This window comes from Pseudomonas sp. CCNWLW23 (assembly GCF_037095675.1).
GTDB classification, from domain to species: domain Bacteria; phylum Pseudomonadota; class Gammaproteobacteria; order Pseudomonadales; family Pseudomonadaceae; genus Aquipseudomonas; species Aquipseudomonas atacamensis.
In genome coordinates, this window is record NZ_JBAWKM010000013.1 from 109,777 (window position 1) to 165,756 (window position 55,980).

The following is a 55,980-nucleotide window of genomic DNA, read 5'->3' on the forward strand; positions in this document are numbered from 1 at the left end:
CGATGATCTGGCCGGCACCGGCATGCACATGCATGTCAGCCTGGCCGATGCCGAGGGGCGTAATTTGTTCGCCTCTGAAGACCCGGCCGGCACGCCGCTGTTGCGCACGGCGATCGGCGGCATGCTCGCCTCGCTGCTCGATTCGCTGTTGCTGTTCTGCCCCAACGCCAACTCCTACCGGCGTTTCCAGGCCAACAGCTACGCGCCACTGGCGCCGACCTGGGGTGTCGATAACCGCACGGTCAGCCTGCGCGTACCCGGCGGCCCGGCGCCGACACGACACATCGAACACCGCATCTGCGGCGCCGATGCCAACCCTTATCTGGCAGCGGCAGCGATCCTCGCCGGCATTCATCGCGGCATCCGTGAAGAGCTGGATCCGGGGGCACCGGTCGAGGGCAATGGTTATGCTCAGGCAAAAGAATTGTTGCCGACCGATTGGCTGACGTCGTTGCAGGCGCTGGAAAATTCCGCGTGGGCACGGGAGGCGTTGGGGCAGGAATTCCTTGGGGTGTATCTGGCGGTGAAGCGTGCCGAGTATCGGCAGTTCATGGCTGAAGTGGGTGAGCAGGATTGGCGGTGGTACCTGACCGAGGCTTAACGATCCGACACCGAACCTGTGGGAGCGAGCCTGCTCGTGAAGGCGTCGTCACATTCAACATTTTGGGTGACTGACACACCGCTTTCGCGAGCAGGCTCGCTCCCACAGGGAATGCACTTCGAACCTGGAATTTTTTGTGGACCCTGACATGACCATTCGCTGCAATTCCTACTACACCGCCACCCTCAACCAAGACACCGACTACCCGACCCTGCAAGGTCGGCACAAGGTCGATGTGGTGATCATCGGCGGCGGTTTCACTGGCGTCGCCACTGCCGTCGAACTGGCGGAAAAAGGCCTGAAAGTCGCCATCGTCGAAAGCCACAAGATCGGCTGGGGCGCCACCGGGCGCAATGGCGGGCAAGTCACCGGCAGCCTCTCCGGCGACGGTGCAATGCGCAAGCAAATGCGCGCGAAACTGGGCGATGACGTGGACGATTTCATCTGGCATCTGCGCTGGCGCGGGCATGAAATCATCCGCCAGCGCGTCGAGAAATATGCGATCCAGTGCGACCTCAAACACGGCCACTTGCACGCGGCGTACAAGCCGAGCCACATGGTCGATCTGCGCAAGGATTACGACGAAGCCGTGCGTCGCGGATTAGGCGATGAAGTGAGCCTGCTCGACCGCAGCCAGGTTCGCGACCTGCTGCAAAGCGAGCTCTACCACGGCGCAATCAAGAACACCCGCAACATGCACCTGCACCCGCTCAACCTGTGCATTGGCGAAGCACGCGCAGCCGAAAGCCTGGGCGCGCTGATCTTCGAAAACAGTGAAGTGCTGGAGATCATCCACGGCGACACACCTGGCGTGCGCACCGCTCACGGTCAGATCGACGCCAATCAGGTGATGCTCGCCGGTGACGTCTATCACAAGCTCGAACCGGGTCAGCTCAAGGGCAAGATTTTCCCGGCCATGGGCGGCATCGTCACCACCGCACCGCTCGGTGATCTGGCGCAACAGATCAACCCCGAAGACCTCGCCGTGTACGACTGCCGCTTCGTCCTCGATTACTACCGACTCACCGCCGACGGCCGTTTGCTGTTCGGCGGCGGCGCCAACTACAGCGGCAAGGATTCGCGCGACATCGCTGCGGAACTGCGCCCGTGTATCGAACGCACGTTCCCGGCGCTAAAAGGCGTGCCGATCGATTACCAGTGGAGCTGCGCGATGGGCATCGTCATCAACCGCATCCCGCAACTGGGCAAGCTCTCGGACAACGTCTGGTATTGCCAGGGCTACTCGGGACATGGCATCGCCACCACGCACATCATGGGCGAGATCATGAGCCGCGCGATCACCGGGCAAATGGAGCAATTCGACACTTTCGCCGCGTGCCAGCACATTCGCGTGCCAATGGGCGACCTGCTGGGCAACCCGTTGCTGGCGGCAGGGATGTGGTATTACCAGATGCTTGAGCGGTTGCGCTGAATTCACTGGCCCTATCGCGAGCAGGCTCGCTCCCACATTGGATTTGTGCACGACACAACACTCTGTGGGAGCGAGCCTGCTCGCGAAGAGGCCCTCAAACCCCAGACAAACTCAATCCGGCAACTGCTCCACCACAATCCCCAACCGCCGATAATCCTCGACATTCCCCGACCCGGGATGCCGCTCGGTAATCAACCTATGCAGGCGCGTACACGGCGCCACCACAAACGGCTCCACCGCGCCCAGCTTGTCCGCCGTGGTCACCGCAATCACCCGCGTTGCACTGTCGAGCATCGCCTGTTTGATCGGCACTTCATCGAAATGCAGCGAGGTGATGCCGACCTCGGGATGAATCGCACACACCCCGGTAATCGCCAGATCCGCCTTGATCCCCGCCAGCAGTCGCAGCGCTTCCTGACCACTGGCCGACATCGAATGCGGATTCAATTCACCGCCCGCCAGAATCACTTTCACGCCCTTGTATTCGGACAAGGCAATCGCCGTCAGTGGGGAAGCGGTCACGGCAGTGATGCGGATGTCGGACGGTAATGCGCGGGCCACCTGCAAGGTGGTCGAGCCGGAGTCGAACAGCACAATCTGCCCGTCCTCGATGTGCTGCGCCGCCAATTGCGCCAGGCGCACCTTGACCTCGTCGGTCTCATCCAGACGGGTGAAGTAATCCTTGCCCGAGTCCTTCGGTCGCGGCAGCGCCCCGCCATGCACCCGCTGCACCAGCCCGGCGCTGTCCAGCTCGGCGAGGTCGCGGCGGATGGTGTCTTCGGACACTGCGAAATGCTGGCTAAGCTCGGAGGCCATGACCTTGCCGTCACGTTCGAGAAGCAAAAGGATTTTCTGCCGGCGCAGGGACGGCAATTCGGCGATGGAGTGGTCGTGCATGGTTATGCCTGTTTGTGCTTGTAGTTGCAGGTTTCAGCGACACTAGCGAAAGTCTCAGGCAAATACAAACGCAACGGCTATCAATGCTTTCGATCATTGGAATCAACACGGCGAATTTTTTCTTTGCGCTGCGCCTGTTCACAATGGCACCACTCTCAAAAGCTCAGGATGCACAGCCCATGAATCTCAACTTCGCCTTCGCCTGCATGATCGTCGTGTCGTTCGCGATTGCCTTGGGCCACGCCTGACCTGCACCAACAACGCCGGGGCAAAATGCAGCAGCACCATCCGGCTCAGATGATGCGTCAGGATAAACACCACATTCAGCCCGCCGCCAAACGCGACAATCGCAATCGTCTCGATCGCGCCCGGCATGTATGCCAGCCACAGGGTCAGCGGATCAGTGCCCAGCCAGCGCGCAGCCACCTCGGCAAACGCCGCTGCGACGACGATCATCAAGCCGACCGAAACCAGAGCGGTGCGCCCATGCCGCGCCAGTTCTGCGATGCCGAGCCCCTGAAAACGTGAGCCGATACGCACGCCAAGAATCAGTGCGGCCAGGTTCAAACTCCACTCAGGCATGTGAAAGCCGTGCAGCCATCCCGTCTTCACAAACACAGCAGTGATGATGATCGCAGTGAGCATGAACGGCGCCGGGACGCCGATCAGCAACAACAGGCGGCCGAGCAATACGCTCAGCGCGACGACAGAGAACGCGGTCAGCGCCATGCCTGTGGTCAACGGATCGCTGACGACTTCAGCCACCGCTGTTTGCCCGGGGATAAGCAAACTCACCAGCACGGTGATCAACAGCAGCCGCATCAGATGCACGATGATGACTTTGCTCGAAGCCTTTTCCGATTCAAGCAAATCGAACACTGCGGCCAATGCGCCAGGATAGACCGCCAACAGTGCGTCGGTGCGGTTCCAACCGGCGCCGCGTGCCAGCCACCATCCGGCGAGCGCGATTTGTACGGTCAGGCAGATCAGCAATACGCCAAGGCTGGGCAACATCGTCGTCGCCGTTTCGCTGTCCCATGCTTCGAACATCAGCCCGGTGGCGATGCCCAGCGTGACCTGGATGTAGCCCAGTCCATAAGGAGTTGCCGGGGCGATGCCGGTTTTGCTGGCAAACAATGCGGTAACGACAATCGAGCCCAGCAGCAAGCCGTGGGGTACGCCTTCAAACTGCAATAACGCGCCGAAACCGGCCGCAAGCAACAAGCACACAATGGATTTCATAGTTCGCCTTCCTGGCTATTTATCTGACACACCACCATTCCCCTGTGGGAGCGAGCCTGCTCGCGAAAGCGTCCTGCCAGTCACAGATGAATAACTGATCTATCGCCTTCGCGAGCAGGCTCGCTCCCACAAGAATCCAATACGTCTTACATACGCAAGCGTGCAATCGCCCGCCGATATTTCTCGATCCGCTCCAGATCCTCCCAACTCGGCGAGGCAATCCGCGAGATATCGCTGTTCTCTTCCAGATCCGCCAGCTTCACCACCCGGCCAATCGGGTTTTGCGCGGCGCGGTCGACAAAATCCTCGTAGGACTCGCCCGGCACTTTGGTCACTGCCGCGATCGCCGCCAGCACCTCTTCGCTAAAGCCTTCCCCGCGCAAATCATCCAGACTCACCCCGCAATCCTCGACCACATCGTGCAGCACAGCGACGATGCGCTCCTCCAGCGTATTCATGCGCAACATGACTTTCAGCGGATGCAAAATGTACGGCGCCCCGCCCTTGTCCACCTGCCCGGTGTGGGCCGTGGCGGCAATGGCGATGGCGCGTTCGAGGGTTTGGGCCATGGGAATCGAATCCTGCGCCGAATGTTTCTGATTGTTGCGCAGTGTACGCGAAGATCGCTCAGCGCAAACCGATTGAACCTTGCCCGCCCTCGCCGCCTCGAAACCAGACAAGCGCCAAATCACCGATCAGACGCGGCGCCATTGGAGAGGAATTGCCGATGAAAACCCGACTGCTGCTCCTGATCGCCACGTTCGCCATCATCCCCACCTGCGTCATGGCCGAAGGCTGCGACGTGCAGACCCGCTCCTCCAGCGCCTCGGTGCCAGCGGTGGAAACCCACAGCTGCTACGAATACGAAGGCATGCCCGTGGACTCCATCAACTGGTCCTGCAGCAACGAAAGCAAGGACACCCTCAACGCCACCAAGAAAAAAGTCGATCGCTGCGACGACCACTACCAGGCCACCTGCACCGCCCGCCTCACCCAGGAATCCCTGGCCAACCCGCACTCGACCAGCAAAGACAAAAGCGCCAAACCGCTGAACATGCCCGACAACGCCAAAGTCACCACGTATTACTACGACGGCGAGCACCTGGCGCAGGCAAAGATTGATTGTGAGAACAGCGGCGGGAACTGGAAGGCTAAATAGCTTCAGTAACCAGTGATTGCCTGATAAAAAGCCCGGCTTGATGCCGGGCTTGGTGCATCTGCAAACAGCTTCAACCCTCACCAGCACCGCTGCTGGTGCCGCTGTCGTTCGATTGCTTCGAACCACTGGGCTTGGAGCCAGCAGGGGTCGAGCCGTCATTGTTGGTGGTATTGCCCTGCGTGCCTTTGGGCACGGTGGCACCGTTGGAATGAATGTCTTCCGGCGCACTCGGATTGGCTTGGCTGTTGCCGTCGTTAGCAGTGGGTGCCGGGGTGTCGCTGGCGGCGGTCGCGTAGAGCGAAGTGGCGGATAACAGCGTGGCCAGGGTCAGTACTGCGAGGTTGGATTTGCGCATGTGGGCGGTTCCTTTGCGGGGGTGAGTTATGCATTGGAAGCGCGTGCGCGGGGAAAATGCGGGAAGGCTGACGAATGGCAGGAAAAACAACCCGCCACCTCGTAAAAGATGCCGGGTCAACAAAAAAATAATGCGTTATCCGATCAGAAATTCGCCGGCGTATTCGCGCTGATTATCTCTGCCTCATCCGCGCCGATATTGCGAAACTTATGCGGCAACGTCGTCGGAAAGTAATACCCGTCCCCCGCACTCAGCACACTCACCTGCCCATCCACGGTCAATTCCACCGTGCCGCGCGTGACCAGCCCGCACTCTTCGCCTTCGGCATGCACGATCGGCTCTTCGCCGGAGCTGGCGCCGGGGGCGTATTGTTCGCGGAGCAGGCGCATCTGGCGGCTGGGCACCGAGGCGCCGATGAGCAGCAGGCGCAGGCCGTGGCGGCCGAGGTCGGGTTGTTCGTTGGCGCGGAACACGTATTGGTGTTCGCGCGGGGGCTGGTCGAAGGTGAAGAAGTCGGCCAGGGACATCGGTATGCCTTCGAGCAGCTTTTTCAGCGAGCTGACGGAGGGGCTGACGCGGTTCTGTTCGATCAGCGAGATGGTCGCGTTGGTCACGCCGCTACGCCGGGCGAGCTCGCGCTGGGAGAGTTTGTAGCTTTCGCGTACTAGTTTGAGTCGAGAACCCGTATCCATGACAGCCTTATGTAAGAGCGACTTAAGGGCGATGGGGGTGGGTGGCGGGTGACGCGCAGGTCGCGCGGATCACGTTGCTCCCGTGTCCCGGAACCGTGAAAGGCGGCTATTAAATCACGTTTGCCGGTGTTGCTCAGCAGGTTCGATGGATGGTGATCGAAATGAGCTGGCTGGCGATTATTGCGGACAAATAAAAAACTTGTGGGAGCTGGCTTGCCAGCGATTGGATGGCACATTCAACATCCCTTTTGCTGAAAGACCGCAATCGCTGGCAAGCCAGCTCCCACAGGTTTTGTGTGCTGTTTAGGGAAAAACCGGCGAGGTCTTTCGGACCGTCACCGGTGAGGTCAATCAAACGCCGAAGCGGTCGCGCAGGGAGTAGTAGACGGCGCCGAGTGCGGTGAGCGGTGCGGAGAAGGTGCGGCCGCCGAGCATTGGCATGTGCGGCAGCGAGGCGAAGGCGTTGAAGCGTTCGGCGTCGCCGCGGATCATTTCCGAGATCAGTTTGCCGGCCAGGTGCGAGCAGGTGACGCCGTGGCCGCTGTAGCCCTGCATGTAGTAGGCGTTCTTTTCGATACGGCCGAATTGCGGCATGCGCGACATGGTCAGCAGGAAATTGCCGGTCCAGCGGTAGTCGATTTTCACGTCCTTGAGCTGCGGAAAGGTCTTGAGGATCTTCGGCCGGATCAATTGTTCGATATCGTCCGGTTCCCGCGCACCGTAGACCACGCCACCACCGTAAAGCAGACGGTTGTCAGCGGTGAGGCGGTAGTAATCCAGCAGGTAGTTGCAATCTTCCACGCAATAGTTGTTGGTGATCAGACTGCGTGCCTGCTGCTCGGTCAGCGGTTCGGTGACGACGATCTGCGAGCCGCACGGCATGCTTTTCGCGGTGACGCGGTTGTCGAGACCTTGCGGCAGATAAGCATTGCCGGCGATCAGCAGGTATTTGGCGCGGACCAGGCCTTTGGCGGTGCGCACGGTGATCGGCTCGCCGTAGGTAATTTCCACCGCCGCCGATTGCTCGTAGATCTTGCCGCCCAAACGCACGATGGCAGCGGCCTCCCCTAGCGCCAGATTCAGCGGATGAACGTGGCCGCCCTGCATGTCCAGCAAGCCGCCAAGGTAAGCGTCGGAACCCACTTCGCGACGAATATCCGCTGCATCGAGCATCTTCAGATTGCGGTTGCCGTAGCGTTCCCAGTTGCGCTTCTGCTCGGCCAGGCCGTTGAGCTGTTTCTTGTTCATCGCTGCGAAAATACCGCCCGGGCGGTAGTCGCACTTGATGTCGTAATCCTTGATGCGCGAACGAATGATATCGGCGCCTTCGAAGATCATGCTGCCGAGGATTTCTGCAGTCTTGTCGCCGTAGCGCTCTTCGATGACATCGACGTCGCGGCTGTAGGAGTTGACCAGTTGCCCGCCATTGCGACCGCTGGCGCCGTAGCCGACTTTCGCCGCTTCCAGCACGGTGACTTTGTAGCCGGCTTCGCTGAGGAACAGTGCCGAGGACAGGCCCGTGTAGCCGGCGCCGATGATGCAGACATCGCAGTCCACTGCCTCTTCGAGAACCGGGAAGTCGATGACTTCGTTGCGGGTGGCGGCGTAGTAGCTGTTTACGTGTTGCTGTTTCATAGGTTTCTCCGAGGGCCGCCAACCAGGGGCGGCCGCCGCTGTAAAAGAGTCAGAGCTTGATCCAGGTCGCTTTCAGTTCGGTGTACTTGTCGAACGCATGCAGCGATTTGTCGCGGCCATTGCCCGATTGTTTGAAGCCACCGAATGGCGCGGTCATGTCGCCGCCGTCGTACTGGTTGACCCAGACGCTGCCGGCGCGCAGGCCGCGGGCGAAGGTGTGCGCCTTGCTCAGGTTGCTCGTCCACACCCCGGCGGCGAGGCCGAAGATGCTGTCGTTGGCGATTTGCAGGGCTTCCTCGGCAGTGTCGAAGGTGATCAGCGACAGCACCGGGCCGAAGATTTCTTCCTGAGCGATGGTCATCGCGTTGGTCACGCCGTCGAAAATCGCTGGCTGTACGTAGAGGCCGCCGGTTTCTTCGAGGGTGCGTTGGCCGCCGGCAATCAACTCGGCGCCCTGCTCGCGGCCGATGCTGATGTAGCGCAGCACGTTGTCCAGTTGACGCTGGTCGACCACGGCGCCGACGGTAGTGGCCGGATCAAGCGCATGTCCCGGTTTCCACGCTTGCAAGGCTTCCACCAGCAGCGGGATGAACTGCTCGCGAATCGAGCGCTCGACCAACAGACGCGAGCCGGCAGTGCAGACTTCGCCCTGGTTGAAGGCGATGGCACTGGCTGCTGCCTGGGCTGCCGCGCGCAGGTCCGGGGCGTCGGCGAACACCACGTTCGGGCTCTTGCCGCCGGCCTCGAGCCAGACGCGTTTCATGTTGCTCTGCCCGGCATAGATCATCAGCTGCTTGGCGATCGCCGTGGAGCCGGTGAAGGCCAGCACGTCGACGTCCATGTGCAACGCCAATGCCTTGCCGACGGTGTGGCCGTAGCCCGGCAGCACGTTGAACACGCCCTTCGGAATACCCGCCTCCAGCGCCAGTTGCGCGATGCGGATAGCGGTCAGCGGTGATTTTTCCGAAGGCTTGAGGATGAACGAGTTACCCGCCGCCAGCGCCGGGGCGAATTTCCAGCTGGCCATGATCAGCGGGAAATTCCACGGCACGATCGCCGCGACCACGCCGGATGGCTCGCGAGTCACGAGGCCGAGTTGATCGTGCGGCGTGGCGGCAACTTCGTCGTAGATCTTGTCGATGGCCTCGGCGCTCCAGCGGATCGCGTTGGCGGTCGCCGGGATGTCGATGTTCATCGAATCGCTGATCGGTTTGCCCATATCGAGGGTTTCCAGCAGCGCCAGTTCTTCCTGGTGCTGCAGGATCAGATCGGCGAAGCGGATCAGCACGCGCTTGCGCTCGGCCGGGGCTTTTTTCGCCCAGATGCCGGAGTTGAACGACTGGCGCGCGGCTTCGACGGCCAGGTTGGCGTCGGCTTCATCAGTGCTGGCGACGGCGGCAAGAAAGCGGCCATCGACCGGGCTCAGGCATTCGAAGGTGTCGCCGCTGATCGCCGGGCGATATTCACCGTCGATGAAGGCGCGGGATTCGATGGACAGGGACTGGAAGCGTTGTTCCCAGTCGTTGCGGGTTGTGGTCATTGTTTTTGAGCTCGACAAGGGGGAATTTGGGGGTTGGTCTGGTTGCTTTGCCTGGCCGGGAATCGCTGCCCTCACCCTAGCCCTCTCCCAGAGGGAGAGGGGACCGATCGGGGGATGTCTGGTAACTGCGCCGACCTGAAAAATCTTTGCCGAATCCATCATCGACTGGATCGTTCAGGTCGCCGGATATCTCCAGACGACGCGGTCAGTCCCCTCTCCCTCCGGGAGAGGGTTAGGGTGAGGGGCTTTTGATCTTCAGACCGTATGCAGATACCAGTTGTACTCAAGGTCTGAGATCGAGTTCTCGAACTCGGCCAGCTCGCTTTCCTTGCACGCGACGAATACGTCGATGTACATCGGGTCGATGTAGCGCGCCATGACTTCGCTGTCGTCGAGTTCGCGCAAGGCGTCGCGCAGGTTGTTCGGCAGGCTCTGCTCGTTCTGCTCGTAGCTGTTGCCTTCGACCGGGGCGCCGGGCTCGATCTGGTTGGTCAGGCCGTGGTGAATGCCGGCCAACACTGAAGCCATCAGCAGGTACGGGTTGGCATCGGCACCGGCGACGCGGTGTTCGATGCGCACGGCGTCCGCTGAACCGGTCGGCACGCGCACGGCCACGGTGCGGTTGTCGATGCCCCAGCTCGGCGAGTTCGGCACATAGAACTGTGCGCCGAAGCGGCGGTATGAATTGACGTTCGGGCAGAGGAACGCCATTTGCGCCGGCAGGGTCTCGAGCACACCGCCGATCGCGTGACGCAGTGCGGCGTTCTGCTCGGGATCCTCGCTGGCGAAGATGTTGTTGCCTTCTTTATCCAGAATCGAAATGTGCACGTGCAAACCATTGCCGGCCTGGCCCGGATAAGGCTTGGCCATGAAGGTCGTGTCCATCTCGTGGTCGTAGGCGATGTTCTTCACCAGACGCTTGAGCAGGACCGCGTAATCGCACGCCTTGATCGGGTCGGAGACGTGATGCAGGTTGACTTCGAACTGCGCCGGGGCGCTTTCCTTGACGATCGCATCAGCGGGAATGCCCTGCTCTTTCGCGCCTTCGAGGATGTCTTGCAGGCAGTCGACGTATTCGTCGAGGTCGTCGATCAGGTAAACCTGGGTCGACACCGGACGCTTGCCGGATACCGGTGAACGTGGCGATTGCGGACGGCCATTCACGTTGTCCTGGTCGATCAGGTAGAACTCGAGTTCGAACGCCGCGCAGATGGTCAGGCCAAGGTCGTCGAATTTGCGCACAACGTTGGCCAGCACTTCACGCGGGTCGGCGAAGAACGGCTGGCCTTCGATCTCGTGCATGGTCATCAGCAGTTGAGCGGTCGGGCGTTTTTGCCACGGCTCGATGCTCAGGGTGCCGGGGATCGGGTAGCAGATGCGATCGGCATCGCCAATATCCAGGCCCAGGCCGGTGCTTTCCACCGTCGAGCCGTTGATGTCCAGCGCGAACAACGACGCCGGCAGGTTGATGCCTTTTTCGTACACCTTATGAAGACTGGTGCGTTCGATGCGCTTGCCGCGCACCACACCGTTCATATCCGCAATCAGAAGGTCGACGTACAAAACCTCAGGATATTTCTTAAGGAATGCGTTGGCTTCGTTGAGTTGAACGGTACGCAGAGGGACCGACATGATGCACCTATTTAGCTGTTAATTATTATGTTCACCACTGTGTTGCGCAGCCAGTCAATCCGAAAGGCAAAGTGAAGTCAATAGCGAACATCCTGCCCTGCAGCCTTTATTTTTCGGGCCTTTCTTAACACTCTCGTGCCATATCCGCCGGCAAACCCCGGTAAACCTGAGCGATTTGATGAACGGCGTTTAGAATTTTTTACATGGCAGTTGTTAATTAAAATCAACGAGGCTAAGCTCCGGAAAAGCTCGTTCAAGTGACAGACTTCGAGGTGAATAAAAATGGCATTCAAGCCATTGATCGGCGTTACTGCGTGCGTCAAACAGATTGGCCTGCACCCCTATCACATCAGCGGCGACAAGTACGTACGTGCTGTCAGCGTTGGCGCTGAAGGGTTGCCGGTGGTCATTCCTTCCCTCGGCAACCTGACTGAAATCGATGACCTGCTCGGTCAGCTCGACGGTCTGTTGCTCACCGGCTCTCCCTCGAACGTGGAGCCCTTCCACTATCAAGGCCCGGCCAGCGCCCCCGGCACGGATCATGATCCGGCCCGCGACGCCACCACCCTTCCTTTATTGCGTGCAGCCATCGCGGCGGGCGTTCCGGTGCTCGGCATCTGCCGTGGCTTCCAGGAAATGAACGTGGCCTTCGGCGGCAGCCTGCATCAAAAGGTGCACGAGCTGCACGGCATGCTCGATCACCGTGAAGCCGACAGCCCGGATGTGGCGGTGCAATACGCCCCGGCCCATGCGGTCAGCGTGATCGCTGGCGGTGTGTTCGAAGCGCTGGAGCTGCCCGACGAATTTCAGGTCAATTCGATTCACAGTCAGGGCATCGACCGCCTCGCCCCCGGGCTGCGTGCTGAAGCCGTGGCGCCGGACGGTTTGATCGAAGCGATCTCGGTCGAGCACAGCCCGACCTTCGCCCTCAGCGTGCAATGGCACCCGGAATGGCAGGTGCTGGACAACCCGAACTACCTGAAGATTTTCCAGGCGTTCGGCGCAGCGTGCCGGCAACGGGCGGCGAAGCGCAGTCAGCGCTGACGCAATCCCAAACCAGATAACGATTTACTGCCCCCACGCTTGGCGGGTGTGCGTTTGCACATCCGCCAGTCGTGAACTGCAACACCCGTGATAACAACAAGTACGACCCAGGCAGCCAGGACGGCGGCGCCGAACAAGCCGGATCGGTACGGACAAAGGCCACTCAGGTCAACGCATATCCCCTGTGGGAGCGAGCCTGCTCGCGAAAGCGGTGTATCAGCAAACGATGATGTCGACTGACACTCCGTATTCGCGAGCAGGCTCGCTCCCACAGGTTCTGCGCCAGCTGACAGGCATTCCGGACCGTTCCGCAATCCACTTAAGCCCGGCCACATTGGCCAGGCACACGACACCTGTTGGGAGTTTCACATGGCAAACGCCTCCAGCACTTACCGCAAGGCACTCGAAGGTCAGCAGCAACCGAAAAAGGTGCTGGTGAAAGTCGATCGTGTCACCAAGAAGTTCGACGAAACCGTGGCCGTGGACGATGTGTCCCTGGAGATCCATCAGGGCGAAATCTTCGCGCTGCTGGGCGGTTCCGGTTCGGGCAAATCGACGCTGCTGCGCATGCTCGCCGGTTTCGAGCGGCCGACCGAGGGGCGGATTCTGCTCGATGGCGTGGACATCACCGACATGCCGCCGTACGAGCGGCCGATCAACATGATGTTCCAGTCCTACGCGCTGTTCCCGCACATGACCGTGGCACAGAACATCGCCTTCGGCCTCAAACAGGACCGTTTGCCTGCCAGCGAAATCGATGCCCGCGTCGAAGAAATGCTGCGTCTGGTGCACATGACCCAATACGCCAAGCGCCGCCCCCACCAGTTGTCCGGCGGCCAGCGTCAGCGCGTGGCGCTCGCCCGCTCGTTGGCCAAACGGCCGAAACTGTTGCTGCTCGACGAGCCGATGGGTGCGCTGGATAAAAAGCTGCGTTCGCAGATGCAGCTTGAGCTGGTGGAAATCATCGAGCGCGTTGGCGTGACCTGCGTCATGGTCACCCACGACCAGGAAGAAGCCATGACCATGGCCCAGCGCATCGCGATCATGCACCTGGGCTGGATCGCGCAGATCGGCAGCCCGGTGGACATTTATGAAGCGCCGGTCAGCCGCATGGTCTGCGAATTCATCGGTAACGTGAACGCCTTTGACGGCACCGTGGTGGAAGATCTGGAAGGCCACGCGATCATTCACAGCCCCGACTTGCAACAGAAGATCTACGTCGGTCACGGCGTCAGCACGTCGGTGCAGGATAAGTCGATCACCTACGCCATCCGCCCGGAAAAAATGCTCGTCAGCACCACCCAACCGGAGTTCCGCTACAACTGGTCCGAAGGCAAGGTCCACGACATCGCTTACCTCGGCGGCCACTCTGTGTTTTACGTCGAGCTGCCCGGCGGCAAGATCGTCCAGTCGTTCATGGCCAATGCCGAACGCCGTGGCGCGCGGCCGACCTGGGACGACAAGGTCTACGTCTGGTGGGAAGATGACAGCGGCGTGGTGCTGCGCTCATGAGAACTTTCAATCAGCAATTCTTGCGCCTGGTGCCCAGCGGACGAAAACTGGTGATCGGCATTCCGTTCATCTGGCTGTTCCTGTTCTTCATGCTGCCGTTCTTTCTGGTGATGAAGATCAGCTTCTCGGAAGCCGCGCTGTCGATCCCGCCGTACTCGGAGATCTACACCTTCGCCGAACAGAAATTCCAGCTGCTGCTGAACATCGGCAACTACACCCTGCTCGGCGAAGACGAGCTGTACCTGTCGGCGTACCTCGGCTCGCTGAAAGTCGCGGCACTGAGCACGCTGATGTGCCTGGTGATCGGTTTCCCGATGGCCTACGCGATCACCAAGACCGGCAAGGAAACGCAAAACGTCCTGCTGCTGTTGATCATGATGCCGACCTGGACGGCGATCCTGATCCGCGTGTATGCGTGGATGGGCATCCTCAGCAACAACGGTCTGCTCAACGGGTTCCTGATGTGGACCGGGCTCACCGATCACCCGATCGAGATCCTCAACACCAACACTGCGGTGTACATCGGCGTGGTCTACGCGTATCTGCCGTTCATGGTGCTGCCTCTCTACGCCAACCTCGTCAAGCACGACAACAGCCTGCTGGAAGCCGCGCAGGATCTGGGTTCGAGCAACTTCAACAACTTTTGGAAAATCACCGTGCCGCTGGCCAAGAACGGCATCATTGCCGGTTGCATGCTGGTGTTCATTCCGGTGGTCGGCGAGTTCGTGATTCCAGAACTGCTGGGTGGCCCGGAGACGCTGATGATCGGTCGCGTGCTGTGGCAGGAGTTCTTCAATAACCGCGACTGGCCGGTGGCTTCTGCGCTGGCGGTGGTGATGCTGTTGATCCTGATTGTGCCGATTCTGCTGTTCAACCGCAGCCAGGCCAAAGAGATGGAGGCACGGGGATGAAACGCTTCAACTTTTCCAAGTTCATGCTGATCTTCGGCTTGATGTTCATTTATCTGCCGATGCTGATTCTGGTGATCTACTCGTTCAACGCATCGAAACTGGTGACGGTGTGGGGTGGCTGGTCAGTGAAGTGGTATGTCGGCCTGCTCGACAACTCGCAACTGATGGGCTCGGTGCTGCGCTCGCTGGAAATCGCCTGCTACACCGCGATTGCCGCTGTGGCACTGGGGACGCTGGCGGCGTTCGTGCTGACGCGGGTGACGCGCTTCAAGGGTCGCACACTATTTGGTGGCCTGGTGACCGCGCCGTTGGTGATGCCGGAAGTGATCACCGGCCTGTCGCTGTTGCTGCTGTTCGTGGCGATGGCGCAACTGATCGGCTGGCCGCAGGAGCGCGGCATCGTCACCATTTGGATCGCCCACACCACCTTTTGTGCCGCTTATGTGGCGGTGGTAGTCTCCGCGCGCCTGCGGGAGCTGGATCTGTCGATCGAAGAAGCGGCGATGGACCTCGGCGCCAAACCATTCAAAGTGTTTTTCCTCATCACCATTCCCATGATCGCGCCGTCGCTGGCGGCGGGCGGGATGATGTCGTTTGCCTTGTCGCTGGATGATCTGGTGCTGGCGAGTTTTGTCTCCGGGCCGGGCTCGACGACGCTGCCGATGGAGGTGTTCTCGGCGGTGCGTCTGGGTGTGAAGCCTGAGATCAACGCCGTGGCCAGCCTGATTCTGCTGGCGGTGTCGCTGGTAACTTTCCTCGTCTGGTATTTCGGCCGCAAGGCAGAGGCCAACCGCAAACGGGCGATTCAGGAAGCGATGGATCAGACCGCAAACGAGTCGTGGCAACAGCCAGCAGCGGCGACTGCCTGAGCAACACTGAAGAACAACTGTGGCGAGGGGATTTATCCCCGTTGGGCTGCGAAGCGGCCCCTGCAGTTCTACCTGAAGACTCCGTATTCAGGTTTTGCGACTGCTTCGCAGCCGAGCGCGGATAAATCCCCTCGCCACAAGGTTCAAGTGCACCGAGCTTTTGTTTTGTTGAATAAGAAGAAGGGAGTTGTAGCGATGAAAATGTTTGGCAGGACTCTGCTGACACTGTCCTTAATGGGCGCAATGGTCATGGGCGCCCAGGCCAACGACAAGGTGCTGCGTGTTTACAACTGGTCCGATTACATCGCGCCGGACACCGTGAAAAAGTTCGAAGACGAGACCGGCATTCGCGTGACCTACGACGTCTTCGACAGCAACGAAACCCTGGAAGCGCGCCTGCTCGCGGGCAAATCCGGCTACGACATCGTCGTGCCGTCGAACAGTTTTCTGGCCAAGCAGATCAAGGCCGGTGTTTATCAGCCGCTGGACAAATCGAAGCTGCCGAACTGGAAGAATCTCAACCCGGTGCTGCTGAAAAACGCCGCCGCCAGTGATCCGGACAACGCGCATGCGTTCCCGTACATGTGGGGCTCGATCGGCATCGGTTTCAATCCGGCGAAGGTCAAGGAAGTTCTCGGCGCCAACGCCCCGACCAACTCCTGGGACTTACTGTTCAAACCGGAGAACGCGGAAAAGCTCAAAGCCTGCGGCATCAGTTTCCTCGATTCGCCGACCGAAATGCTCCCGGCCGCCCTGCACTACCTGGGCTATCCGGTGAACGACAAGGACAAGGCGCACATCGCCGAAGCCGAAGCGCTGTTCATGAAAATCCGCCCTTACGTGGCGTACTTCCACTCCTCGAAGTACATCTCCGATCTGGCCAACGGCAACATCTGCGTGGCGGTGGGTTACTCCGGCGACGTCCTGCAGGCCAAGGCCCGCGCGGTGGAATCGGGCAACAACGTGGTGATCGACTACAGCATTCCCAAGGAAGGCGCCGGCAGTTTCTACGACATGGTCGCCATCCCCCGTGATGCGGCGAACGTCGACAATGCCTACCTGTTCATGGACTTCCTGATGCGCCCGGACATCATCGCCGAAGTCACCAACAGCATCGGCTACAGCAACGCCAACGCAGCGGCCACGCCACTGGTGGACGAAGCGATCCGCAACGAACCGGGTTCGTATCCGTCGCAAGCGGTGATGGCGACGTTGTATGCAGTGCCGGATCAGCCAATTGCCACGCAGCGGATCATGACGCGCGGCTGGACGCGGGTGAAGCTCGGTAAATAAAAACACCGATGATCAAAATGTGGGAGCGAGCCTGCTCGCGAAGGCGGTAGGACAGGCGACGAAAATATTGGGTGTGCCGACGCTTTCGCGAGCAGGCTCGCTCCCACAATGAAGCAATGCAGTGCTGAAAATTTTCCGTTCACGCAGCGCACTACCACCGCTGCACCCTGCTCTGAACGGCCTCACCCGGCTCCCTCGGCTCGGGTGATTTTGCAGGCGCCTTCGGGCGCCTTTTTTTGTCCGTTCAGATCAACGGCCAGTCCTGCACAACCCGATACCGACCCTTGTGCGATTCGAACAGAGCGAAGCGTTCAGCACGCAGAAAGAACTCCGGCGGCGTGCGCGCTTCCGGCTCCGGCGCGCGGTATTCGCGGGCCAGTGTCAGGTGCGGGCGGAACTCGCGGGTGGCTTCTTCAAAACCGAACGGCAGCATCGCCTGCTCCAATGCATAGACCAGGCGCAACAACGCCGGCGGCGCCTGTTCGGGTGCAAGGGACAACACACCGGGGCGATGCCAGACCTGCAAGCGATCCAGCGCAACCCGCAACGCCTCGCCAGGAACACGTACGCCGCCGGCGGCTTCGCAGACGCCATGAATCTGCGCCAGCGGCACCGCTCCAAGAAACAGCAGAGTCAGATGAAAGTTATCCGCCGGCACCGGTTTGCCGCTGCGCAGGCCCAGTTCCGCGCGCCACTGGGCGATTGCCTTGCGCTGCGCCGGTGGGCAGTCCAAAGCGAAAAACAGCCGTTTCGACGGTTCATCCCTGCGCACTTCATCCATCATCGCCCTGCCCCCCATATCGTCATGATCACGCCGATTCTACACAGCCTGTGCTGACGACTCGCGACAGGAAGCTATAGTTCAGGGATTGCCATCAACCGGAGGCTGCCATGCGCGAGATCCTCAGCAAAGAACCCTGGTGGGCCCGGCCACCGCATCCCGGACAGGAAGAAAGCGAACTGGAATGGGGCTGGCTGGTGCATTACAGCGAAGGCGAACCACGCTTCGAATTCGTTCGTGAGAGGCCCAGCGACGAGCAGATCCGCAACCGCAAAAGTTGCCGGGTCACCCCCTCGCCCGAATGAATAGAGCTCGTGAGCACTAATCCTGTGGGAGCGAGCAGGCTCGCTCCCACAGGGTCATGCATTGATCAGTGGGGTTGGGTGTCGCCCGCGGCGGTGTCGATGCTGACCACAACTGACATCCCCGGCCGCAAGCGTTCTTCTTCCTGCTGGTCGGGATCGATGGTGATGCGCACCGGCACGCGCTGGGCGATCTTGACGAAGTTACCGGTGGCGTTGTCGGCCTGCAGCAAGGCAAATTCCGAGCCGGTGCCCGGCGAAATATGCTGCACGTGGCCGGTGAATCTGCGGTGGTTCAAGGCGTCGACGGTGAAGCGTACCGGTTGCCCGACCCGCACGTTGGCCATCTGGGTTTCCTTCATGTTGGCGATCACCCACTTCTGGTCCGGGACCAACGCCATCAGCTGCGCGCCGGAGTTGACGTAGGCCCCCAAGCGCACGCCGATCTGCCCGAGCTGGCCGTCGCGCGGGGCGACAATCCGTGTGTTCGACAGATCGATCCGCGCCAGTTGCACCGCCGCTTCAGCACTGGCCACGGCAGCCTCCAGCGAGCCGCGATTGACGATCACCGTTTGCAGATCCTGCCGGGCGATTTCCAGATTGGCCTTGGCCTGCGCCACAGAAGCGGTGCTTTGCGCGTTGGCAGCGAGAGTCACGTCGAATTCGCGCTTGGACACCGAGCCGTCGCGCACCAGTTCCTGATTACGCCGCAGATCCGCCTCGCTCTTGCGCAACTGCGCCTGGCTGTCGGCGAGCACCGCCTGGCGCAATTTGATCGTCGCTTCAGCGCTGTTGCGCTGCTGCACGACGTTGGCCAATCCGGCTTTCTGCACCGCCAGTTGTGCCAGGGACTGGTCGAGGCGTTGCTGATAAATGCGGTCGTCCAGACGCACCAGCAGGTCCCCGGCCTTGACGTACTGGAAGTCCTGCACCGGCACCTCGAACACATAGCCGCTGAGCTGCGGACCGATGATCGTCACCTGCCCGCGAATCAAGGCGTTTTCGGTAGTTTCGACCGCACTGCTGAATGGCGGCAGTTGCCAGGCATACAACACGATCAGCACGCCGACGATGGCGATTGCGGCAAAGCCCAGCGAAGAAATGATCCGCACCCGCAGCGAACGCGGCGCGGTATTCGGTGACGATGGCGGCGCCTCCCCTTCAGGCGTGGCGGCGATGGCGTTGGTAGTTGTGGTGGTCGGTTCGGTCATGAAGAAGTGGCACCGCTGGGTGGTACGGAAGGTGTCGGCTCAATGGCTTTGGTGGTGCTCATCAGCCACAACGCGCGAATCGAAAGCCAGATCATGGTCAGGACGGCAATGACCGCAATCAGCATGAAGACATCGTTATAGGCCAGCACGTTCGCTTCGCGTGTCGCCGCATTGGCGAGGCTGCGCATGCCGGCCAGATTGCGCAGGCTCGGGTCGGCGAGCAAACCGCCGAACGCCGAGCCGCCGCTCTGCACTCGCGCAGCCACCAAGGGATCGGACATCACCAGATGATCGACGATGTGGCTGGAATGGTACTTCTCCCGCACGATCTGAAAAGTGCCAAGCAACGCCGCGCCGAGCAGTCCGCCGAGGTTGTTGCAGATCCCGAACAGCACGGAAAAACTCACCAGGTTGCGCGGATTGGTCAGCACGTTGCGCGTGCCGAAGACCATGGTCGGGCCGAGAAAAAACGTACTGCCGAACGCCAGCAGGAACTGGCTGAAATACATGTTTTCGGGGCGGGTCAGGTTGTTCGAGAAGCTGTCCATCACCGAACCGGTGGCCATCAGCGCCAAGGAAATGATCAACGGCATCAGCAGGTGTTTGGGATCGATGGTCAACGCGCTGGTGGCAAGCCCGGCGATGCTGCCGATCAGCATCACCACGTACAGACTGTGCAATTGCTCATAGCCCATGTTGAGGTTCTGCATGAAACCGACCGCGCCGGTGGATTGCTCCGAGGTGACCATGCGAATCAGGGTCACCGCCAGCGCGAGGCGGATCATCGTTCCGCTGCCCAGCCAGCGGGTCATCAGCATCGGGTTGCTGCGGTTATGCTCGATGGCCAGGCCCATGATGATCAGCGCGATCGAACAGGCCAGCGCCACGCCGATCCAGTCTGCCTCCAGCCACCAGTCGATCCGCCCCAGCGACAGCACCGCGCACAACAACGCCACACCCGTGGCGAGGATGGCGAAGGTGAGGAAATCGAGTTTTTCAAAGGTCTTGAAGCGGTCACCGGGCGGCAACTTCAGCAGCAACACACAGCCGAGTGACAGCAGGGCCATGCCCAATTCGAACAAGTACAAACCGCGCCATTCGGCGATCTGCAACAGGTCTTCGGAAAACAGCCGCGCCAGCGGCAACGCCAATTGCGACGTGCCGAGGCCGAGCACCAGCGCTTTGAGCCGCCACTTCGCCGGAAACGCCTGGACCATGTAATACAGACCCAACGAGCTCAGCGCCGCACCGACCATGCCGTGCGCCGCTCGCACCGCCACTGCCGAGTTGAGATCGTTGACGAACAAATGGCCGAAGGTCACCAGCGCGTACAACACCAGAAATACTTCGGTGAATGCGCGCAAACCGAACTGCTGGCGAAACTTCACCAACAGCAGGTTCATCGACACGTTGGTCATCACATAGGCCGCCGGCAGCCAGGCCATCTCCGCCGTGGTCGCGCCGAGCGAGCCTTGCAGGTAAGGCAGGTTGGCAACCACCAGCGAGTTGCCCAACCCACCGGTCACCGCCACCAGCACGCCAACCGCCGCATAAGCCAGACGCTTGGGCGTGGAATGCAACGGGGTCGATGGGGAACCGGGCAGGCTGGGCTTTTCGTGGGGTTGCCAGTTGCGCGGGGCGTATTTATCCATGGATCGGCCTGGTGCTGGGGGTGAGGGAAGTTTGCCGCAATTTGACAGGCAATACACGACTCGACGGACACCAAGGAACCCGGTGGGAGCGAGCCTGCTCGCGAAAGCGCTGTGTCAGTCGACAACTTCATTGAAGGAAAGTCCGCATTCGCGAGCAGGCTCGCTCCCACAGGGGTTCTGCGTCGCATGGGAGGTCATCGCATAACTTCCAGTTGACAATCCCCGTAAATCTGGGAAATATCCGCATCGATGTTGTACGACGACGTATGACAAATAATAAAAACAACAAACGATCCAGGGAGCGTCACAGTGAGCCCACTCGCCCGCAATTCCGTCCGCCCGTCACGTTTTGCCCATTTCAAACCGCGTTCGACCCTCAGCCTGATCGGTTGCAGCAGCCTCGCTCTGGCCCTGCCGATGAGCGCCGATGCCGAGGGCTTTCTCGACGACAGCAAAGCCACGCTGAACCTGCGCAACGCCTACTTCAACCGCAACTTCGTCAACCCGGCCAATCCGCAGGGCAAGGCTGAAGAATGGACGCAGAACTTCATTCTCGACGCCAAATCCGGCTTCACCCAGGGCACCGTCGGCTTCGGCCTCGACATCCTTGGCATGTACTCGCAAAAGCTCGATGGCGGCAAAGGCACGGGCGGCACGCAACTATTGCCGATCCATGATGACGGCCGCCCGGCCGACAACTTCGGCCGCCTCGGCGTGGCGCTGAAAGCCAAAGTCTCGAAGACCGAATTGAAGGTCGGCGAATGGATGCCGGTATTGCCGATCCTGCGCTCCGACGACGGCCGCTCCCTGCCGCAGACCTTTCGCGGCGGGCAGATCACGTCCACTGAAATCAACGGCCTGACCGTCTACGGCGGCCAGTTCCGTGGCAATAGCCCGCGCAACGACGCGAGCATGGAAGACATGTCGATGAACGGCCGCGGTGCATTCACCTCCGATCGTTTCAACTTCGGCGGCGGCGAATACAGCTTCAACGAAAAACGCACGATGGTCGGCGTGTGGTACGCCGAGCTCACCGACATCTACCAGCAGCAGTATTTCAACCTCAGCCACAGTCAGCCGATGGGCGACTGGACGCTGGGCGCCAACCTCGGTTTCTTCACCGGCAAGGAAGACGGCAGCGCTCAGGCCGGCGACCTCGACAACAAGACCGCGTTCGCCCTGCTCTCGGCCAAGTACGGTGGCAACACCTTCTACGTCGGCCTGCAGAAACTCACCGGCGACGATGCTTGGATGCGCGTCAACGGCACCAGCGGCGGCACCTTGGCCAACGACAGTTACAACGCCAGTTATGACAACGCCAAAGAGCGCTCCTGGCAGGTGCGTCACGACTACAACTTCGTTGCGCTGGGCGTGCCTGGCCTGACCCTGATGAACCGCTACATCAGCGGCGATAACGTGCACACCGCCACCACCAATGACGGCAAGGAATGGGGCCGCGAATCAGAGCTGGCCTACACCGTGCAGAGCGGCCCGCTGAAGAACCTCAACGTGAAATGGCGCAACGCGACCATTCGCCGGGACTTCAGCACCAACGAATTTGACGAGAACCGGATCTTTATCAGCTATCCGATTTCGTTGTTGTAAGGGTTGGCGGTTTGCCCTGTGGGAGCGAGCCTGCTCGCGAAAGCGCCGGACCAGTCGACTTGTTCTGACTGACACAGCGCATTCGCGAGCAGGCTCGCTCCCACAAGGGGATTGCATTGCCAGGCAGGTATCGGGTGCTGAAAAAATGAATCGCCCCTTCCGTCATCTACACCAAAAGTCGCGTTGACAAGATCCGGAAACCCTACCGATACTTCAGCGCAGTCATACGACAACCTACAACAAACCTAATAACAATGTGTTCAGGGATTGCCATGACGTCTACCTCTACCCCCCGCGCTCCTTTCAACCGCCTGCTGCTGACCGGTGCCGCCGGCGGCCTGGGCAAAGTGCTGCGCGAACGCCTGCGCCCTTACGCCAATGTGCTGCGCCTGTCCGACATCGCCGCCCTCGCCCCGGCCGTCGATGACCACGAAGAAGTCGTGCTCTGCGACCTCGCCGACAAGCAAGCCGTGCATCAACTGGTCGAAGGGGTCGATGCGATCTTGCATTTCGGCGGCGTTTCGGTCGAGCGCCCGTTCGAAGAAATCCTCGGTGCCAACATCTGCGGCGTGTTCCACATTTACGAAGCGGCGCGCAAGCACGGTGTGAAGCGGGTGATCTTCGCCAGCTCCAACCACGTCATCGGTTTCTACAAACAGGACCAACAGCTCGACGCCACTTCAGCGCGTCGTCCCGATGGTTACTACGGCTTGTCCAAGTCCTACGGCGAAGACATGGCCAGTTTCTACTTCGATCGCTACGGCATCGAAACCGTCAGCATCCGCATCGGCTCCTCGTTCCCCGAACCGCAAAACCGCCGGATGATGCACACCTGGCTGAGCTTCGACGATCTCACGCAACTGCTCGAACGCTCGCTGTACACACCGAACGTCGGCCACACCGTGGTCTACGGCATGTCCGCCAACAAAGACGTCTGGTGGGACAACCGCTACGCCAGCCACCTCGGTTTCGAAGCCAAGGACACCTCGGAAGTGTTCCGCGACAAGGTCGAAGCGCAACCGATGCCGGCCGACGATGATCCGGCGCGGATCTATCAGGGCGGCGCCTTCGTCGCAGCAGGCCCGTTCGGCGACTGACCGTTCGACTTGATCCCCTTTAATAAAAACCATGGGAATGAGTATGCAAGCCGAATTGATCGTCGACGCCCGCAACGCGGTCGGTGAAAGCCCGGTCTGGGTGCCGCAGGAAAACGCTCTGTACTGGGTCGATATTCCCAACGGCGGGCTGCAACGCTGGAGCGCTGACAGCGGGCATGTTGCCTCGTGGAAGGCCCCGGAAATGCTCGCCTGCATCACCCGCCACCGCAGTGGCGGCTGGGTCGCTGGCATGGAAAGCGGATTCTTTCGCCTGCACCCGCACAGCGACGGCAGCCTCGACAGTGAGTTGCTCGCCACCGTAGAGCACAGCCGCGCCGACATGCGCCTCAACGACGGTCGCTGTGATCGCCAAGGGCGTTTCTGGGCGGGCAGCATGGTGCTGAACATGGGCCTGAACGCGCCTGAAGGCCGGCTCTATCGCTACAGCGCCGGGCAGACGGGCGTGATCGAAGCGCAACTGGATGGCTTCATCGTGCCCAACGGCCTCGCTTTCAGCCCTGACGGCAAGACCATGTACCTGTCGGATTCGCACCCCGATGTGCAACTGATCTGGGCCTTCGATTACGACACCGAGACCGGCACGCCATCGAATCGCCGAATCTTCGTCGACATGAATCATTTCCCCGGCCGCCCCGATGGCGCTGCCGTGGATGCCGAAGGCTGCTACTGGATCTGCGCCAACGACGCCGGCCTGATCCACCGCTTTGCCCCGGATGGCCGACTGGATTTCTCGCTGGAAGTACCGGTGAAGAAACCGACCATGTGCGCCTTCGGCGGCAGCAACCTGGACACCTTGTTTGTCGCCTCGATTCGCCCCGGCGATGACCACGACCCGCAATCCCTGGCCGGCGGCGTGTTCGCCCTGAAGCCAGGCGTCAAAGGCCTCGCCGAACCGCAATTCAACGATTTGCTTTAGACCCTCTGCTGCACCGCTGCGCCTTGAACACAAAAATAACAAGACTGGAGACTCACCCCCATGAATTTCAAACGCACCTTGCTCGCCGCTGCACTCCCGCTGATGTTCACCTTTGCCGGTGCCGCTCAGGCGGAAATGAAACTCAAATTTGCCGACATTCACCCCGCCGGTTACCCAACCGTGGTGGCTGAAAAATCCATGGGCGATACCCTGACCAAGGAAACCAACGGCGAGCTGACCTTCCAATACTTCCCGGGCGGTGTGCTCGGTTCCGAGAAGGAAGTCATCGAGCAGATGCAGGTCGGCGCGGTGCAGCTGTCGCGTGTCAGCCTGGGCATCGTCGGCCCTGTGGTGCCGGATGTGAACGTGTTCAACATGCCGTTCATCTTCCGCGACCAGCAACACATGCGTAACGTCATCGATGGCCCGGTGGGCGATGAGATTCTCGACAAGATCACCAACTCCGAATTCGGCCTGGTGGCCCTGGCGTGGATGGACGGCGGCACGCGCAACATCTACACCAAGAAACCGGTGCGCAAGCTCGAAGACCTCAAGGGCATGAAAATCCGCGTACAAGGCAACCCGATGTTCATCGACATGATGAACGCCATGGGCGGTAACGGCATCGCCATGGACACCGGGGAAATCTTCAGCGCCCTGCAGACCGGCGTGATCGATGGCGCGGAAAACAACCCGCCGACCCTGCTTGAACACAACCACTTCCAGAACGCCAAGTTCTACAGCCTGACCGGTCACCTGATCCTGCCAGAGCCGATCGTGATGTCGAAAATCACTTGGGAAAAACTCACTCCGGATCAACAGCAACTGGTGAAAAAAGCCGCCAAGGCTGCCCAGGCTGAAGAGCGCGTACTGTGGGACAAGAAGTCCGCTGCCAGTGAAGAAAAACTCAAGGCCGCTGGCGTCGAGTTCATCGAAGTCGACAAAAAACCCTTCTACGACGCCACCGCACCGGTACGGGAAAAGTACGGCGCGAAGTACGCCGACCTGATCAAAAAGATCGAAGCCGTTCAGTAACGCCTCCCGCTCCGTACTCATGAAAAAGGCCCGGCGCGCCAGCGGTTCAGGCGCGCCCGGTTACGGTGGAACCCGATGAAGAATCTGCTGCTGCGTATCAACGACAAGATCTACATGACGTGCATCTGGGTCGCCGGCCTTTCCGTCCTGGCGATTTCCCTGATGATTCCCTGGGGCGTGTTCGCCCGCTACGTGCTCGGCACCGGCTCCAGCTGGCCTGAGCCGACGGCGATCCTGCTGATGATGGTGTTCACCTTCATCGGCGCCGCCGCCAGTTACCGCGCCGGTGCGCACATGGCCGTGGCCATGCTCACCGACCGCATGCCAGCGCAGCTGAAATCCGCAGCAGCGATTTTTTCGCAACTGCTGATGGCGGCCATCTGCATCTTCATGACCATCTGGGGCACCAAGCTGTGCATGTCCACCTGGAACCAGTTCATGGCCGCCCTGCCCGATCTGCGGGTTGGCGTGACCTATCTGCCGATCCCCCTGGGTGGCTTGCTGACGCTGATTTTTGTCTTGGAAAAACTCTTGCTCGGTGACCAGAGCAAACGTCGGGTCGTGCAGTTCGACCTGGTTGAAGAAAGTGAAGGTGCCGTTTAATGGACGCTCTGATCCTGCTGGGCAGTTTTATCGTATTGATCCTGATCGGCATGCCGGTCGCTTACGCGTTGGGCGCCGCTGCGCTGATCGGCGCTTGGTGGATCGACATTCCCTTCCAGGCGGTGATGATCCAGGTCGCCTCGGGGGTGAACAAATTCTCGCTGCTGGCCATTCCGTTCTTCGTCCTCGCCGGCGCGATCATGGCCGAGGGCGGCATGTCCCGGCGTTTGGTGGCATGTGCCGGGGTGCTGGTCGGTTTCGTGCGCGGTGGTCTGTCACTGGTCAACATTGTTGCCTCGACGTTCTTCGGTGCGATCTCCGGTTCGTCGGTGGCCGACACCGCGTCGGTGGGCTCGGTGCTGATTCCGGAAATGGAACGCAAGGGCTATCCACGGGACTTCTCCACCGCCGTGACCGTCAGCGGTTCGGTGCAAGCCCTACTGACGCCGCCGAGCCATAACTCGGTGCTCTACTCGCTGGCTGCAGGCGGTACCGTTTCGATCGCTTCGCTGTTCATGGCCGGCATCGTCCCGGGCCTGCTGATGAGCGCCTGCCTGATGGTGCTGTGCCTGATCTTCGCGAAAAAGCGCAACTACCCCAAGGGCGAAGTGATTCCGATGCGCCAGGCGCTGAAGATCGTCGGCGAAGCCCTGTGGGGCATGATGGCGATGGTGATCATCCTCGGCGGCATTCTCTCGGGTATTTTCACCGCCACTGAATCGGCGGCCATCGCCGTGCTTTGGTCATTCTTCGTGACCATGTTCATCTACCGCGACTACAAATGGAGCGAGTTGCCCAAGCTGATGCATCGCACGGTGCGCACCATCTCCATCGTGATGATCCTGATCGGTTTCGCCGCCAGCTTCGGCTACATCATGACGCTGATGCAGATCCCGGCGAAAATCACCACGCTGTTCCTGACCCTGTCGGACAACCGCTACGTGATCCTCATGTGCATCAACGTCATGCTGCTGTTGCTTGGCACGGTGATGGACATGGCGCCGCTGATCCTGATCCTCACGCCGATCCTGATGCCAGTGATCATGGGCATCGGTGTCGATCCGGTGCAGTTCGGCATGATCATGCTGGTCAACCTGGGGATCGGATTGATAACACCGCCCGTGGGCGCCGTACTCTTCGTCGGCTCGGCGGTGGGCAAGGTCAGTATCGAAAGCACCGTGAAAGCGCTGCTGCCGTTCTATGGCGTGCTGTTCCTGGTGCTGCTGCTGGTGACCTACGTTCCGGCGATTTCGCTGTGGCTGCCGCACCTGGTGTTGTAACCGTCTGAGAAGATCGCAGCCTCGTGCAAGGAGGCTGCGATCTTTTGCTCTTCACGCCCGCAACAACATGTACCCCGCCACCACCAGACAGACACTGGCAAACCCCACCTGCAACGCCCGCGCCGGAACTCGCGCACAAAGCCTGCGGCCGACGATCATGCCGACAATGCTGGCAACGATGAACGCCCCACCCCGGCTGTCGATACGCACCCCCGCATGAAACGCGCCGATCACCCCGATCGCGGAAATCAGACTGATCACCATCAACGACGTCGCAACGATGCCGCGCATCTGCACATCGGTCAGTTGCTTGAACGCCGGCACGATCAGAAAGCCGCCGCCGACGCCCAGTAAACCCGAAACCACGCCAGTAACCGCTCCCAGTGCAGCCAGGGTGGCGGTGCATTTGGCGGTCCAGTCGAAGCGCCCGGTCTGCTCGTTGAGCATGCAGTTTTTCTGCCCCCAACTGGCATGGCCGTGATCGCTCGGCCCGGCTTGCTGACGCTCCTTTCTGAACATCCGCCAGGCGACCAGAACCATCAGCAGGCTGAACAGCATCATCAGAATCTTTTCCGGCAGTTGATGCGCGAAGTAGATCCCCAGCGGCGAAAACACCGCGCCCAGTGCCGCGATCAACAGCGCCGCGCGGTAACGCACCAGGCCATGGCGCAAACCGTCGATAGCACCGACCGCTGCCGCGCTGCCGACCGCAAACAAGGCCACCGGCGCCGCTTGCGTCATCGTCCAGCCGAGCCCGAGCACCAGCGCCGGCACCGCGAGAATCCCGCCGCCTGCGCCGGTCAGGCCGAGGATCAACCCCATCACCACGCCAAACAAACTTGCCAGCAACATAGGGGTTTTCTCAGTCGATCCTGGACAGACGCGTCAGCCACTCGCGGCCCTTGAGCATGCCGTGCCAGTAGAACCACGGCAGCAGCGTCGCTTTCAGCCACCATGCCGAACGGCGGGCCACGGTCGGGTCCAGCGGGAAAGTCGGCAGCAGTTTGCCGCCATAGCCGAACTCGGCGAGGATCACCTTGCCCTTCTCCACCGTCAGCGGGCACGAGCCGTAGCCGTCGTACTTGAGCGGCAGCGGCTGTTGTTTGCGCGCGGCCAGCAGGTTCTGCGCAACGACGACCACCTGCTTGCGCACCGCTGCGGCGGTTTTCGCGTTGCTGGTGCCGCAGATATCGCCCAGTGCGAACACCTCGGGATAACGCGGATGCTGCAGGCTGTGCGGATCGACTTCGCACCAACCGCCGGCATCGGCCAGCGCACTCTGGGCGATGAAATCCGGCGCGACTTGTGGCGGCACGACGTGCAGCAGATCGAAGGTTTTTGCCACGCGGCTGACGTTGCCGTCGGCGTCCTTGACGTCAAACCACGCGGTTTTCGCCGGGCCGTCGACTTTGACCAGATTCGAGTTGAACGCCAGTTGCGCGTCGTACTGTTCGATGTACTTCATCAACGGCGGCACAAAGGTCGGCACGCCAAACAGCGCAGCGCCAGCGAGGTTGAATTCGACATTGATGTCTTTCAGCACGGCGGATTTGCGCCAGTAATCGCAAGACAGGTACAGGGCTTTTTGCGGCGCGCCGGCGCATTTGATCGGCATCGCCGGCTGGGTGAACAGCGCCCGGCCATCGCGCAGTTTCTGCACTTGATCCCAGGTGTACTGGGCGTGTTGATAGCTGTAGTTGGAGGTGACGCCGTGCTGGCCGAGGCTTTCCTGCAAGCCTTCGATTTTCTCCCAGGCCAGGCGCAGGCCGGGGCAGACGATCAGGTTCTGATAGCTGACGGTGCGCTGGTCGTCGAGGGTGAGTTGGCGGCTTTGCGGGTCGATGGCGCTGACACTGGCCTGAATCCACGTCGCATGACGCGGCATGACTTTGCTCATCGGCCTGACGGTGTCTTTCACGTCAAATGCACCACCGCCGACCAGCGTCCACGCCGGTTGATAGTAGTGCTGTGAACTCGGTTCGATCACGGTGACTTTGAGCTGCGGGTCACGCTTGAGCAGGCTGGCGACAAAACCGATGCCGGCCGTGCCACCGCCGATGACCACGATGTCCGCACTGATGGATGGGCCCCAGTGTTGATCGTTCATTGCTTTTTCCTTTTGCTGCACGCAAGGATTTTTTGGCTCACCACAACAACCAATGTGGGAGCGAGCCTGCTCGCGAAAGCGGTGGCTCAGTCAACTATTCGTCGGCTGACACGCCGCCTTCGCGAGCAGGCTCGCTCCCACAGGAGATGTTTGTGAGGGCTGGCATTTATGGCTGTTCCCAGCTCTTGAGTACCGCTCCGCAATACAGCCCCGACAGAGTTTTCATCACCTGAATCACTTCGTGACTGGCCAGGCCGTAGAAAATGTATTTGCCTTCGCGGCGGGTCGCGACCAGGCCTTCATCGCGCAAGATGCCCAGTTGTTGGGACAGCGTCGGCTGGCGTACGCCGGTCATCTTTTCCAGCTCGCCGACGTTGCGTTCGCCCTGGGTCAGTTGACAGAGAATCAACAGACGATCCTCATTGGCCAGGGCTTTGAGCAAGGCGCAGGCTTTGGACGCCGAGGCGCGCAGTTGGGCGACTTCACATTCGGTCAGACTGGATTGCATTTGCACGAGGCCTTGAAGGTCACTTAAGCTGCGAACATTATGTTTTTACATAAACTGTTGCAACCCGAAATTCCTCAGCACAGGTTTCTGCCATGTCCGCCCAGATTGAAGCGTTCCTCGACCCCGCCTCCTCGACCTACAGCTACGTGGTCTATGAAGCCGACGGCGGCCAGTGCGCGATCGTCGACCCGGTGCTTGACTACGATGGCGCTGCCGGGCGCACCGGCACGGCGCAGGCGGACAAGATCATCACCTTCGTCCGTGCGCATCGGCTGCAAGTGCAATGGCTGCTGGAAACCCACGCCCACGCCGACCACTTGTCTGCCGCGCCGTACCTGCGTCGGGAACTGGGCGGCAAGATCGCCATCGGTGAATCGATCAGCAAAGTGCAGAATGTGTTCAAGGCGCTATTCAACCTGGAGCCGGAATTTTGCGTCGATGGCTCGCAGTTCGATCATCTGTTCGCGCCGAACGAGTCGTTCATGATCGGCAATCTCAAGGCCACCGCCCTGCACGTCCCCGGCCATACGCCAGCGGACATGGCGTACCTGATCGACGGCGAACAGATCCTGGTGGGTGACACGCTGTTCATGCCGGACGTTGGCACCGCGCGCTGTGATTTCCCTGGCGGCAATGCGCAGCAATTGTTCAAGTCGATCCAGAAGCTGCTGGCGTTTCCAGCCAGCGTGAAGCTTTACGTCTGCCACGATTACCCGCCCGAAGGCCGCGCCCCACAGTGTCAGACCACTGTCGGCGAACAGCGCAAAAGCAATATTCATGTGCATGACGGGATCGATGAAGCGGCGTTCGTCGAGATGCGCACGACACGTGACGCTGGGTTAGGCATGCCGACGTTGCTGCTGCCGGCGATTCAGGTGAACGTGCGGGCGGGGAATCTGCCGGCACCTGAGGGGAATGGCGTGGTTTACCTGAAGATTCCGCTCAACAAACTCTGACCGCTCTGATTCAGGCGCGGAGCCAACTGATCGTTCCCACGCGCAGCAAAGGAATGCCGCCAGGGACGCTCCGCGTTCCGCCTCAAGAAGTGACGCAGAGCGTCACAGGATGCATTCCCACGCGGAGCGTGGGAACGATCGGCGAATGGAGGAGCTGCCGAAGGCTCGGGCCGCGATCGGACGATCTTTTGATCTTCAGGTTCCCAACGTCAACCCATTGGCCGGCAACGGCAACGCGGTCTTATAACGCACCTGCTTCAGCGCAAAGCTCGAACGAATATTCGCCACCCCCGGCACCTTGGTCAGAAAATCCATCATGAAGCGTTCCAGCGACTGAATGCTCGGCACCAGCACGCGAATCAGATAATCCGGATCACCCGCCATCAGATAGCACTCCATCACCTCAGGCCGATCAGAAATCGCTTCCTCGAAATGCTGCAACGCCTCCTCTACCTGTTTTTCCAGGCTGACGTGAATGAACACGTTCACGTGCAGCCCCAGCAGATCGGCATCCAGCAGCGTGACCTGCTCGCGAATCAAGCCCAATTCTTCCATGGCCTTGACCCGGTTGAAGCACGGCGTCGGCGACAGGTTCACCGAGCGAGCGAGGTCGGCGTTGGTGATGCGCGCGTTCTCCTGAAGGCTGTTGAGAATGCCGATGTCGGTACGGTCCAGTTTGCGCATGAGACAAAACCACCTGTTTTTTATGTTTATGCAGAATTTCTATCTGCAAATGGTCACCAGCGCAACGAAACACAGAGAAATATTCTTCTTGGCCACGCCTATGATTGTTGTAGGACAAGATTTCCTCATCCCGGAATGACTGCCAGCTCACTACAAGAAATTCACAAGATCGAGCGTAGAAGCCATGACCCAAGCGTATGAACCGCTGCGCCTGCACGTCCCTGAACCCTCGGGCCGTCCCGGCTGCAAAACCGATTTTTCCTACCTGCATCTGACCGATGCCGGTACGGTGCGCAAACCTCCCATCGATGTAGAACCTGCCGACACCGCCGACCTCGCCCGTGGCCTTATTCGCGTGCTCGACGATCAGGGCAACGCCCTCGGCCCGTGGGCCGAAAACGTGCCGGTCGAAATCCTGCGCAAAGGCATGCGCGCGATGCTCAAGACGCGCATCTACGACAACCGCATGGTCGTCGCCCAGCGGCAGAAAAAGATGTCGTTCTACATGCAGAGCCTCGGCGAAGAAGCCATCGGCAGCGCCCAGGCGTTGGCGCTGAACATCGACGACATGTGCTTCCCGACCTACCGCCAGCAAAGCATCCTGATGGCCCGCGATGTGCCGCTGGTCGACCTGATCTGCCAACTGCTGTCCAACGAGCGCGATCCGCTCAAGGGCCGCCAGTTGCCGATCATGTACTCGGTCAAGGACGCCGGTTTCTTCACCATATCCGGCAACCTCGCCACCCAATTCATTCAGGGCGTCGGCTGGGGCATGGCCTCGGCGATCAAGGGCGATACGAAAATCGCCTCGGCGTGGATCGGTGACGGCGCCACCGCCGAATCGGACTTCCACACCGCCCTCACCTTCGCCCACGTTTATCGCGCGCCGGTGATCCTCAACGTGGTCAACAACCAGTGGGCGATTTCCACCTTCCAGGCCATCGCCGGCGGTGAAGCCACGACTTTCGCCGGACGCGGCGTCGGTTGCGGCATCGCCTCGCTGCGTGTCGATGGCAACGACTTCTACGCGGTCTACGCCGCTTCCGCTTGGGCTGCCGAACGCGCCCGGCGCAACCTCGGCCCGACCATGATCGAATGGGTCACCTACCGCGCCGGCCCGCACTCGACCTCCGACGACCCATCAAAATACCGCCCTGCCGATGACTGGAGCCACTTCCCGCTCGGCGATCCGATCGCGCGTCTGAAACAGCATCTGATCAAGGTCGGCCACTGGTCGGAGGAAGAGCACAGCGCCGTCAGCGCTGAACTTGAAGCCGAAGTGATTGCCGCGCAGAAACAGGCCGAACAGTACGGCACCCTCGCCGGTGGCCAGATTCCAAGCGCCGCGACCATGTTCGAAGACGTCTACAAAGAGATGCCGGAGCACTTGAAGCGCCAGCGTCAGCAGTTGGGGATCTGACATGAACGATCACAACAACAATATTCAGTTGGAAACCGCCATGACCACGACCACCATGACCATGATCCAGGCCCTGCGCTCGGCCATGGATGTGATGCTTGAGCGTGATGACAACGTCGTCGTGTTCGGTCAGGACGTCGGCTACTTCGGCGGCGTGTTCCGCTGCACCGAAGGCCTGCAGACCAAGTACGGCACCTCGCGGGTGTTCGACGCGCCGATCTCGGAAAGCGGCATCGTCGGGGTGGCCGTGGGCATGGGCGCTTACGGACTGCGGCCGGTCGCCGAAATCCAGTTCGCCGACTACGTCTACCCCGCCTCCGACCAGATCATCTCCGAAGCGGCGCGCCTGCGTTATCGCTCGGCTGGCGAATTCACCGCACCGATGACCCTGCGCATGCCTTGCGGCGGCGGCATCTACGGCGGCCAGACCCACAGCCAGAGCATCGAGGCGATGTTCACTCAGGTCTGCGGTCTGCGCACGGTGATGCCGTCCAACCCGTACGACGCCAAAGGCCTGCTGATCGCCTCCATCGAAAACGATGACCCGGTGATCTTCCTTGAGCCGAAACGCCTGTACAACGGCCCGTTCGATGGCCATCACGACCGCCCGGTGACGCCGTGGTCGAAACACCCGCAAGCCCAGGTGCCGGACGGTTACTACACCGTGCCGCTGGACGTCGCTGCGATCACTCGCCCGGGCAAGGACGTGACCGTGCTGACCTACGGCACCACCGTATACGTCTCGCAAGTCGCTGCCGAAGAATCCGGCGTCGATGCCGAAGTCATCGACCTGCGCAGCCTGTGGCCCCTGGACCTGGAAACCATCGTCAAGTCGGTGAAGAAAACCGGCCGCTGCGTGGTGGTTCACGAAGCCACCCGCACCTGCGGTTTCGGCGCCGAGCTGGTATCGCTGGTGCAGGAGCATTGCTTCCATCACCTGGAAGCGCCGATCGAGCGCGTCACCGGTTGGGACACTCCCTACCCGCACGCGCAGGAGTGGGCGTATTTCCCAGGGCCGTCCCGCGTGGGCGCGGCGTTGAAACGGGTCATGGAGGTCTGAATGGGCACGCACGTTATCAAGATGCCGGACATCGGCGAAGGCATCGCAGAAGTAGAACTGTCGCAGTGGCACGTCAAGGTTGGCGATCTGGTGGTTGAAGATCAGGTGCTGGCGGATGTAATGACCGACAAGGCAATGGTCGATATTCCATCGCCGGTGCACGGGAAAGTGATTGCCCTCGGTGGTCAGCCGGGTGAAGTGATGGCGGTTGGCAGTGTGCTGATCAGCATCGAAGTCGAAGGGGCTGGCAACCTTAAAGAGTCGGCCGCACCCGCGCCCGTCAAAGAAGCACCGGTTGCGCCGAAAGTTGAAGCCGCTGTCGAGAGCAAATCCGCCGCAGCCGCCGCACCACGTCCGGCTGCCGTTTGCCAAGGCCCGATGGTTGCTCGCGAAGCGGATGAACGCCCGCTCGCATCGCCGGCCGTGCGCAAACATGCGCTGGACCTGGGTATTCAATTGCGTCTGGTGCGCGGCAGCGGCCCGGCCGGTCGCGTGTTGCATGAGGATCTTGAGGCCTATCTGGCGCAAGGTCGGTCGAACGCTTCGGCGCCGGCCGCTGCCGCTTATGCCCAGCGCCACGACGAAGAACAGATTCAAGTGATCGGCATGCGCCGCAAGATCGCCCAGCGCATGCAGGACGCCACGCAGCGCGCAGCGCATTTCAGCTATGTCGAAGAAATCGACGTCACCGCGATCGAAGAACTGCGCGCGCACCTGAATGAAAAGCACGGCGCCAGCCGAGGCAAGTTGACCTTGTTGCCGTTCCTCGTTCGCGCGCTGGTGGTGGCCCTGCGCGACTTCCCGCAGATGAACGCCCGTTACGACGACGAAGCGCAAGTCATCACCCGCCTCGGCGCGGTGCATGTCGGCGTCGCCACGCAAAGCGATGTCGGCCTGATGGTGCCCGTCGTGCGTCACGCCGAAGCGCGCAGCCTGTGGGACAGCGCCGCGGAAATTTCGCGTTTGGCCAACGCCGCGCGCAATGGCAAGGCCAGCCGCGATGAGCTGTCCGGTTCGACCATTACGCTCACCAGCCTCGGTGCGCTGGGCGGCATTGTCAGCACGCCGGTGCTGAACCTGCCGGAAGTGGCCATTATCGGCGTGAACAAAATCGTCGAACGGCCAATGGTGGTCAAAGGCCAAGTGGTGATCCGCAAGATGATGAACCTCTCCAGCTCCTTCGATCATCGCGTGGTCGACGGCATGGACGCGGCGCTCTTCATTCAGGCCATTCGTGGCTTGCTCGAACAACCCGCCACCTTGTTTGTGGAGTAAGCCCGAATGCAATCTCTGAACACTACGCTGCTGATCATCGGCGGCGGCCCCGGCGGTTACGTTACCGCGATCCGCGCCGGGCAACTGGGCATCCCGACCATCCTGGTCGAAGGCCAATCGTTGGGCGGCACCTGCCTTAATATCGGCTGCATTCCGTCGAAAGCGCTGATTCATGTGGCTGAGCAGTTTCATCAGACGCAGCATCACAGCCAGCATTCGGCGCTCGGCATCAGCGTTGCCGCGCCGACCCTGGATATCAGCAAAAGTGTGGAGTGGAAGGACGGCATCGTTGATCGCCTGACCACTGGCGTCGCCGCGCTGCTGAAGAAAAACAAGGTTCAGGTCATCAACGGCTGGGCGAAAATCATCGACGGCAAAACCGTGGAAGTCGGCGATACGCGCATCCAGTGCGAACATCTGGTGCTGGCCACCGGCTCGACCAGCGTCAACCTGCCGATCCTGCCGATTGGCGGGCCAATCATCTCCTCCACCGAAGCGCTGGCGCCGACGTCTGTGCCGAAACGCCTGGTCGTGGTCGGCGGTGGTTACATCGGCCTGGAGCTGGGCATCGCCTATCGCAAGCTCGGCGCCGAAGTCAGCGTGGTCGAGGCGCAGGATCGAATTCTTCCGGCTTACGACGCGGAGCTGACACAACCGGTACATGAAGCGCTGAAGCAGCTGGGCGTGAAACTGTACCTCAAGCACAGCGTGCTGGGTTTCGACGGCACGTTGCAGGTGCGCGATCCCGAAGGCGAAACCCTCAATCTGGAAACCGATCAGGTACTGGTCGCGGTCGGACGCAAACCCAATACGCAGGGCTTCAATCTCGAAGCGTTGAATCTGGACATGAACGGTTCGGCTATCAGGATCGACAGCGGTTGCCAGACCAGCATGCGCAACGTCTACGCCATTGGCGACGTGAGCGGCGAACCGATGCTGGCCCACCGCGCCATGGCTCAGGGCGAAATGGTTGCCGAGCTGATCAGTGGCAAGCGCCGCGAATTCAACCCGACCGCCATCGCCGCCGTGTGCTTTACCGACCCGGAACTGGTGGTGGTCGGCAAAACTCCGGACGAGGCCAAGGCTGCGGGGCTGGACTGCATCGTTGCAAGCTTCCCGTTCGCCGCCAACGGCCGCGCAATGACCCTGGAATCGAAAAGCGGCTTCGTCCGCGTGGTCGCACGTCGCGACAATCATTTGATTGTCGGCTGGCAAGCGGTGGGGGTCGGTGTTTCCGAATTGTCGACGTCATTCGCGCAGAGCCTGGAGATGGGCGCGCGCCTGGAAGACATCGGCGGCACCATCCATGCGCACCCAACCTTGGGCGAAGCGGTGCAGGAAGCGGCGTTGCGGGCGCTGGGGCATGCGTTGCATCTGTAAATCCGTCAAATTGATCGTTCCCACGCTCCGCGTGGGAATGCAGCCCGGGACGCTCTGCGTCCCAACAGCCGAACGCGGAGCGTCCGATGAGGCATTCCCACGCAGAGCGTGGGAACGATCAGTCGAGGGAACGATCAGCGGAGCGAATTCCGGCTGCGAAACCGCTCAAGAATGAAGTATTGTTGTGCCCATCCAAAAAAACGTCAGAAGCCTTGAACCGTTTCGGCGGTTGTTCAGTGATAGAGGGTGTCATGGGTAACGAAAGCATCAATTGGGACAAGCTGGGTTTTGACTACATCAAGACCGACAAGCGCTATCTGTCGTACTTTCGCGATGGCGAGTGGGACAAAGGCACCCTGACCGAAGATAACGTCCTGCACATCAGCGAAGGCTCCACCGCCCTTCACTATGGTCAGCAGTGCTTCGAAGGCATGAAGGCCTATCGCTGCAAGGACGGCTCGATCAACCTGTTCCGCCCGGACCAGAACGCCCTGCGCATGCAACGCAGCTGCGCGCGTCTGCTGATGCCGACGGTCGACACCGAGCAGTTCATCGAAGCCTGCAAAGCCGTGGTTCGCGCCAACGAGCGTTTCATCCCGCCGTACGGCACCGGCGGCGCGCTGTACCTGCGCCCGTTCGTGATCGGCGTCGGTGACAACATCGGCGTGCGCACCGCGCCCGAGTTCATCTTTTCGATCTTCTGCATCCCGGTCGGCGCCTACTTCAAGGGCGGCCTGACCCCGCACAACTTCCAGATCTCCAGCTACGACCGCGCGGCCCCGCAAGGCACCGGTGCGGCCAAGGTCGGTGGCAACTACGCCGCCAGCCTGATGCCGGGCTCGAAAGCCAAGAAAGCCAACTTCGCCGACGCGATCTACCTCGATCCGATGACCCACACCAAGATCGAGGAAGTCGGTTCGGCCAACTTCTTCGGGATCACCCACGACAACAAGTTCGTCACCCCGAACTCGCCATCGGTCCTGCCAGGCATCACCCGCCTGTCGCTGATCGAACTGGCGAAATCGCGTCTGGGCCTGGACGTGGTTGAAGGCGACGTGCTGATCGACAAGCTGTCGGACTTCAAGGAAGCCGGTGCCTGCGGTACCGCTGCGGTGATCACGCCGATTGGTGGCATCAGCTACAACGATCACCTGCATGTGTTCCACAGCGAAACCGAGGTAGGCCCGGTAACCCAGCAGCTCTACAAAGAGCTGACTGGCGTGCAGACCGGCGACATCGAAGCGCCAGCGGGCTGGATCGTCAAGGTTTGATCTGACGACTGCTGATGCTCAAAAGCCCTCCACCGAGTGATTGGTGGGGGGCTTTTTTGTAGGGCTGGGCTCTGGTGTCGTATTGAAGAACGTCACCCCCTCACCCCAGCCCTCCCGAAACGTCGGACCGCCCCCAAGGGGGCGAGGGGGAAAGGGAGCCGACTTGTGCGCTTTTCAAAAATCGCGTTCGCCTCGGCCATTCAGGTCGATGGAGTTCGCAAGAACACCTCGGTCGGCTCCCTCTCCCTCCGGGAGAGGGCTGGGGTGAGGGTAGGCTTTTCGCTCTTCAAGGCAATCCGTTTACCAAGTCGATCAGCAATCCCACTCGCCTGCCCATTCTGCTGCTTGCCCATCCGCGCCTGGGTGATCAATCCCGGTATCAACTCGCCCTCCGGCAGATTCTTCCAGAACCGCACCGGCAGATGCCCTTGCATGACCTTCGGGTTCAACCGTGCCGGGTTGAAGATGTGGCTGTAGTAGGTCAACCACAAATCGCCGTGGGGGTCATCGACGTTCTGTGCCAGTTGCTGCCATTCAATCGGGCATTGCCGCTCGTGAATCAACTGCTCACCGTCGTAGTACACACCATCGCGCGGTGTGGCGATCAACCAGCGATGCTGGCCCATGCGACCGATAAAGTGCTCGCTGGCGCTGTGCAGGATGTCATGCGCCGGTTCGTGCCACGCCACGTATTGTGGACCAGGCAGATCCTTCGGCCGCTCGATGAAACGCACGAATGCATGCAGATGATGGGCCTCGCGGCTGACCTGCTTGATGCGCCGCTGCAACTCGCTGCCGAGTTTGTCGCCGGCCATCATCGCCGTGCGGTCGCCGTGACTGACGCGCCATAGCACTTCATACAACAAGCTCCAGCGTTGCTCGCCGCGATAGCGCGCCGCTTGTTCGAGGGTGGCGAGCAGCGTACGGGGAATACGCGCCTGAAACGGCCCCTGCCCTTCGGGCACGTGATCATCACTGGCAAACAGATCGCCAACGCCTTCCGTCGCCCAGCTCACCAGACTTGGATCGATCTCATGGCTGAGCAACCAGCGCGCCTGCTGGCGCCAGGTATCGAACAGATCGTCACAATCGAGACTGATCATCCCCACAACCCCATCTGCTGCGGCATCGGCCGGTCACGCAATTGCTGGTAGAGCATGTGACTGGTGACTTCCGCCTGCTGCGGGTGGTAATCGCTGGTGATGATGAACGGCTTGGCCTTGGCCAGCACACAGCGCATCCGCGCGACGTCTTCGTAACGGATGCGGCGCTGACGGCGCAACTCGACCAGGCGCTCGGTGGTGCGCAAGCCGATGCCCGGGATGCGTGCGATCAACGTCGCGTCAGCACGGTTGAGGTCGAGCGGGAACACTTCGCGATTTTCCAGCGCCCAAGCCAGCTTCGGGTCAATATCGAGCGCCAGATTGCCCGGGCCTTTGAGCAATTCGTCAGCGCTGTAGCCGTAGCTGCGCAGGAGGAAATCAGCCTGATACAAACGGTGCTCACGCATCAGCGGTGGCGCGGCGAGCGGTACGCTTTTCGGGCTGTCGGGGATCGGACTGAATGCCGAGTAATAGACCCGGCGCAAACGGAAGTTGCCATAAAGGGACTGAGCGCTGTGGAGGATGGTGCTGTCGTCGGTGTCATCGGCACCGACGATCAGTTGCGTGCTCTGCCCCGCCGGGGCGAATTTTGCCGAGCGCGGTTCGTTCAATACCGTCTGCACGCCGGTGTAGATGGTGTTCATCGCTTGCTTGATCGAGGTGATGTCCTTCTCCGGCGCCAGTGTCTGCAGGCTGGCATCGGTGGGCAGTTCGATGTTGACGCTGAGGCGATCGGCATAGCGCCCGGCTTCTTCGATCAAAGCGGGATCGGCTTCCGGAATGGTCTTCAAATGGATGTAGCCGCGAAATTCGTGCTCTTCGCGGAGCAACTTGGCGACGCGCACCAGTTGCTCCATGGTGTAGTCCGCCGAGCGAATGATCCCGGAGCTGAGAAACAGGCCGCTGACGCAGTTGCGGCGGTAGAAATCCATGGTCAGCGTCACGACTTCTTCCGGGGTGAAGCGCGCACGTGGCACATCGCTGGAACGGCGGTTGACGCAGTACTGGCAATCGTAAAGACAGAAGTTGGTCAGCAGGATTTTCAGCAACGACACACAGCGCCCGTCCGGCGTGTAGCTGTGGCAAATGCCCATGCCGTCGGTCGAACCGAGCCCGCTCTTGCCCTCGGAGCTGCGCTTGGGCGCACCACTGCTGGCGCAGGAGGCGTCGTACTTGGCGGCGTCGGCGAGGATGCTGAGCTTGTCGATGATTTGCATGGCGCGGGCTCTATACTGTGTGCATATACAGTATAGGCTCGCCCGCCGCGAAACAAGTTGATGGATGACCCCTCGTCGGCTGATCACCTGAATTGCCATCACCCGCGCAACCAGTGGGAGCGAGCCTGCTCGCGAAGAGGCCCTGCCAGTCACCGCAACACAGTGATCAAACCGCCCACTGCAATATCAACCAACTGTTCGCCCCGCTGATCAACACAAACAGCCCCCAGGCCAGCACCCGCGTGGGCCAGCGATTGACGAACGGCCCCATCAACTGCCGGTCGTTGGTCATGCGAATCAGCGGGTACAAGGCAAACGGCAGTTGCAGGCTGAGCACTACCTGGCTCAACACCAGCAGCTTGCCGATAGCGCCATCACCGAGCAGCCATACGCCGATGAACGCCGGAATCAGCGCCAGCCCGCGGGTGATCAAACGCCGCTGCCAGCACGGGATGCGCAGGTTCAGATAGCCCTCCATGATCACCTGCCCGGCGATGGTCCCGGTGAAGGTCGAACTTTGCCCCGACGCGAGCAGTGCCACGCCGAACAGCACACTGGCCAGCGCACCGCCAACCAGTGGGTCGAGCAGGTGATAGGCGTCCTGAATGTCGACCACATCGGTGTGCCCGGACTGGTGAAACGCCGCCGCTGCGAGAATCAGGATCGCCGCGTTGACCAGCAGCGCCAGGGCCAGCGAACCGATGGTGTCGATGCGCGCCAGTTTCACCGCGTCCCGCTTGCTCGCCAAGTCCTTGCCGATCATCCGTGTTTGCACGATCGATGTGTGCAGATACAGGTTATGCGGCATCACTGTGGCGCCGAGGATGCCGATGGCCAGATACAGCGGCGCCGCATCGCTGATCGCGGACAGCGAGGGTTTGAAGCCCAGCGCCACGTCTGGCCAGTACGGTTTGATCAACAACAATTCGACGAAGAAACACACACCGATGGTCGCGACCAGCACCAGCATGATCGCTTCGAGCCGGCGGAATCCCCGGTTCTGCAACGCCAGCACCAGCAGCGTGTCGAAAGCCGTCAGAGCGATGCCGAAGGTCAGCGAGCAACCGAGCAGCAAGTGAAACGCGAGAGCGCAGCCAAGCACTTCGGCGAGGTCGGTGGCGATGATCGAGATTTCCGCCAGCAGCCATTGCAGGCGCGCGGTCGGCGTGCTGTAGCGCTCGCGGGACAACTGCGCCAGATCGCGACCAGTGGCGATGCCCAGCCGCGAACACAGGCACTGCACGACCATGCCGGCCAGACTCGCCAGCAACACGACGAATAAAAGACTGTAGCCAAAACGCGAACCGGCCTCGATCGCGGTCGCCCAGTTGCCCGGATCCATGTAGCCGATCGACACCAGCAAACCGGGACCGGCGAAACGCAGCACACGTTTGAAGAACGAGGCAGTCGGATCGACCGCAACACTGCCGGCCACTTCCGGCGGGCAAAACGGCGCGGTGGCGATTTTGGGCAGGCTGAATTTCACGCACACATCCAGAAACAAAAACGGGAGCCCGGCAGCTTAGTCGTTTCGCCTGATGCCTTGAAGCGCAAAAATCACTGAACCTATGGGTTCACCCCCAACAACTGCTCGCGCAACTCGGGACTGCGTGTTCGCGGATCCAGCCAGATATCGAAAAACGCCTTGGCAAACTGTGGATCCTCAATCTCATGCTGGAGCTTCTGGCCGACAAAAAACCGCGCGCCCTGCCCCGGCAGATACACGCCGGTAATCCGCGTGCCGGCCTGAACGTCGACAAACGATTGCTGCATCTGCTTTTGCCAGCCGGCCAATTGCGCTGAAGTGACCCGAGGACCGGCCAGGCGTTTGATCTCATCGACGCTGGTGCTGACCAGATCGTCTCGCGAAATGTTGCGCCGGTAGATCAGCTCCAGGGCAAACGGCTGGCCGTCCGCCAGAGGCCGCGCGGCACTCCACAAGCGCGCGCTGTAAACATCGAAGCCGAACACGCTGAAATCGCCACTGCCGATGATTTGCGCGCCCGGCACTGCGTCCTGCCAATTGGCCCACGTCGGCGTCAGCAACAGCGTCCATAAACCGATGCCACAACAGCCACGTACGAGCTTGGGTGTTCTGTTCATCGCCGTATCGTCTCCGCTGCATTCTGATGATCAAAGCATAGCTGGATTCGCGCCTGATTTTTTGTATACAAAAATTGCGAACATAGGCAGCAATCTTTAATCGGCAGTGCTAACGTGGCTCATCCTGACCCGATGGAGACACCCGCGTGCTGATCCTCAAACTGCTGCTGATTCCCGGTTTTCTCCTGCTGATTTCCTTGGCGGGCAAACGTTGGGGGCCGAGCGTGGCCGGGTGGCTGTCAGGATTGCCGGTGGTGGTCGGGCCGATTCTGTTCTTTCTGGCGATTGAACAAGGGCCGCAGTTTGCCGCGCAATCGGCGGTGGCGGCGCTGTCGGCAATGTTCGCGATGATCGCTTTCTGCATCACTTATGCGCAGGTGGCGCAGCGGGCGAACTGGCCGTGGGCGTTGACCATTTCACTGGCGGTGTGGGCCGCGCTGGCGACGGTGTTGTCGGTGATTCCGGCGTCCTTGCCGTTCTCGGTGATTGCGGCAGCGGTGGCACTGCTCGCTTCGCCTTATCTGTTCCCTGAGGTGCATCCAATATTGAACGGGCCAGCAGCGAAGTCGGACAAACTGATCTGGCGGATGATCGCCGGTGCGGCGCTGACGCTGGTGGTGACGATGCTCGCCAGCACCGTCGGCGAACGCTGGAGCGGCCTGCTCGCGGTGTTCCCGGTGCTCGGCAGCGTCATGGCGGTGTTCTCGCAACAAACCCGCGGCCCGGCGTTTACCGCTGCGTTATTGCGCGCAACGGCGACCGGCATGTATTCGTTCTCGGCGTTCTGCCTGGTGTCGGCCTTGACGCTGCCGAGCATGGGCCTCAGCGGCTTCGCAGTGGGAGTGGCAGTCTCGGTGGCGATGCTCGGGGTTACCCGGCGTCTGCTGGCGCGGCCAGTGGCCAAGGCGCAAGCGCAATAACCGCCCGGACGAATCGCGCTGGAACGCCCGGCACGCTCCGTGGGATGATCGCCCGCCTCGCGCGACCATTCACCGGAGATTCACATGTCATTGTTGAGCAAAAAAACCCTCGTCCTGATGCTGGCGGCCGTCGCCGGTTTCGCCGCGATCAACGCGCACGCCGCCAAGGAAAAGGTCAAAACCGAGAAGGTTACGCTGCTCGACGGCAAATTCGCCTTCGTCCTGCCCAAAGGCTTTGTCGCCGACCCGCTGCCCGCCAGCCCAAGCGGGGCCAAGGGCACGATGTACACCAACCAGACCACCAAGACCGTGGTCATCGCCGCCGAAAACCAGATCCCCGCAGGCCAGAACGTCAAGGACAACGACGGTGAGTTTCTTGACGGCAGCGTGTCGAGTTTCATCGACGATCAGCGCAAGGCCCTGCCGGACTTCAATAAACTCAGCGAGAAAAGCCTGACCCAGAAAGGTACCGGCCTGGGTCTGCGTCAGGTTGACAGCACCGCCACCCAGGGCGGTGGCCAGACGCTGAACACCACATTGCTGGCCGGCTCGGGGACGAAGATGGCGCTGGTGCAGGTGATTTCCCGCGCCAGTGACAAGAAGGGTCACGATGCCTTGGTCAAAGCCATCGTCAAGGATTGAGCCGCTGCAACCAGCCGTTCAAATCGCGCAATTCGGCCGCACTGATGCTGTGGCCGACGCCCGGATACGCGTGAAACTCGGGCTGGTAATCGAGCTTGTGCAATAGCTCGTTGGCCTCGGTGCCGTGACGGTAAGGCACCGGATCATCAGCGGTGCCGTGGCCGATAAAAATGCTCAGCGGCAGTGGCGCTTGCCCGGGCTTGAGTTCGGCTTTGAGCACCGGCAACAAGCGCCCGCTCAACGCGGCAAACCCGCCCACGACCGCTGGCGCGCGCAGGCCCACTTCGTAACTCATCATCGCGCCCTGGCTGAAGCCGATCAGGTACACCTTGTCCGGCGCGGCGTGATATTTCTTCGCCGCCTGGGCGATAAAGTCGCGCAGCTTCTGGCCGCTGACCTTCAGATCATCGGTCTCGCCGTTGTAGGCGCCTTCACCGTTCTTGCGAAACCACTGGAAACGTCCTTCACCCAACGTCATCGGTGCGCGCACCGACAGGTAGTTGTACTGCGCCGGCAGCTGAAATTTCATGCCGATCAGATCGGCCTCGTTACTGCCGTAACCGTGCAGGAAGATCACCAGCGGACGTGGTTCAGCGTCGGCGTGGACCTGTTCGAGGTATTTGAGCGGCAGGTCGGATTGCAGGGTGGTTTGCGCGTGGACGGCGGTGGATGCGAGCAGGGTCAGCAGGGCGAACAATTTGAGCATTGCAGCGTTCCTTCACAGAGTGTCGGGTTCGCGGGGAGCCTAACATTCTCGGCTGAGGATCCAAATTTTGTGGCGTGGCTGATGGCCCTTTCGCGAGCAGGCTCGCTCCCACCGTTAAAATGCGTTCCCCCTGTGGGAGCGAGCCTGCTCGCGAAGAGGCCCGCACCTTCACCGCAACCTGTCAGTCGTTCGTCAGCTTGCCGGTACGAAACGGCACCCGCCCCGCCACTTTCGCCTGCCAGATCCCCGGCTCGGTATAGCGCCCGCGATCAATCGCGAACAGCACCCCGCTGGTGCCGGCGCGCACGGTGGTCACGCGATCCTGCAACGGGTCAACGACCTCGAACAGCGCATCGCCCTGCTCTACCCACTCGCCGGCATTGCGCAAGAAACTGACCACGCCGTGGTGCGGGGCGAACAGGTATTCGGTGCCTTCGAACGGCAGACCTTCACAACATTCGCTCGGCGCCGCCGGCCATTCGCCGCTGATGAAACCCTGCTCGGCGAGAAAACCGAGGATCGCTTCGCAATTGGCCTGAGCCTGATCGACGCGGGTGTCGCCCATACTGCCCAGCTCCAGCGTCGTCGCCAGATTCGCCGCCGGAATCGCCGCGTTCGGGAACGCTTTGGCCAGACGCAGCCACGGCGTCGAGCACGACTCATCGAACGAGCTGCCGCCGGAGTCCTCGCAGAGCAATGCCACACCCGCCTTCAGCCGCGCCGCCAGCGATTGCCATTGCGGCCAGTGTTGCGGCAGCGCGTAGAGGTGAATCGCAGCGTCGAAGTCGCAATGCAGATCGAGGGTGATGTCGGCGTCGCAGGCGTGGCGCAGCAACAAGCGGTGCAAGGCTTCCAGTTGCGAGGCCGGCGCCGGCAATTCTTCGAAGACCTGAGCCATGGCCTGGCGGATCAGGGCGACGTTGGCCTCGGCATCCGCGCCCAGACGCTCGCCCACCAGCGCTGCGACCGGGGCGCTGAGTTCGACGAATGCGCGGTTGAAATTCTTGCCGCTGCCCAATTCGAAGCGGCCCATGTGATTGCCTTGCAAATGCTGATCCAGGCCGATCGGATTGGCCACCGGCACCAGTTCGATAACGCCCTGCAAACGGCCCTGCCGTTCCAGTTCGTTCAAGCGCAGCTTGAGTTCCCACGCGGTGCGCATGCCCGGCAGTTCATCGGCGTGCAGGCTGGCCTGGATATACACCTTGCGGCTGCCGGCGCCGTAGCGAAAAACGCTGAGGGAGCGCTCGCTGCCCAAGTGGCTCCAGGGCAGAACGTGGTCGATGCGTTGCATGGAAAACTCCTTAATAGCTGGGTTATGCAAATCCCTGTGGGAGCGAGCCTGCTCGCGAATGCGTCAGGTCAGACGATGACGATGTCGAATGTCAGACCGCTTTCGCGAGCAGGCTCGCTCCCACAGAGAATTTCCATCAATAAAAGAACATAAAAAAAGTGGCCACCGCGCAAACGGGGCCACTTTTTTTTCACGGCGTATTAATGGCCGTATACGTCAAAGTCGAAGTACTTGTCCTGGACTTTCTTGTACTCGCCATTGGCGCGGATTTCGGTGATGGCTTTGTTGAATTGCTCAGCCAGTGCGGTATCGCCCTTGCGCACGGCAATGCCAGCGCCGCCGCCGAAGTACTTGGCGTCTTCGTAGGTCGGACCGACGAATTCGAAGCCTTTGCCGGCGTCGGTTTTCAGGAAACCGTCGCTGAGGTTGACCGAGTCGGCCAGCATCGCGTCGATACGCCCGGACACCATGTCGAGGTTGGCTTCCTGCTGCGAGCCGTAGCGCACCAGTTCGATCCCGGCCGGAACCAGCACTTCGGTCGCGTAACGGTCGTGAGTACTGGCGCGCAGCACGCCGACTTTCTTGCCCTTGAGTTCGGTCAGCGGGTCTTTCACGCCCGAGCCTTCCTTCATCACGAAACGTGCCGGGGTGTGGTAGTACTTGATGGTGAAATCGACGTTTTTCTTGCGATCGTCAGTGATGGTCATCGACGACAGGATCGCGTCGATCTTCTTCACTTTCAGCGCCGGGATCAGGCCATCGAACTCTTGCTCGACCCACGTGCATTTAACCTTCATCTGCGCGCACAGTGCGTCACCGATGTCCACGTCAAAACCAGTGAGTTTGCCGTCAGGGGTTTTCATCGAGAATGGCGGGTACCCGGCTTCGATACCGATGCGGATCGGCTTGGCGTCTTCGGCCACGGCGGTCAGGGACAACATCGACAGTGCCAGGGCACCGAACATCACTAGCTTTTTCATTTATTACTCCCGTGCGGAGGCTTTTATTGGCAGCTTTCGAGTCAGCGTTCGGTCATGGCGTTCTAACGGCAAAAACCGACGTGGCCGGCAGTCTATGGCGGCGCGCACGGAGGCAATTGTTTTTAAGCGACAATTACTTACAGAACATCGGCGCACGCATTGACGAGGGTAAACGCGTGCGCCGTGGTGGTGCGAAGGCTGTAGGACACTGCCCTTTTCAGGTCAGAAATATGCGTTTTTTTGTTCGGGACTCGCTATGTCCTGACACGAGATGCGGAGCGTCCATGGCGGCGAGATCGAAGCGTCAGCAGGCGCAGCTGATCGCGGTATTGGCTGCTGAAACCGCGTTCAATTCGAAACCCTCATCGAGCCATCCGGTGACACCGCCGATCATCTCCTTGACCGGATAGCCCAATGCCGCCAGCTTCACCGCCGCCTTGTTCGCGCCGTTGCAATGCGGCCCGGCGCAATAGACCACGAACAAAGTGTGTTTCGGGTAATCGGCCAAGCGCTCCGCCGTGAGCAAGCGGGTCGGGATATTGATCGCGCCGGGCACATGGCCGCGCTCGAACGCCAATGGGCCGCGCACATCCACCAGAACAAAATCGACCTCCCCGGCCTCTTGGCTACTGAACACGTCGGAACAATCGGTTTCGAAGGTCAGACGATTGCTGAAATGCATCAGGGCAATCGCCGAAGGGGCGGCGGGAATTTCGCGAACCAGGCTGGTCATGCTGTGTTGCTCCTTTGTCTGTGGGGGATGAACAGACTTTATCGAGACGGCGCTTGCCGCTACAGTGGCGCGCAAGACACCGACCGGGAGATTTCCGCCAAATGCCCACTCAGCCCAATCTGGTTGCCATTCTGGCCTACGACGGCCTCTGCACATTCGAGTTCGGCATTGCCGTCGAGATCTTCGGCCTGGCCCGGCCAGAGTTCGATTTCCCTTGGTACGAACACGCGATAGCGGCAGTCGATCAAGGCCCGATGCGCGCCATGGGCGGGATTCAGGTGCTGGCCGATGGTGGCCTGGAACTGCTCGCCGCAGCGCGCACCATCGTCATTCCGGGCTGGCGCGACCGCAACGCCCCGGTACCGCCTGCGCTGATCGACGCGTTGCGTCAGGCCCATGACCGAGGCGCGCGGTTGGTGTCGATCTGCTCGGGCGTGTTCGTGCTCGCCGCCAGCGGCCTGCTCGACGGCCACCGCGCCACCACGCACTGGCGCTACACAGGTGAACTGGCGCAACGCTTCCCGGCGATCGAGGTCGATCCGGACGTGCTCTACGTCGACGCCGGTCAACTGATCACCTCCGCCGGCAGCGCCGCCGGCATCGACGCCTGCCTGCACCTGGTAACCCGCGACTTCGGCACGCAGGTCGCCAACGCCGTCGCGCGGCGATTGGTCATGTCGCCACAACGCACCGGCGGCCAGGCCCAATTCATCCCCACCCCGGTCAGCCCGACACCCCGCAGCGACCTGTCGCGCATCATGCAATGGGCCCGCGAACGCCTGCACGAACCACTGGAAGTCCGCGATCTGGCCAGTGAAGCGGCGATGAGCGAGCGCACCTTTCTACGGCGTTTCACCGAAGCCAGCGGGCAAACGCCCAAGGCCTGGCTGCAACATGAACGCCTGGCGCGAGCGCGGGAGCTGCTCGAGAGCACCCATCAACACACCGAGCAGATCGCCCAGCGCTGCGGCTATCGCTCGGTGGAGAGTTTTCGTGTGGCGTTTCGCAGCGTGGTGGGCGTACCGCCGTCGGTTTATCGGGAGCGGTTTGGGCGGTAGGGTAAGGCGATGATGGCTTGATGCAGCGCTGGTCGACATGCAGTTTACTGGCAAACGCCGTCAACTCTGTGGGAGCGAGCCTGCTCGCGAAGGGGCGGCAGGCACACGTCTCGTCAATCCGTTAACAGCCAAAAAGGACACAGCTGCGCCAATGAAACTCACCTACCAAAACCCGTCAATAGATCATGATGAATCCGTACGATTACTGGCCAGCGGCGCTCAGGAGAATGTCATTTGCGCACTGATTTCCATTGGCTTGAATGAACCCGATGGCAGTTGGGCAGAGGAAATCTGCGCCAAGTATCTCTCCAGCGAAACCGAAGCGATCGCTGCCTCTGCCATCACCGCCCTGGGCCATATCGCGCGTCGACATGGAAGACTGAATACCGAAACCGTTTTGCCGGCGCTCGAAAACGTAAAGCGTCGGATGCCCTCGTTGCAGGGCGTCATTGAGGACACGATTGACGATATAGAGATGTTCACCTGAGCATCCGAAGTTGCAAGCGTCTGGATGAGGGTTGCTTCATCCAGACGCACGTCAGACCTCAATCCTCCCGCGTCAAAACCTCCAGCAACTCAATCTCAAACAGCAGATTCGAATTCGGCGGGATCTTGCCCATGGTCCGCTCGCCGTAGCCCAGATGCGCCGGTACCAGCAATTTGCGTTTGCCGCCGACCTGCATGCCCATCAGCCCCTGATCCCAGCCTTTGATCACCCGGCCAGTGCCAATCACGCACTGAAACGGTTTGCCCCGGCTCCAGGACGAATCGAATTCACTGCCGTCTTCCAGCCAGCCGGTGTATTGGGTGGTGATCAGCGCGCCTTTCACCGCGGCTTTGCCGTCGCCCGGTTGCAGGTCGATGATTTGCAGTTCGTCTGTCATGTCGTTGGCTCTTGAGGTGTTCGCAGGCGGCGTTTTTCGCAGAATCCGGCGTCGATGGCAATCCATGGAACCGAAAACACGCCTTGCCGCTCACATGTGTATCGACATCGTATGACGACAAGGATGCTTAGATGACCGACTCTCGATTGCTGCGCAGTTTCATCCCGCCCTACATTCTCAACCGCATCATTGCCCACGGTTCCGAGCCGCAGCGCAACGCCGCGATGCAGACGCTCAATCATGTGCGCAGCCTGCTGCCCAACCCCGGCCGTCCTTCGCAGCCGCCGGCGCGGGCGATTCTGCCGGAGGCGAGCAAGCCTGGCCTGGCACGGCGCAGCGTGCATGATGCGCAGAACAAAATGCTCTTACCGGGCATGCCGGTGCGTCTCGAGGGCCAGCCGGCATCGGGGGATCCGGCAGTCGACGAGGCTTACGATGCGCTGGGCGCCAGCTATGATTTCTTCTGGAAGGTGCTCGGTCGCGACTCGATCGACAATCAGGGATTCGCGCTGATCGGCAGCGTGCATTATGGCCAGGGCTACGAGAACGCATTCTGGAACGGCGCGCAGATGGTCTTCGGTGACGGGGATGGCGAAATCTTCCAGCGCTTCACCCGCTCGCTCGACGTCATCGGCCATGAATTGGCCCACGGCGTCACCGAAAGCGAAGCCGGGCTGATTTATGCCAACCAGTCCGGCGCGCTGAACGAGTCGCTCTCGGATGTATTCGGCGTGTTGACCAAGCAATACACCCTTGGCCAAACCGCCGAGCAGGCAGACTGGTTGATCGGCGCCGACCTGCTGATGCCACAGATCCAGGGCAAGGGCCTGCGCTCGATGTCGCACCCCGGCACGGCATACGACGACCCGATGCTGGGCAAGGATCCGCAACCGGATCACATGCGCAAGTTCGTCATCACCAGCGAAGACAATGGCGGCGTACACATCAACTCCGGCATTCCCAACCGCGCGTTTTACCTGGCAGCCCGAGCGTTTGGCGGCTTCGCCTGGGAAAAAGCCGGACGCATCTGGTACGACACACTGTGCGACGACCATTTGAAACAGGACGCAACGTTCGACGCGTTCGCAAAACTGACGATCAACCACGCCGGCGAGCGCTTCGGCGCCGAAGCAGCCGACGCAGTGCAGCAAGCCTGGGCACAGGTCGGTATCGAATAATCCGAGGAGACCGTATGAAAACGCTACCCGAGCTGGATAAAGATTCCGTTTTGCGCGTATCTCGCCAGGGTGGCGTTGCAGCGATTCACAGCCTGAGCCGCCCACGGGAAATCGAATTTGCCCAGTGCGACATCAATCAGCGTTCCAGGATCTGCTCGGTGCTTGAGGGTTGCCTGCCACTCGATAGCAGCGAATCGGGACGTGGGGATCAGCGCTTCTACCAGATTGAAGTGCGCTATCAGTCCGGGGAAATGGTGTTGAAGGTACCGGAGGACCGGGCGCCTGGGGAATTAGTGAGTCTGTGGGACAAGGGAGAGCTTGTGTAAACGCTCTCCCCCGCGATCAAGCTATTTCTCGACCGGCTGCATCTCGACAATCGTGCCGTTGGTGATCATCACCATCACGTACTTGTCATTGATCTGTACCCACTGCGCCTGGTCGATCGGCGCTTTCAGACCTTTGGCTTTCCAGTTCTTCAAAGCCTTGTCGTCGCGCTGGTACATTTCCGGCGCGCGGTCGTTGACCTTCAGCTGGCGATCGCTGGTGGGCGATTGCACGGCGGGTTCGCTGGAGGTTTGCGCCGCTTGAACAATGGGCGTGATCCCGGCAATGCCCGCAACAAGGGCCAGGCTGGCGATTAGGGTTTTGCTGTTCATCGGTGAACCTCTTTCAGATGAGTAGTACCTGAACTCCGACTGCGTGGCGCGGGAAACATTCCTTGTTTTTTGCCGGAGGTGGCCGTAAGAGGCCTTGTCCATCAGACCGCCATCGCTGGCAACTCGAATCGTCGCACCGCAGCTCCCACAGGGTTGGTGTTACACCACAGTTTTTGACCTGAGCTCCACTCCCACAAGTCTTGGCGGACGCTGATTCTCTGATCACCACCGATCCCCTGTGGGAGCGAGCCTGCTCGCGAATACGCCGGCACATCCGCCATCGTTGCCATCTGACGGAAAGCCTTCGCGAGCCGGCCCGCTCCCACAAATGCGCCAAGCACTGAAGCCATTGATCCGCCCCACGCATCAATCCATGCCAACAATGCAATTAACAGATTGTTACATCTGCGCCACCATCCACCTCAATAAAAACCGTGCGCCGCTTCTCCGTAGCGCACGTCATAAAAGCGGTGGAGTACTTTTCAATGACAGCCTCAATCCCTACCAACGGCTCGCGGGCCGGTGCCATCTTCCGGGTGACCTCGGGCAACTTCCTCGAACAGTTCGACTTCTTTCTGTTCGGCTTCTACGCCACGCAGATCGCGGCGGTGTTCTTCCCGGCGAGCAGCGAGTTCGCCTCCCTGATGATGACTTTCGCAGTATTCGGCGCAGGCTTCCTGATGCGTCCGCTCGGCGCCATCGTGCTCGGCGCCTACATCGATGACGTCGGCCGGCGCAAAGGTCTGATCGTCACCCTGTCGATCATGGCCAGCGGCACGATATTGATTGTGCTGGTGCCCGGATACGAAACCATAGGCCTGTTCGCCCCGGCGCTGGTACTGATCGGGCGATTGCTGCAAGGCTTCTCGGCCGGCGCGGAACTCGGTGGTGTCTCGGTGTATCTGTCCGAAATCGCTACGCCGGGCCGCAAAGGGTTTTTCACCGCTTGGCAGTCGGCCAGCCAGCAAGTGGCGATCATCGTTGCTGCCGCGCTGGGCTACGGTCTGAACCAGTGGATGGAACCGCAAGCCGTAGCCGCCTGGGGCTGGCGCATTCCGTTTTTCGTCGGCTGCATGATCGTCCCGTTCATCTTCTTCCTGCGTCGTAATCTGGCGGAAACCGAAGAGTTCGCCGCGCGTAAACATCGCCCGAGCATGCGCGAAGTATTCCGCACCCTCGGCCAGAACTGGGGCGTAGTGCTCGGCGGAATGCTGATGGTCGCGCTGACCACCACCGCGTTCTACCTGATCACCGTGTACGCGCCGACCTTCGGTAAAACCGTGCTGCACCTGAGCACTTCCGACGCGCTGCTGGTGACGCTGCTGGTGGGTGTGTCGAACTTCTTCTGGCTGCCGATTGGCGGCGCGTTGTCCGACCGTATCGGTCGTCGCCCAGTGCTGATAGGCATGGCCCTGCTGGCGCTGGCCACGACTTATCCAGCGCTGTCGTTCCTGGTGCAGGCGCCGAGCTTCACCAACATGCTGCTGTCGCTGCTGTGGTTGTCCTTCATTTACGGCTTGTACAACGGCGCGATGATTCCGGCGCTGACCGAAATCATGCCGGTGGAAGTGCGCGTCGCCGGTTTCTCCCTGGCCTACAGCCTGGCCACGGCGATCTTCGGCGGTTTCACCCCGGCGATGTCGACCTTCCTGATCCAGTACACCGGCGACAAAGCCGCGCCAGGTTACTGGATGAGCATCGGTGCCCTGTGCGCGCTGTGCGCCACGCTTTATCTGTACCGCCGTGCCGGTGGTCGTCTGCAACCTGTCGCGGCCTGAGGAAAACTCGCCATGAAAAAACTTTTTACTGTCACCGCCCTGCTCGCCGGTCTCGCCTTCAACGTCGCGGCCCAGGCCGAAGAACTCAGCGTGATGACCTCCGGTGGTTTCACTGCCGCCTACAAGATCCTCGGGCCGAAATTCGCCGCCGCCACCGGTAACACCCTGACCACCAGCCTCGGCCCGTCGATGGGCAAGGCGCCGGAAGCGATTCCCAATCGTCTGGCACGCGGTGAGCACGCCGACGTGGTGATCATGGTCGGTTACGCCCTCGATGAGCTGATCAAACAAGGCAAGGTCGACCCGGCCTCCCGCGTTGAACTGGCGGATTCGCGTATCGGCATGGTGGTGCGTGAAGGCGCGGCGAAACCGGACATCAGCAGCGTCGATGGCCTGAAGAAAACCCTGCTTGATGCGCAGTCGGTGGCCTACTCCGACAGCGCCAGCGGCGTGTACATCGAGCAGCAGCTGTTCAAGAAACTCGGCATCGAAGATCAGTTGAAACCGAAAGCCAAGATGATCGCCAGGATCCCGGTCGGCTCGGTGGTTGCCACTGGCGACTATCAGCTGGGCTTCCAGCAGGTCAGCGAGTTGCTGCCGGTGCCGGGCGTGAGCTTCGTCGCGAAGATTCCGGAATCGGTGCAGTCGGTGACGCGTTTTGCCGCTGGCATTCCGGTCAAGGCCGAGCATCCAGAAGAGGCCAAAGCCCTGCTCGCCTACCTCGCTGCACCGGCCGCTCAGGCTGACGTGCAGGCCACCGGGCTGGATTCGGTCAAGCGTTGATCATTGGCGGCTGGACGCGCATTTCCACGACCAGCCGCTCCAGTTCCAGTGCCGCCGGGGTCAACGTGCGATCCCGGCGCTTGATGATGCCGACACTGCGCATCACCTGCGGCTCAATCAGTGGCACCCGCGTCAGGATCGGATGATCCGGCCCGGGCATCGCCATCAACGGCACCGCTGCCACGCCCAGCCCCGCCTCCACCAAGCCGATCATCGTCGTCACATGCCGCGTCTCGCAGATGCTCTGACGCTGCGGCACCACCCCGCCCAAGGCCTGATCGAGCAGAAAGCGATTGCCCGAGGTCTTGTCCAGCGCGATGTAATCCTGCTGATAGAACTCGTCCCAACTGACGCTGCTGCGCCCGGCCAGCGGATGATCGCGACGACAGGCAACAACGTAGCACTCCTGCACAAGCGGTTCGAACTCGACTTTGGCATCCTGCGTGCCGAGAAAACTCAGACCGAAATCCGCCTCGCCATTGACCACCGCACTCAACACATCGTGGGCGCTGGAATCGAGGACTTTGACCTTGATCCGTGGAAACTGCTGGTGATAGCGCGCGACCACGCGGGGCATGAAGTAGTACGCCGCCGACGGCACGCAGGCGACGGTGACATGGCCCAGTCGGGTCGAGGCGACTTCGCTGATGCCGAGCAAGGCAATGTCGAGGTCATCCAGCAAGCGCTCGACGCTGGGCATGAAGCCGCGCCCGGCCTGGGTCAGGCTGACCTTGCGCGTGGTGCGCTCGAACAGTTTCACGCCGAGGGCGTCTTCGAGCTTTTCGATGCGCCGGCTGAGCGCCGGTTGCGACAGGCGCACGGTGTCGGCAGCCTTGCGAAAACTGCCCTGCTCGACCACCGCGCGAAAGGCTTGCAGGTCGTTGAGGTCGAAGTTGATGGCCATGGCGTTTCCGGAAATTGATGCGCAGGGGTTATAAATGTAACCAGTTGATGCAAATTATTACAGACCTGATGAAAGCTGCCCTTGTGGGAGCGAGCCTGCTCGCGAATGCGGAGCATTAGTCAATGCATAGGTGACTGACCCAGCGCATTCGCGAGCAGGCTCGCTCCCACATTGGATCTCGAATGGTCTGGAGACCGCGTAACCCTTATCCTTGTCGCCCCGCCGTACCCGCAGTCAGGAGTCGTTCCAATGCCCCATGAAGGCAATCTGTTGCAAGCCGCTGTCGTGTTTCTGTTCGCGGCAGTGCTCACCGTGCCTTTGGCCAAACGTCTGCAACTGGGCGCGGTGCTCGGTTATCTGTTTGCCGGGGTGATCATCGGCCCGTCGGTGCTCGGCCTGATCGGCAATCCGCAAAGCGTTGCGCATATCTCCGAGCTGGGCGTGGTGTTGCTGCTGTTCATCATCGGCCTGGAGCTGTCGCCGCGCCGCTTGTGGGTGATGCGCAAATCGGTGTTCGGCGTCGGTCTGGCGCAGGTGCTGTTGACCGCATCGGTGATCGGCGTGCTGGCGCTGTCGGTGTTCGGCCAGCCGCTGAACAGCGCCATTGTGCTGGGCCTCGGTCTGGCGCTCTCCTCCACGGCGTTCGGCCTGCAAAGCCTCGCCGAACGCAAGGAACTGACCAGCCCCCACGGGCGCCTGGCGTTTGCGATTCTGCTGTTCCAGGACATCGCCGCGATTCCGCTGATTGCCTTGGTGCCGATGCTCGCCGGCGTCGATCACCACACCAGCACCGCCGACGATATTCGTCACAGCTTGCAGGTGCTCGGCGGCATTGCCGTGGTGGTGATCGGCGGGCGGTATCTGCTGCGTCCGGTGTTCCGCGTGGTGGCGAAAACCGGGCTGCCGGAAGTGTCCACCGCCACCGCGTTGCTGGTGGTGATCGGCACGGCGTGGCTGATGGATCTGGTCGGCGTGTCGATGGCGTTGGGTGCGTTTCTCGCTGGTCTGCTGCTGGCGGATTCGGAATACCGGCATGAGCTGGAAGCGCAGATCGAACCGTTCA

At 60.9% G+C, this 55,980-nt stretch carries 55 protein-coding genes and 1 pseudogene (2 of these 56 cut by a window edge); 30 read left to right on the plus strand and 26 right to left on the minus strand.

Features of this window, described 5'->3' with window-relative positions; all coding sequences use genetic code 11:
- Positions 1-601 carry the 3' portion of a glutamine synthetase family protein gene (locus V8J63_RS17490; protein ID WP_336464408.1) on the plus strand. The gene continues 764 nt to the left of window position 1, outside the view, so the window shows 601 of its 1,365 coding nt (coding positions 765-1,365); its start codon lies beyond the left edge, outside the window; it ends in the stop codon at positions 599-601.
- A gap of 148 nt (positions 602-749) precedes the next feature.
- Positions 750-2,033 (plus strand): NAD(P)/FAD-dependent oxidoreductase, encoded by a 1,284-nt coding sequence (locus V8J63_RS17495; RefSeq protein WP_336464409.1) that lies wholly within the window; start codon positions 750-752, stop codon positions 2,031-2,033.
- A gap of 111 nt (positions 2,034-2,144) precedes the next feature.
- Here V8J63_RS17495 and V8J63_RS17500 read toward each other — a convergent pair whose 3' ends face one another.
- The 3 genes from V8J63_RS17500 to V8J63_RS17510 all read right to left on the minus strand — a co-directional run bounded on the left by V8J63_RS17500 (position 2,145) and on the right by V8J63_RS17510 (position 4,741).
- Entirely contained in the window at positions 2,145-2,930 is a 786-nt protein-coding gene (locus V8J63_RS17500) for a DeoR/GlpR family DNA-binding transcription regulator (protein ID WP_150635003.1), read from the minus strand.
- Between the two features lie 186 nt (positions 2,931-3,116).
- On the minus strand, positions 3,117-4,172 hold the full coding sequence (locus tag V8J63_RS17505) for an AbrB family transcriptional regulator (protein ID WP_336464410.1): 1,056 nt from the start codon (positions 4,170-4,172) through the stop codon (positions 3,117-3,119).
- Between the two features lie 146 nt (positions 4,173-4,318).
- Complete coding sequence (locus V8J63_RS17510) at positions 4,319-4,741, minus strand: HD domain-containing protein (protein WP_076563429.1); 423 nt, start codon at positions 4,739-4,741, stop codon at positions 4,319-4,321.
- Between the two features lie 158 nt (positions 4,742-4,899).
- Here V8J63_RS17510 and V8J63_RS17515 point away from each other — a divergent pair, with 158 nt between their 5' ends.
- Positions 4,900-5,331, plus strand: coding sequence for a hypothetical protein (locus V8J63_RS17515; protein WP_076563430.1), 432 nt, complete (start codon positions 4,900-4,902; stop codon positions 5,329-5,331).
- Between the two features lie 70 nt (positions 5,332-5,401).
- Here the strand turns inward: V8J63_RS17515 and V8J63_RS17520 are convergent, their stop codons facing one another.
- The 5 genes from V8J63_RS17520 to V8J63_RS17540 form a co-directional block, all read right to left on the minus strand.
- Complete coding sequence (locus V8J63_RS17520) at positions 5,402-5,686, minus strand: hypothetical protein (protein WP_336464411.1); 285 nt, start codon at positions 5,684-5,686, stop codon at positions 5,402-5,404.
- 143 nt (positions 5,687-5,829) lie between these two features.
- Positions 5,830-6,378, minus strand: coding sequence for a cupin domain-containing protein (locus V8J63_RS17525; protein WP_011333561.1), 549 nt, complete (start codon positions 6,376-6,378; stop codon positions 5,830-5,832).
- 351 nt (positions 6,379-6,729) lie between these two features.
- Positions 6,730-8,013 (minus strand): NAD(P)/FAD-dependent oxidoreductase, encoded by a 1,284-nt coding sequence (locus V8J63_RS17530; RefSeq protein ID WP_336464413.1) that lies wholly within the window; start codon positions 8,011-8,013, stop codon positions 6,730-6,732.
- Between the two features lie 49 nt (positions 8,014-8,062).
- Entirely contained in the window at positions 8,063-9,553 is a 1,491-nt protein-coding gene (locus tag V8J63_RS17535; RefSeq protein ID WP_110600952.1) for an aldehyde dehydrogenase, read from the minus strand.
- A gap of 255 nt (positions 9,554-9,808) precedes the next feature.
- On the minus strand, positions 9,809-11,185 hold the full coding sequence (locus V8J63_RS17540) for a glutamine synthetase family protein (RefSeq protein WP_007918694.1): 1,377 nt from the start codon (positions 11,183-11,185) through the stop codon (positions 9,809-9,811).
- A 282-nt stretch (positions 11,186-11,467) separates the two neighbouring features.
- Here V8J63_RS17540 and V8J63_RS17545 point away from each other — a divergent pair, with 282 nt between their 5' ends.
- From V8J63_RS17545 to V8J63_RS17565, 5 genes are all read left to right on the plus strand, one after another.
- On the plus strand, positions 11,468-12,229 hold the full coding sequence (locus tag V8J63_RS17545) for a gamma-glutamyl-gamma-aminobutyrate hydrolase family protein (protein ID WP_130888726.1): 762 nt from the start codon (positions 11,468-11,470) through the stop codon (positions 12,227-12,229).
- A 369-nt stretch (positions 12,230-12,598) separates the two neighbouring features.
- Complete coding sequence (gene potA, locus V8J63_RS17550) at positions 12,599-13,741, plus strand: polyamine ABC transporter ATP-binding protein (protein ID WP_024013333.1); 1,143 nt, start codon at positions 12,599-12,601, stop codon at positions 13,739-13,741.
- Positions 13,738-14,652: an ABC transporter permease subunit gene (locus tag V8J63_RS17555; protein WP_024013334.1), complete on the plus strand. Its 915-nt coding sequence runs from the start codon at positions 13,738-13,740 to the stop codon at positions 14,650-14,652. Before potA ends, V8J63_RS17555 begins: the two co-directional genes overlap by 4 nt.
- Positions 14,649-15,521: an ABC transporter permease subunit gene (locus V8J63_RS17560; RefSeq protein ID WP_197892873.1), complete on the plus strand. Its 873-nt coding sequence runs from the start codon at positions 14,649-14,651 to the stop codon at positions 15,519-15,521. Before V8J63_RS17555 ends, V8J63_RS17560 begins: the two co-directional genes overlap by 4 nt.
- Positions 15,522-15,716: 195 nt before the next feature.
- Complete coding sequence (locus V8J63_RS17565) at positions 15,717-16,814, plus strand: polyamine ABC transporter substrate-binding protein (RefSeq protein ID WP_095182000.1); 1,098 nt, start codon at positions 15,717-15,719, stop codon at positions 16,812-16,814.
- A gap of 244 nt (positions 16,815-17,058) precedes the next feature.
- Here V8J63_RS17565 and thpR read toward each other — a convergent pair whose 3' ends face one another.
- Positions 17,059-17,598: an RNA 2',3'-cyclic phosphodiesterase gene (thpR, locus tag V8J63_RS17570; protein ID WP_125927667.1), complete on the minus strand. Its 540-nt coding sequence runs from the start codon at positions 17,596-17,598 to the stop codon at positions 17,059-17,061.
- 107 nt (positions 17,599-17,705) lie between these two features.
- On the opposite strand from thpR, the gene V8J63_RS17575 reads away from it, so the two are divergent.
- A complete protein-coding gene (locus tag V8J63_RS17575; RefSeq protein WP_125927669.1) occupies positions 17,706-17,900 on the plus strand; it encodes a hypothetical protein in 195 nt (64 codons plus the stop codon).
- Between the two features lie 65 nt (positions 17,901-17,965).
- Here V8J63_RS17575 and V8J63_RS17580 read toward each other — a convergent pair whose 3' ends face one another.
- Positions 17,966-19,108 (minus strand): HlyD family secretion protein, encoded by a 1,143-nt coding sequence (locus V8J63_RS17580; RefSeq protein WP_110600944.1) that lies wholly within the window; start codon positions 19,106-19,108, stop codon positions 17,966-17,968.
- A complete protein-coding gene (locus V8J63_RS17585) occupies positions 19,105-20,760 on the minus strand; it encodes an MFS transporter (protein WP_073471236.1) in 1,656 nt (551 codons plus the stop codon). The genes V8J63_RS17580 and V8J63_RS17585 overlap by 4 nt, the downstream gene beginning before the upstream one ends.
- Before the next feature lie 309 nt (positions 20,761-21,069).
- Here V8J63_RS17585 and V8J63_RS17590 point away from each other — a divergent pair, with 309 nt between their 5' ends.
- The 6 genes from V8J63_RS17590 (at position 21,070) to V8J63_RS17615 (ending at position 27,317) form a co-directional block, all read left to right on the plus strand.
- Complete coding sequence (locus V8J63_RS17590) at positions 21,070-22,365, plus strand: OprD family porin (RefSeq protein ID WP_024013340.1); 1,296 nt, start codon at positions 21,070-21,072, stop codon at positions 22,363-22,365.
- Positions 22,366-22,637: 272 nt separating this feature from the next.
- On the plus strand, positions 22,638-23,462 hold the full coding sequence (locus V8J63_RS17595; protein WP_016775186.1) for an NAD-dependent epimerase/dehydratase family protein: 825 nt from the start codon (positions 22,638-22,640) through the stop codon (positions 23,460-23,462).
- A 43-nt stretch (positions 23,463-23,505) separates the two neighbouring features.
- Positions 23,506-24,399, plus strand: coding sequence for an SMP-30/gluconolactonase/LRE family protein (locus tag V8J63_RS17600; RefSeq protein ID WP_110600939.1), 894 nt, complete (start codon positions 23,506-23,508; stop codon positions 24,397-24,399).
- A 60-nt stretch (positions 24,400-24,459) separates the two neighbouring features.
- Positions 24,460-25,434 carry a TRAP transporter substrate-binding protein gene (locus V8J63_RS17605; protein ID WP_130888723.1) on the plus strand — a complete coding sequence of 325 codons (975 nt, stop codon included), beginning with the start codon at positions 24,460-24,462 and terminating at the stop codon, positions 25,432-25,434.
- A gap of 75 nt (positions 25,435-25,509) precedes the next feature.
- Complete coding sequence (locus tag V8J63_RS17610) at positions 25,510-26,037, plus strand: TRAP transporter small permease (protein ID WP_336464414.1); 528 nt, start codon at positions 25,510-25,512, stop codon at positions 26,035-26,037.
- Positions 26,037-27,317 (plus strand): TRAP transporter large permease, encoded by a 1,281-nt coding sequence (locus V8J63_RS17615; protein ID WP_016775191.1) that lies wholly within the window; start codon positions 26,037-26,039, stop codon positions 27,315-27,317. Before V8J63_RS17610 ends, V8J63_RS17615 begins: the two co-directional genes overlap by 1 nt.
- Before the next feature lie 51 nt (positions 27,318-27,368).
- On the opposite strand, the gene V8J63_RS17620 is transcribed toward V8J63_RS17615, so the two are convergent.
- The 3 genes from V8J63_RS17620 to V8J63_RS17630 form a co-directional block, all read right to left on the minus strand.
- The gene (locus V8J63_RS17620) at positions 27,369-28,169 is read right to left on the minus strand and encodes a sulfite exporter TauE/SafE family protein (protein ID WP_336464415.1); all 801 of its coding nucleotides are present in this window, start codon (positions 28,167-28,169) and stop codon (positions 27,369-27,371) included.
- A gap of 10 nt (positions 28,170-28,179) precedes the next feature.
- On the minus strand, positions 28,180-29,424 hold the full coding sequence (locus V8J63_RS17625) for an NAD(P)/FAD-dependent oxidoreductase (RefSeq protein WP_197891840.1): 1,245 nt from the start codon (positions 29,422-29,424) through the stop codon (positions 28,180-28,182).
- A gap of 166 nt (positions 29,425-29,590) precedes the next feature.
- Complete coding sequence (locus V8J63_RS17630) at positions 29,591-29,932, minus strand: ArsR/SmtB family transcription factor (RefSeq protein WP_016775194.1); 342 nt, start codon at positions 29,930-29,932, stop codon at positions 29,591-29,593.
- Between the two features lie 92 nt (positions 29,933-30,024).
- On the opposite strand from V8J63_RS17630, the gene V8J63_RS17635 reads away from it, so the two are divergent.
- Positions 30,025-30,888, plus strand: a complete 864-nt coding sequence (locus V8J63_RS17635; protein WP_197891838.1) for an MBL fold metallo-hydrolase — start codon at positions 30,025-30,027, stop codon at positions 30,886-30,888.
- Positions 30,889-31,083: 195 nt separating this feature from the next.
- On the opposite strand, the gene bkdR is transcribed toward V8J63_RS17635, so the two are convergent.
- Positions 31,084-31,572, minus strand: a complete 489-nt coding sequence (gene bkdR / locus V8J63_RS17640) for a Bkd operon transcriptional regulator BkdR (protein ID WP_039762201.1) — start codon at positions 31,570-31,572, stop codon at positions 31,084-31,086.
- A gap of 184 nt (positions 31,573-31,756) precedes the next feature.
- Here bkdR and V8J63_RS17645 point away from each other — a divergent pair, with 184 nt between their 5' ends.
- The 5 genes from V8J63_RS17645 to V8J63_RS17665 all read left to right on the plus strand — a co-directional run bounded on the left by V8J63_RS17645 (position 31,757) and on the right by V8J63_RS17665 (position 37,978).
- On the plus strand, positions 31,757-32,992 hold the full coding sequence (locus V8J63_RS17645; RefSeq protein WP_130888718.1) for a 3-methyl-2-oxobutanoate dehydrogenase (2-methylpropanoyl-transferring) subunit alpha: 1,236 nt from the start codon (positions 31,757-31,759) through the stop codon (positions 32,990-32,992).
- A 1-nt stretch (position 32,993) separates the two neighbouring features.
- A complete protein-coding gene (locus V8J63_RS17650; RefSeq protein ID WP_003224000.1) occupies positions 32,994-34,052 on the plus strand; it encodes an alpha-ketoacid dehydrogenase subunit beta in 1,059 nt (352 codons plus the stop codon).
- The gene (locus V8J63_RS17655; RefSeq protein WP_130888717.1) at positions 34,053-35,327 is read left to right on the plus strand and encodes a dihydrolipoamide acetyltransferase family protein; all 1,275 of its coding nucleotides are present in this window, start codon (positions 34,053-34,055) and stop codon (positions 35,325-35,327) included. It begins immediately after the preceding gene.
- Positions 35,328-35,333: 6 nt separating this feature from the next.
- Positions 35,334-36,707, plus strand: a complete 1,374-nt coding sequence (lpdA, locus tag V8J63_RS17660; protein ID WP_130926679.1) for a dihydrolipoyl dehydrogenase — start codon at positions 35,334-35,336, stop codon at positions 36,705-36,707.
- A gap of 251 nt (positions 36,708-36,958) precedes the next feature.
- Positions 36,959-37,978 (plus strand): branched-chain amino acid aminotransferase, encoded by a 1,020-nt coding sequence (locus V8J63_RS17665; protein ID WP_125927687.1) that lies wholly within the window; start codon positions 36,959-36,961, stop codon positions 37,976-37,978.
- 284 nt (positions 37,979-38,262) lie between these two features.
- Here the strand turns inward: V8J63_RS17665 and V8J63_RS17670 are convergent.
- From V8J63_RS17670 to V8J63_RS17685, 4 genes and pseudogenes are all read right to left on the minus strand, one after another.
- A pseudogene (locus V8J63_RS17670) lies at positions 38,263-39,081 on the minus strand (TIGR03915 family putative DNA repair protein); the annotation flags it as partial.
- Entirely contained in the window at positions 39,078-40,298 is a 1,221-nt protein-coding gene (locus tag V8J63_RS17675; RefSeq protein WP_024013352.1) for a putative DNA modification/repair radical SAM protein, read from the minus strand. The gene V8J63_RS17675 and the pseudogene V8J63_RS17670, both read right to left, overlap by 4 nt.
- A 166-nt stretch (positions 40,299-40,464) precedes the next feature.
- Positions 40,465-41,733, minus strand: coding sequence for an Nramp family divalent metal transporter (locus tag V8J63_RS17680; protein WP_241663507.1), 1,269 nt, complete (start codon positions 41,731-41,733; stop codon positions 40,465-40,467).
- A gap of 131 nt (positions 41,734-41,864) precedes the next feature.
- The gene (locus tag V8J63_RS17685; protein ID WP_130927324.1) at positions 41,865-42,401 is read right to left on the minus strand and encodes a chalcone isomerase family protein; all 537 of its coding nucleotides are present in this window, start codon (positions 42,399-42,401) and stop codon (positions 41,865-41,867) included.
- A gap of 146 nt (positions 42,402-42,547) precedes the next feature.
- Between V8J63_RS17685 and V8J63_RS17690 the strand changes: the two genes are divergently transcribed.
- Positions 42,548-43,321: a hypothetical protein gene (locus V8J63_RS17690; RefSeq protein WP_336464416.1), complete on the plus strand. Its 774-nt coding sequence runs from the start codon at positions 42,548-42,550 to the stop codon at positions 43,319-43,321.
- Between the two features lie 84 nt (positions 43,322-43,405).
- Complete coding sequence (locus V8J63_RS17695) at positions 43,406-43,963, plus strand: hypothetical protein (protein WP_336464417.1); 558 nt, start codon at positions 43,406-43,408, stop codon at positions 43,961-43,963.
- On the opposite strand, the gene V8J63_RS17700 is transcribed toward V8J63_RS17695, so the two are convergent.
- The 4 genes from V8J63_RS17700 to V8J63_RS17715 all read right to left on the minus strand — a co-directional run bounded on the left by V8J63_RS17700 (position 43,953) and on the right by V8J63_RS17715 (position 47,676).
- Positions 43,953-44,669 carry an alpha/beta hydrolase gene (locus V8J63_RS17700; protein WP_336464418.1) on the minus strand — a complete coding sequence of 239 codons (717 nt, stop codon included), beginning with the start codon at positions 44,667-44,669 and terminating at the stop codon, positions 43,953-43,955. The genes V8J63_RS17695 and V8J63_RS17700 overlap by 11 nt on opposite strands.
- Before the next feature lie 181 nt (positions 44,670-44,850).
- Entirely contained in the window at positions 44,851-45,963 is a 1,113-nt protein-coding gene (locus V8J63_RS17705; RefSeq protein WP_073471250.1) for a succinylglutamate desuccinylase/aspartoacylase family protein, read from the minus strand.
- Between the two features lie 200 nt (positions 45,964-46,163).
- Positions 46,164-46,943, minus strand: coding sequence for an ABC transporter substrate-binding protein (locus V8J63_RS17710; RefSeq protein ID WP_024013359.1), 780 nt, complete (start codon positions 46,941-46,943; stop codon positions 46,164-46,166).
- 304 nt (positions 46,944-47,247) lie between these two features.
- Positions 47,248-47,676, minus strand: coding sequence for a rhodanese-like domain-containing protein (locus V8J63_RS17715; protein WP_130888711.1), 429 nt, complete (start codon positions 47,674-47,676; stop codon positions 47,248-47,250).
- A gap of 101 nt (positions 47,677-47,777) precedes the next feature.
- On the opposite strand from V8J63_RS17715, the gene ftrA reads away from it, so the two are divergent.
- Both ftrA and V8J63_RS17725 read left to right on the plus strand, forming a co-directional pair.
- Positions 47,778-48,734, plus strand: a complete 957-nt coding sequence (ftrA, locus tag V8J63_RS17720; protein ID WP_336464419.1) for a transcriptional regulator FtrA — start codon at positions 47,778-47,780, stop codon at positions 48,732-48,734.
- A 151-nt stretch (positions 48,735-48,885) separates the two neighbouring features.
- Positions 48,886-49,221, plus strand: coding sequence for a hypothetical protein (locus tag V8J63_RS17725; RefSeq protein WP_130888709.1), 336 nt, complete (start codon positions 48,886-48,888; stop codon positions 49,219-49,221).
- Between the two features lie 58 nt (positions 49,222-49,279).
- On the opposite strand, the gene V8J63_RS17730 is transcribed toward V8J63_RS17725, so the two are convergent.
- Entirely contained in the window at positions 49,280-49,618 is a 339-nt protein-coding gene (locus V8J63_RS17730) for an FKBP-type peptidyl-prolyl cis-trans isomerase (RefSeq protein ID WP_336464420.1), read from the minus strand.
- Between the two features lie 131 nt (positions 49,619-49,749).
- On the opposite strand from V8J63_RS17730, the gene V8J63_RS17735 reads away from it, so the two are divergent.
- Positions 49,750-50,796, plus strand: coding sequence for a M4 family metallopeptidase (locus V8J63_RS17735; RefSeq protein ID WP_130927321.1), 1,047 nt, complete (start codon positions 49,750-49,752; stop codon positions 50,794-50,796).
- Between the two features lie 14 nt (positions 50,797-50,810).
- The gene (locus V8J63_RS17740) at positions 50,811-51,122 is read left to right on the plus strand and encodes a protealysin inhibitor emfourin (protein WP_130888707.1); all 312 of its coding nucleotides are present in this window, start codon (positions 50,811-50,813) and stop codon (positions 51,120-51,122) included.
- Positions 51,123-51,143: 21 nt separating this feature from the next.
- Here the strand turns inward: V8J63_RS17740 and V8J63_RS17745 are convergent, their stop codons facing one another.
- Entirely contained in the window at positions 51,144-51,452 is a 309-nt protein-coding gene (locus V8J63_RS17745; RefSeq protein WP_130901745.1) for an RcnB family protein, read from the minus strand.
- A 485-nt stretch (positions 51,453-51,937) separates the two neighbouring features.
- On the opposite strand from V8J63_RS17745, the gene V8J63_RS17750 reads away from it, so the two are divergent.
- Positions 51,938-53,230: an MFS transporter gene (locus V8J63_RS17750; RefSeq protein WP_016775219.1), complete on the plus strand. Its 1,293-nt coding sequence runs from the start codon at positions 51,938-51,940 to the stop codon at positions 53,228-53,230.
- A gap of 12 nt (positions 53,231-53,242) precedes the next feature.
- Positions 53,243-54,013: a substrate-binding domain-containing protein gene (locus V8J63_RS17755; protein ID WP_122703829.1), complete on the plus strand. Its 771-nt coding sequence runs from the start codon at positions 53,243-53,245 to the stop codon at positions 54,011-54,013.
- On the opposite strand, the gene V8J63_RS17760 is transcribed toward V8J63_RS17755, so the two are convergent.
- On the minus strand, positions 54,003-54,917 hold the full coding sequence (locus V8J63_RS17760) for a LysR family transcriptional regulator (RefSeq protein ID WP_024013369.1): 915 nt from the start codon (positions 54,915-54,917) through the stop codon (positions 54,003-54,005). The genes V8J63_RS17755 and V8J63_RS17760 overlap by 11 nt on opposite strands.
- Positions 54,918-55,166: 249 nt before the next feature.
- Here V8J63_RS17760 and V8J63_RS17765 point away from each other — a divergent pair, with 249 nt between their 5' ends.
- A protein-coding gene (locus tag V8J63_RS17765; RefSeq protein ID WP_336464421.1) for a monovalent cation:proton antiporter-2 (CPA2) family protein crosses the window boundary here: on the plus strand, positions 55,167-55,980 show its beginning. It continues 995 nt past the right edge of the window; the window shows 814 of its 1,809 coding nt (coding positions 1-814); the start codon lies at positions 55,167-55,169; its stop codon lies off the right edge, out of view.

What these genes read in the sequence shown, in the direction of transcription:
- V8J63_RS17750 (WP_016775219.1), top strand. Translation starts at nt 51,938, where the DNA reads ATGACAGCCTCAATCCCTACCAACGGCTCGCGGGCCGGTGCCATCTTC.
- V8J63_RS17735 (WP_130927321.1), top strand. Translation starts at nt 49,750, where the DNA reads ATGACCGACTCTCGATTGCTGCGCAGTTTCATCCCGCCCTACATTCTC.
- V8J63_RS17665 (WP_125927687.1), top strand. Translation starts at nt 36,959, where the DNA reads ATGGGTAACGAAAGCATCAATTGGGACAAGCTGGGTTTTGACTACATC.
- V8J63_RS17635 (WP_197891838.1), top strand. Translation starts at nt 30,025, where the DNA reads ATGTCCGCCCAGATTGAAGCGTTCCTCGACCCCGCCTCCTCGACCTAC.
- V8J63_RS17500 (WP_150635003.1), bottom strand. Translation starts at nt 2,930, where the DNA reads ATGCACGACCACTCCATCGCCGAATTGCCGTCCCTGCGCCGGCAGAAA.
- lpdA (WP_130926679.1), top strand. Translation starts at nt 35,334, where the DNA reads ATGCAATCTCTGAACACTACGCTGCTGATCATCGGCGGCGGCCCCGGC.
- V8J63_RS17725 (WP_130888709.1), top strand. Translation starts at nt 48,886, where the DNA reads ATGAAACTCACCTACCAAAACCCGTCAATAGATCATGATGAATCCGTA.
- V8J63_RS17715 (WP_130888711.1), bottom strand. Translation starts at nt 47,676, where the DNA reads ATGACCAGCCTGGTTCGCGAAATTCCCGCCGCCCCTTCGGCGATTGCC.
- V8J63_RS17745 (WP_130901745.1), bottom strand. Translation starts at nt 51,452, where the DNA reads ATGAACAGCAAAACCCTAATCGCCAGCCTGGCCCTTGTTGCGGGCATT.
- V8J63_RS17595 (WP_016775186.1), top strand. Translation starts at nt 22,638, where the DNA reads ATGACGTCTACCTCTACCCCCCGCGCTCCTTTCAACCGCCTGCTGCTG.
- V8J63_RS17565 (WP_095182000.1), top strand. Translation starts at nt 15,717, where the DNA reads ATGAAAATGTTTGGCAGGACTCTGCTGACACTGTCCTTAATGGGCGCA.
- V8J63_RS17505 (WP_336464410.1), bottom strand. Translation starts at nt 4,172, where the DNA reads ATGAAATCCATTGTGTGCTTGTTGCTTGCGGCCGGTTTCGGCGCGTTA.
- V8J63_RS17515 (WP_076563430.1), top strand. Translation starts at nt 4,900, where the DNA reads ATGAAAACCCGACTGCTGCTCCTGATCGCCACGTTCGCCATCATCCCC.
- V8J63_RS17650 (WP_003224000.1), top strand. Translation starts at nt 32,994, where the DNA reads ATGAACGATCACAACAACAATATTCAGTTGGAAACCGCCATGACCACG.
- V8J63_RS17695 (WP_336464417.1), top strand. Translation starts at nt 43,406, where the DNA reads ATGTCATTGTTGAGCAAAAAAACCCTCGTCCTGATGCTGGCGGCCGTC.
- V8J63_RS17740 (WP_130888707.1), top strand. Translation starts at nt 50,811, where the DNA reads ATGAAAACGCTACCCGAGCTGGATAAAGATTCCGTTTTGCGCGTATCT.
- V8J63_RS17620 (WP_336464415.1), bottom strand. Translation starts at nt 28,169, where the DNA reads ATGTTGCTGGCAAGTTTGTTTGGCGTGGTGATGGGGTTGATCCTCGGC.
- V8J63_RS17685 (WP_130927324.1), bottom strand. Translation starts at nt 42,401, where the DNA reads ATGAACAGAACACCCAAGCTCGTACGTGGCTGTTGTGGCATCGGTTTA.
- V8J63_RS17705 (WP_073471250.1), bottom strand. Translation starts at nt 45,963, where the DNA reads ATGCAACGCATCGACCACGTTCTGCCCTGGAGCCACTTGGGCAGCGAG.
- V8J63_RS17700 (WP_336464418.1), bottom strand. Translation starts at nt 44,669, where the DNA reads ATGCTCAAATTGTTCGCCCTGCTGACCCTGCTCGCATCCACCGCCGTC.
- thpR (WP_125927667.1), bottom strand. Translation starts at nt 17,598, where the DNA reads ATGATGGATGAAGTGCGCAGGGATGAACCGTCGAAACGGCTGTTTTTC.
- V8J63_RS17615 (WP_016775191.1), top strand. Translation starts at nt 26,037, where the DNA reads ATGGACGCTCTGATCCTGCTGGGCAGTTTTATCGTATTGATCCTGATC.
- V8J63_RS17525 (WP_011333561.1), bottom strand. Translation starts at nt 6,378, where the DNA reads ATGGATACGGGTTCTCGACTCAAACTAGTACGCGAAAGCTACAAACTC.
- V8J63_RS17730 (WP_336464420.1), bottom strand. Translation starts at nt 49,618, where the DNA reads ATGACAGACGAACTGCAAATCATCGACCTGCAACCGGGCGACGGCAAA.
- V8J63_RS17535 (WP_110600952.1), bottom strand. Translation starts at nt 9,553, where the DNA reads ATGACCACAACCCGCAACGACTGGGAACAACGCTTCCAGTCCCTGTCC.
- V8J63_RS17625 (WP_197891840.1), bottom strand. Translation starts at nt 29,424, where the DNA reads ATGAACGATCAACACTGGGGCCCATCCATCAGTGCGGACATCGTGGTC.
- V8J63_RS17545 (WP_130888726.1), top strand. Translation starts at nt 11,468, where the DNA reads ATGGCATTCAAGCCATTGATCGGCGTTACTGCGTGCGTCAAACAGATT.
- V8J63_RS17710 (WP_024013359.1), bottom strand. Translation starts at nt 46,943, where the DNA reads ATGAAAAAGCTAGTGATGTTCGGTGCCCTGGCACTGTCGATGTTGTCC.
- potA (WP_024013333.1), top strand. Translation starts at nt 12,599, where the DNA reads ATGGCAAACGCCTCCAGCACTTACCGCAAGGCACTCGAAGGTCAGCAG.
- V8J63_RS17585 (WP_073471236.1), bottom strand. Translation starts at nt 20,760, where the DNA reads ATGGATAAATACGCCCCGCGCAACTGGCAACCCCACGAAAAGCCCAGC.
- V8J63_RS17575 (WP_125927669.1), top strand. Translation starts at nt 17,706, where the DNA reads ATGCGCGAGATCCTCAGCAAAGAACCCTGGTGGGCCCGGCCACCGCAT.
- V8J63_RS17675 (WP_024013352.1), bottom strand. Translation starts at nt 40,298, where the DNA reads ATGCAAATCATCGACAAGCTCAGCATCCTCGCCGACGCCGCCAAGTAC.
- V8J63_RS17760 (WP_024013369.1), bottom strand. Translation starts at nt 54,917, where the DNA reads ATGGCCATCAACTTCGACCTCAACGACCTGCAAGCCTTTCGCGCGGTG.
- V8J63_RS17520 (WP_336464411.1), bottom strand. Translation starts at nt 5,686, where the DNA reads ATGCGCAAATCCAACCTCGCAGTACTGACCCTGGCCACGCTGTTATCC.
- V8J63_RS17540 (WP_007918694.1), bottom strand. Translation starts at nt 11,185, where the DNA reads ATGTCGGTCCCTCTGCGTACCGTTCAACTCAACGAAGCCAACGCATTC.
- V8J63_RS17555 (WP_024013334.1), top strand. Translation starts at nt 13,738, where the DNA reads ATGAGAACTTTCAATCAGCAATTCTTGCGCCTGGTGCCCAGCGGACGA.
- V8J63_RS17580 (WP_110600944.1), bottom strand. Translation starts at nt 19,108, where the DNA reads ATGACCGAACCGACCACCACAACTACCAACGCCATCGCCGCCACGCCT.
- bkdR (WP_039762201.1), bottom strand. Translation starts at nt 31,572, where the DNA reads ATGCGCAAACTGGACCGTACCGACATCGGCATTCTCAACAGCCTTCAG.
- V8J63_RS17755 (WP_122703829.1), top strand. Translation starts at nt 53,243, where the DNA reads ATGAAAAAACTTTTTACTGTCACCGCCCTGCTCGCCGGTCTCGCCTTC.
- V8J63_RS17645 (WP_130888718.1), top strand. Translation starts at nt 31,757, where the DNA reads ATGACCCAAGCGTATGAACCGCTGCGCCTGCACGTCCCTGAACCCTCG.
- V8J63_RS17510 (WP_076563429.1), bottom strand. Translation starts at nt 4,741, where the DNA reads ATGGCCCAAACCCTCGAACGCGCCATCGCCATTGCCGCCACGGCCCAC.
- V8J63_RS17605 (WP_130888723.1), top strand. Translation starts at nt 24,460, where the DNA reads ATGAATTTCAAACGCACCTTGCTCGCCGCTGCACTCCCGCTGATGTTC.
- V8J63_RS17600 (WP_110600939.1), top strand. Translation starts at nt 23,506, where the DNA reads ATGCAAGCCGAATTGATCGTCGACGCCCGCAACGCGGTCGGTGAAAGC.
- V8J63_RS17495 (WP_336464409.1), top strand. Translation starts at nt 750, where the DNA reads ATGACCATTCGCTGCAATTCCTACTACACCGCCACCCTCAACCAAGAC.
- V8J63_RS17610 (WP_336464414.1), top strand. Translation starts at nt 25,510, where the DNA reads ATGAAGAATCTGCTGCTGCGTATCAACGACAAGATCTACATGACGTGC.
- V8J63_RS17560 (WP_197892873.1), top strand. Translation starts at nt 14,649, where the DNA reads ATGAAACGCTTCAACTTTTCCAAGTTCATGCTGATCTTCGGCTTGATG.
- V8J63_RS17655 (WP_130888717.1), top strand. Translation starts at nt 34,053, where the DNA reads ATGGGCACGCACGTTATCAAGATGCCGGACATCGGCGAAGGCATCGCA.
- V8J63_RS17630 (WP_016775194.1), bottom strand. Translation starts at nt 29,932, where the DNA reads ATGCAATCCAGTCTGACCGAATGTGAAGTCGCCCAACTGCGCGCCTCG.
- V8J63_RS17530 (WP_336464413.1), bottom strand. Translation starts at nt 8,013, where the DNA reads ATGAAACAGCAACACGTAAACAGCTACTACGCCGCCACCCGCAACGAA.
- ftrA (WP_336464419.1), top strand. Translation starts at nt 47,778, where the DNA reads ATGCCCACTCAGCCCAATCTGGTTGCCATTCTGGCCTACGACGGCCTC.